Origin of the sequence: Wolbachia endosymbiont of Armadillidium arcangelii (assembly GCF_040207875.1) — a bacterium.
Taxonomy (GTDB): Bacteria; Pseudomonadota; Alphaproteobacteria; order Rickettsiales; family Anaplasmataceae; genus Wolbachia.
In genome coordinates this window covers 865,073-922,743 of record NZ_CP157942.1, presented here as the reverse complement: position 1 = coordinate 922,743, position 57,671 = coordinate 865,073, and the positions used below count along the sequence as shown (strand labels likewise).

The window sequence follows — 57,671 nt, the reverse complement described above, 5'->3', positions numbered from 1 at the left end:
TCACTACTTATAGGCTCGAGTATACTTGCACTATCAGTGATATTCCTTGGAGTACATTACTACAGAAAAACAAATTGCACAAATCTTGTATATTGTGAGGAAAGAATTGAACCAGAAAAAGTTAATGGAAAGTTCATTGAGGAAATAAAGGAAGCAAGGACAAAAGTGCTTGAAGAAAACCATAGTAAAGATGCCAAATGCAGCAGTTTAACGCTAGAGCAAGTAGTGGTTGAATCTCATAACTACAAAGATGCAATTTATAGTATTAGTTGAAAATGGCCAAATTTCACTATGTAAAAAGAAAGCAGCTATAAACCGGAGTACTTCGCTCTATATTAGTAAAATATCTCTAAGACGCCGGCAAGTATAAACAGGTAGGAAATTGCTGATACTGGCAAAACCTTTTCAGAGATTCAAGAAAATTCGTAGAAACAAGAGAGAGGAGAAAAAAAAGTGAAAATCACACAAACAGAATGGGCAAGAGAGATAGGAGTATCAAAGCAATATGTCTGTTATTTAGTAAAAAAAGGAATAGTTGAGTTGGAGGATGGTTTGATCAATAGAGAACAAGCAAATGAAGCGGTGGCAGCAATAAGAGATCCAAGTCAGCCACTTAGGAGGAAAAATCCAGAAAACGAAAATACAAATAACCTTTCTACAATGTTGCTAAAAACTAGAATAAAAAATGAAATGGAGCGAGGAAGGTTGCTAGAAGCAAAGGCAAAAGCTGAAATAGGAGAACTTGTAGCAGTAGAGGAAGTAAAAAGTGAGGCATTTAACGTAGCAAGAGTTGTACGTAATAATTTGCTTAATGTTCCAAATAGAGTTTCAGCACTGCTTGCATCACTGAGTGACACTGAAAAAATTCACGAGACGCTAACTGAAGAGATTACAAACTCATTACAAGAATTATCTAATACTAAATTTCAAATATAAAAAAGATTTTGAATACAAAATGGCTGATAACTTAAGTTTAGAGTTAATAAAGTGTTTAATCAATCAACCTGGATTAGATGTTAATGTCAGAGGGTTAAACGGAAAAACTCCACTGCATTGCGCTATAGAGTTTAAGCATGGTAAATTTGTTACTCACGAAGAAGAACATTAATCCTTTTGTGGAAGATAATGAAGGTTCTTGATTACGCCAAAGAAGGGAAAAAAGCAGAAATATTACAAGCACTAATTAATAACAAGTACGGGTCAGAACAAGATAGCTTACTTCATTTAGCTGCAATGATAGGTGAAATTAATGCAGTGAGATATTTGATCAGAAAAGGTATTGACGTTAATGTACGAAATGCTTTGCATCATACGCCATTACATCTAGCAGCAGGCATAGGACATGGAAATGTTGTCAAAATTTTAGTAAAAGAAGGAAACGCTGAAATTGATGTCTTTGATGCACGAACCAATGCACTATGCAGTTAATAATAAAAAGTTGGAGATAGTAAAGTTACTGCTGAAGCTTGGAGCAGATGTGAATAGTGCACGCATGGGACAAAACTCAATACCTGTTCATATAGCTGTAAGTAATACTAATTACGATGAAAGAGACTTATGTCTTGATATCCTCAAATGCTTAATAAAGGAGCCTAATGCTCAAGTCAATTTGCAAGACTATGAAAATAGAACACCACTACATTACGCTGAAAGACTTAAAACAATAGAGGTCTTACTAACGCGAGAAGATATAGATCCTCTGGTAAAAGACGATAGCGGCAAGACACCATTTGATTACGCTAAACCTGAGATAAAGAAGGCTTTAATGAGTAATAAATACGGTTCTAAAAAGAATAGTCTACTCCATTTAGCTGCACAAAAAGGAGTTGTAGATACAATTTTAAAAGAAGAAATCGATATTGATATTGTAAATAATAAAGGTCTATCACCGATTTACCTTGCTGCAGAAAAAGGACATTTACATGCAGTAAAATTACTACTGAAAAAAGGAGCAAATTATACACCTGTTTTGCACTTAGCAATCAAATCAAATAATTTGGAGTTACTTAAAGTTTTATTTACTGAAAAAAAATGGGTCATTGCTCTGCAGAGATACCGTTGTTAATTTTCCAACCATTCATAATAAATATATAGCACAGAGAGAAATAGCAGATAAAAGGATGAAAAAGCATAATAATATTATCTGCATCTATATTACAGTCAGCGCAATAGCAGTAGCAGTATATATAGGGTTAATAACAACAACAATAAGCAATGCGATCATTTTTGCAACAATAACAGGGGTATTTGCGCTTGTTATAGCAATAATCATAAGTGAGATGAGCAAAAGATATATAGAAAACGAATTTCAGAAAAAGATGTTTATGGAACTGGAGGAGTGTAGTTCTACTGTTAATGATTTTGAGATAGAACCAATTATGAGTAGATGCAGACAATGATATACGCAACATCTTTTTCTGAAGGTTTAAGACCAGATCCGCAACTTAAAGTATCAGAGTGGGCAAATGAATATCGAGTTTTAGCGCCAACTGCAGCATCAGAGCCAGGTAAATGGAGAACAGAGAGAACGCCATATCTTAAAGAAATCATGATCTCCATCCTCGCCAGCAGAAAAAGTAGTATTCATGAAAGGAGCGCAGATTGGAGGAACAGAAGCAGGAAATAATTGGATAGGCTATATCATAGATCAAACACCAGGTCCAATGTTAGTTGTGCAGCCAACAGTTGAAATGGGAAAACGTTGGTCAAAGGGAAGATTTGCACCACTGATTGAAAGTACACCATGTTTAAAAAGTAAAGTAAAAGACCCAAGGTCAAGAGACTCAGGCAATACTGTACAAAGTAAGGAATTTCCAGGTGGAATAGTAGTAATAACTGGAGCAAATAGCAGTGTGGGACTTCGCTCTATGCCAGTAAAGTATCTCTTTCTTGATGAGATAGATGCATATCCAGGAGATTCAGGAGGAGAAGGAGATCCAGTACTACTCAGTATTGCACGAACTAATACATTTGCACGGCGAAAGATTTTTTTAGTATCAACACCAACGATTCATGGAATAAGCAGAATTGAGAAAGAATTTGAAGCAACAGATAAGAGATATTTTTTTGTACCATGTCCGCATTGTAATTACTATCAAGTTCTAAAGTGGTCACAAATAAAATGGGAAGATAAAAATCCAAATACAGCACACTATATATGTATAGAATGTGGTAAAAAGATAGAAAATCATCAAAAAACAGAGATGCTTGAGCGTGGAGAATGGAGGCCTACTAATAGAGTAAAAGGTGAGAAAAAAGGATTTCATCTTTCAAGTCCAGTTGGCTGGTATAGTTGGACTCAAGCAGTAGAATGCATGCAAAAGAAAGTGAACAATTACTAAAAGTTTGGATAAATACCACACTTGGAGAAACCTGGGTAGATAAAGGAGAAGTACCAGACTGGAAGCAATTATTTAACAGGAGAGAATTTTTTCAGATTGGCACAGTACCAAAAGGCGAAGTAATCCTCACAGCAGGAGTAGGTGTCCAAAAAGATCGTCTAGAGGTGGAAGTTGTAGCATGGGGAAAAAGTCGTGAAAGTTGGTCAATAGACTACCGAGTATTTGAAGGAGATACAGGAGGTGGAGAAGTATGGGGAAAACTCTCTGAGCTCTTAAATCATCATTTTATCGGTAAAAATGGGCTTGAATACATGATAAGCATGATGGCAGTAGATGCAGGGTATGCAACACAGGAAGTTTACAATTGGGTAAGAGGTCATCAAGGCTCTGGAAGAGTAATGGCAGTGAAAGGTGTAAATAAAGCCCTAGTGCCACTTAGCAGCCCAAGTAGAGTAAGTTGGAGGGCAAAAGCTGAAAAGAGGAATAAAGCTCTGGCCAGTAGGAGTATCGATATTAAAGTCAGAGCTTTTTCAATTACTTAATGTTTTAAAAGAAGGTGAAGAAGCTCCAGCAGGATATTGTCACTTTCCGGAGTATGCACCTGAATATTTTAAACAGCTAACAGCAGAGCAATTAGTCAGCAAGGTAGTAAAAGGATACACTAAACAAGAGTGGCAAAAGGTAAGAGAAAGAAATGAAGTACTAGATTGCCGAATTTATGCAAGAGCAGCATCGATAGCACTGGGAATAGACAGATGGCCAGAGAGTAAATGGAATAGTTTAAGTGAAAAACCGGAAAGTAAAAAATCAAAGAAAATAGTCAAAAGCAAATGGATCAGCAAGTAATAAATGTATAACGAAGATTATTTAATTCAAGTCGAAGAAGCGATAAAGAAGCTGCAAAACGGAGAGCGAGTAGTATCAATTGCATATGGTGATCATGTGGTAAGATATGCAGAAGTAGATATAAATGATTTACTAAACTTAAGACAACGAATTAAAGCTGAGCTAAAGATTGCTGGAGTGGAGCCAAAGAGGAAAATTATTTTTTTAACGAGTAAAGGAATTTTATAAATGCTACTAAAAACCTTCAAACAATTATTCAACAAGCCAAAAATCAAAAGTTCAGCCTGGGATGCAGCAGGCTCAGGAAGAAGATTTTTTCACTTTCAACCAGAGTTAGGAAGTATAAACAATTTGCTGTCTCAAAGCCTTGAAACTTTACGTAGTAGATCACGTGATATGGTGAGAAAAAATCCTTACGCTGCAAATATAATTGATACGATAGTAAGTAACTCTATTGGAACAGGAATAAAACCACAATCAAAAGCAAGAGATGGAGAATTTCGAAAGAAGGTGCAAGAATTATGGCTAAGATGGACAGATGAAGCAGACAGTAGTGGAGTAAGTGATTTTTATGGATTACAAGCTCTAGTATGCAGAAGTATGATAGAGGGAGGAGAATGTTTTGTACGTTTAAGAACGAGAAAGCTGGAAGATAGATTTTCTGTACCACTACAACTGCAAGTACTTGAGTCTGAACATTTAGACAATAAAACAAATCAAACTTTAGCAAATGGTAATGTAATAAGAAACGGGATTGAGTTTAACAAGCTTGGGCAAAGAGAAGCATATTACTTATTTAGAGAACATCCAGGCGAAGGCTCATTTGGAGAATCAGTAAGAGTACCAGCAAATGATGTTTTACATATTTATAGACCACTAAGACCTGGGCAAATTAGAGGAGAGCCATGGCTTTCGAGTATACTGCTAAAGCTCTATGAACTTGATCAATATGATGATGCAGAATTAGTACGAAAAAAGACTGCAGCAATGTTTGCGGGATTTATTACGAGACTTGATCCAGAAGCAAATATCATGGGAGAAGGTGAAGCAAGTGAGCAAGGAGTAGCACTATCTGGCCTGGAACCTGGAACAATGCAGCTTTTAGACCCAGGAGAGGACATAAAATTTTCAGAGCCATCAGATGTTGGAGGAAGTTATATGAGACAGCAACTGAGGGCAATAGCAATAGGTAAAGGAATAACATATGAGCAACTAACAGGAGATTTAACCGGCGTTAATTATTCATCCATTCGAGCAGGGCTGATAGAGTTTCGCAGAAGGTGTGCAATGTTACAGCATAACGTGATAGTGTTCCAGTTTTGTAGACCTATTTGGAATAGATGGCTAGAGTTAGCAGTACTTTCTGGAGAACTCTGTATAGATGAAAAAGTAGTAAAAGCAGCGAAAGAAGAAGTAAAATGGATACCACAGGGATTTGATTGGGTGGATCCACTGAAAGACCAGCAATCGCAGCAAATGGCAGTAAGGAATGGATTTAAGAGTCGATCGGAAGTAGTATCAGAAATGGGTTACGATGTTGAAGAAATAGATCAAGAAATAGCAGAAGATCAAAAACGTGCAAATAGTCTCAACTTAATGTTTGACTCTGATTGTAAAGGATTATGATGCTCTTAGGAAAACCATTAATGCTTGAACCAAGGAGTTTTGAGCTATTGTCACTAAACAATCAAAAACATCCCACGTTTAAAAACATAAAGTACTCCATCAAAAGTAACGTAGAAAGAACTGCAATTATAGCAATACATGGAATCTTGACTAAAAAACCAGGTGCGTTTGATGAAATGCTCGGGATGACATCATATGAGCAAATAGAAGAACAAATCAAACAAGCATTAGCAGATAGTAGCATAGAGACAATTATGCTGGAAATAGATAGCCCCGGAGGAGAGGTAAACGGTATATTTGACCTAGCTGACTTTATTTATGAATCAAGAGCAAAAAAGAGGATAATAGCGATAGCAAATGATGATGCATACTCTGCTGCATATGCTATAGCTTCAAGCGCTGAGAAGGTATTTGTGAGCAGAACTTCTGGTGTTGGCAGTATTGGAGTAATAGCAAGTCATATAGATCAAAGTAGATTTGATGAAAAGCAAGGTATTAAGTACACCACAATCTTTGCTGGTAGTCGAAAGAATGATTTAAACCCACATGAGCCAATGACGTCTGAAAGTCTGGGAAGCTTACAAAAAGAAGTAGACCGACTATATGAAATGTTTTTGCAGCTAATAGCAAGGAACAGAGGTCTTTCAATTGAAAAGATTCGATCAACAGAGGCAGGGCTATATTTTGGGGAGAAAGCAGTAGAAATAGGCCTTGCAGACGGAATGACAATTCTTTCATCTATTAATAAAAACAGGAGTATTACTATGAATGAACAAACTACAAATGACCTAGAAACTGATAATTTAACCAAGTATCGTACTGAAGTTCTTGAATTAATACGTTTATGTAATTTATCGAAGATGCCAGAAAAGATAGGAGAATTTATTGAGCAAAGTGTAAGTGTTGAGCAAGCTAGGGAAGTTTTAATGGAATTACTTGCAGAGAGAACAAAAAAGACAGAGATACTGAGTGCAATACCACAGAATTCAGGAGAAGAATTGATGATGCAGGTAGCGAAAAGTCGTAGGAGTTAAAGTATTTTTATAACCGCCGTATATAGCATTGATAAAAGCGGCGGTAAGCAGTTAAGGAGAGAAATTTATGAGTTGTATAAGTGAACAAAATAATCTGGGTGACTTATTAAAGTATGAGGCATCAAGTCTATATTCAAGAGATCAGATAACAGTAGCAAAAGGGCAGAACCTAAAGCTTGGTACAGTAGTGGCTCTCGATAAAGATAGCATGGTTAAGATAATAAATCCAACTGCCACAGATGGTACACAAACAGCGATAGGTGCAGTAGTAAGTGATGTAAATGCGACAGAAAATGCTAAAGCAGTAATTATTACTCGTTGTGCAATACTAGCAGATCATGCGGTTGTGTGGCCAGCAAATATCACTGAAGAGCAGAAAGCTGCAGCAATAAAGCAACTTGAAGCACGAGGGATCATTGTCCGCAAGGGAATTTAACTAAAATTAATAGGAAAAAAAGGAGAGAAAAAATGCAAAATCCATTTACAAATACAGCATTTAGCATGACGGCACTAACAAATGCGATAAATATATTGCCGATAAATTATGGACGAGTTGAAAATCTAAATTTGTTTCCAAGTAGGTCAGTAAGATTTAGACATATTACCATAGAAGAACACAACGGAGTATTAAGTTTATTACCAACGCAAGTACCAGGGGCGCCAGCAACAGTAGGAAAAAGAGGAAAAAGAAAGGTAAGAACATTTACGATTCCACATATTCCGCATGATGATGTAGTGTTACCAGAGGAAGTACAGGGAATAAGGGCATTTGGATCAGAAAGTGAACTTAAAGCGCTAGCAGACGTAATAACTGACCATTTACAGCTAATGAGAAACAAACATGCAATAACATTAGAGCATTTGCGAATGGGAGCGCTGAAGGGAATAATTTTAGATGCTGATGGGTCAGAATTATTAAATCTGTACAACGAATTTGAAATAACACCAAAAGTAGTAAATTTTGCCCTTGGAACAGCAACAACTGATGTAAAACGTAAGTGTCTGGAAGTATTGCGGCATATAGAAGATAACCTAAGTGGTGAATATATGACTGGAATTCATGCCTTGGTAAGCCCTGAGTTTTTTGATGCACTAACTTCTCATGCAAAAGTAAAAGAAGCATATGAAAGATGGCAAGAAGGAGCAGCACTTCGAAATGATATGAGGTCAGGGTTTACATTTTGTGGCATAACGTTTGAGGAATATAGAGGGCAAGCAACTGACCCTGAAGGAACGGTTAGAAGATTTATTGAGAAAGATACAGGGCACTGTTTTCCACTAGGAACAGCAAGCACGTTTACAACATATTTTGCACCAGCAGACTTTAATGAGACGGTGAATACTCTCGGACAGCCACTCTATGCAAAACAAGAGCCAAGAAGATTTGATAGAGGGACCGATTTACATACGCAGTCAAATCCTCTACCAATGTGCCACCGCCCGGCCGTTTTGGTCAAGATCGTTGCAGCATAACAATACTGGTAGAGTAACTACAAGGTGGTGAGGCACAGAACGACTCTACCGGTATGCGCTTTCTTAGCATGTAAAGGTTAGTATATCAAAAAGAAATATGCAAGCATCGAACAGACAAAATCTGTCGAATCAGAAAGAAACACACAAATTTAAGTTTTTAGTAATTTTCAAGTATAGTTGTAGAGGGAGCGCCTCTGCAGTTATGATCGACATTTTCAATGGTGCCTAAGTGCCCGTATGCAAGCATGGTCTTGGAAGGAACGGTCAAATCATTGATGGAGTCCATTTAGACTACCTCGGTTAGGAGATTGTACTATCAACCGTTCCAAGCTGAAGCGTTTCCCTGTAACAAATTATATGTAGGAGTTACCATGAAAAAAGCAAAAAGTAAATTAGAAATAGTGAATCCTAATGCAGCAGATTGGTTCAGCTGTACACTATGTGTGTGTACCTGAAGGAGGAGATGAACAACGCGTTCAGAAATTTGGCTGCTTTACTGAAGACCTTCATAACTTAGCACAGTGGTTGAAAAAGTGTAAAGTTACAACAGTAGCTATGGAATCAACAGTGGATTCCTTTATTTCAAATACTTGAGTCATATAAATTCGAGGTAAAATGCACGGCATGTAAACTGGTAGGAAGTCTGACGTTTAAGATTGCCAATGGCTCCAACAACTGCATAGCTACGGACTGCTTCATGGATCGTTTAGGCCAGATAATCAGATGTGTGTATTGCGCAGTTACGTGCGGCAGCGCAGAAATCTCACTGAAAGTGCATCTACACATATTCTACGTATGCAGAAGGCATTAATTCAAATGAATATACAATTACACAAGGTTATTAGTCATATTACTGGGATAACTGGTATGAAAATCATTGAAGCTATAATTGAAGGCGAAAGAGATTCTGAAAAATTAGCAGAATTCAGGGACGTGCGAATGAAAAATGATCAGTCTACTATTGCAAAAGCGTTAGCTGGTGACTATAGAGAAGAACACTTATTCACGCTAAAGCAAGAATTTGAACTATATAATATTTATCAAGAAAAAATAGCAGAATGTGATAGAAATATTGAAGCCTATTATAAAACGTTTGAAACAAAGTCTTGTGAAAGCAAACAGCTAAGTAAGCAAAAGAATAAAAATAGCAAAAGTAAGCCAAGCTTTGCTTTGTATGAGGAACTGCAACGAATCACTGGTATGGATTTCACTAAAATTCCTGGATTTGATGTATTAAGTATACAAACCATAATTTCAGAAGTTGGTATAAACCACAGTAAATGGCCAACAGAAAAGCACTTTTCGTCGTGGTTGGGACTCAGTCCTGCTAATAAAGTTACAGGGGAAAAAGTGTTTAATACAAGAACACGTAAAGTCATTAACCGTGCTGCAAATGCTTTGCGAATAGCTGCTCATTCTGTAGGAAAGAGTAAAAGTGCGTTGGGTGCATACTACAGAAGATTGAAAAAACGACTAGGAGCACCAAAAGCAATAACAGCTACTGCAAGAAAAATGGCATGCATATTTTATAGTATGCTCAAATACGGACAGGAATATGTAGAAAAAGGAATGGAATACTATGAAACACGCTATAAAGATAGAATTGTAAAAAATTTGATCAAAAAAGCGAGCGAATTTGGCTACATATTAGTTCAACAAGAAGAGTTAGTTGAGTGAGTTTCTTAGGAGAGAATATTAAGCGATTATTAGAAGATTGTTTTGCCCATTTAGGAGAAGTGGCTTTATATAAATCAAAGGATAAGTCATATATGGTACAGGTGTTAAAGCAAGAGCCAGATAAATTATACGAGATTGGTGAAGGGCAATTTGTAGGAGAAACTTTAGTGTTGGAAATAAGTGCGTTTGATGTACTGCAGCCAATTGTAGGAGATATTTTTGTTATAGGTGACCGTAAATATAAAGTATATTCTCCACCGCTGCAAGATAATTCAGGAATGGTATGGAAAATTCGAGCGTCAGGAGTATAAATGCGTATTAACACCGGTAGTATTATACAAAGTATAGATGCTGAAAGGAAAAAAGTGGAAAAAGTGACGGTGAGTGCATTAAACAAAACAGCAATATGGCTAAAATCAAAAGCAGCTAAGGAAATTAGTGAGGAAAAGAGAATAAAATTAAGTTTGATAAGAAAGAGATTAAGAATTTTTAAAGCAAAAACAAGCAGATTAGAAGTGTTAATTAGAGCAAATCTCTACGACATTAGAGCATCGACAATTGGCAAAATACAAAAAACAAGAAGAGGATCGAAAGTAGGAAAGCATGAGTTTATAGGAGGATTTGCAGCAGTTATGCCAAAAGGAAATAGCGGTATGTTTAAACGTGAAGGAAGGGCAGCATTGCCAATAAAGGAAGTTAAGTTGCCACTCGAACCTGAGGCTTCAAGGATAATAGGTAATCTTGTTAATTATGAAGTTGAAAAGGTATTTGAAAAATATTTTATACATTACATGAGTTAAATTATATGCATGACAAAGTTCTGGAAAGATTTACATAAAGCAATTTGCAGCACACTGAAGGAAGAAATACTGGCTATACAGACATGTGAAATTTATCCAGCAATAAGGAAAGAATTAGTAGCGCCAGCGGTGTTTGTAGAACTAACAAGTTTAGAACCAGGTAAAGATGCAGGTACTGATGAATTAGCATTGAAAGCCAGGTTTGAGGCGAGGATTGTAGTTGATGGAACAGTAGAGGATTCCTCGGTAGTTGTTAGAACATTAGCTGCTGAGGTTGCGAGAGTAGTAAATAAAAATACTTGGAATGTGGAAAATGTTTCACCAGGAGAATTTATCTCTGCGGAAATTGACGGATTTAGGCCAGAGCTCGATGCATATTTAGTGTGGATGGTTGATTGGAGTCATCAGCTTCATTTAGGTAAATCAGTATGGGAAGAGGGGAAAATTAAACCACATACAATAAACGTAGGAAATATAAATGTTGGATCATAGTTTTGCGATTTCAGAGCTGAATAGGAAGCTAGCAAACGTTATTCGTATAGGAATTGTAAAAGAAATAGATTATGAAAAAGCAAAAGTAAGAGTGAAAATAGGAGAATTTTTAACAGATTATTTACCGTGGATAACAAGTAAAGCAGGAAAAGATAGAGATTGGTCTCCGCCAGATATTGATGAACAGGTTATGATATTTTCTCCTCTTGGTGAACTATCATTAGGAGTGGTATTAGGAGGAATATATCAGGAAAAATACCCTGCACCAGAGAATAAAAAAGAAATAAATAGTGTGAAGTTTCAAGATGGAACAATATTGTTATATGATAAGGAAAAACATCATTTAGAGATTGAAGTAGTAGATAAAATAACACTGAAAGCTGGGGAATCGAGCATAGAAATGACAAAAAGTGGAATAAAACTGAAAGCAGAAAGGATCGACTTAAATTGAACAAAGGAATAGTAAGGTTAGGAGACTACTGTGGAGAAGCTATACCACATTTCTGCATTAGCGGAAGTAATAATGTTTTTGTAAACGGTAAGTCAATATGTAGACAAGGAGACAGTTTTAGTGAAGGAAGAGCATTAACTGAAGGATCAAAAACAGTGTTTGCAAATGGTCTTAGTGTAGGAAGAGTAGGAGATATAGTTTCATGTGGGTTTAAAGTAATAAAAGGCAGTGAAAGCGTCTTTGCAAAATAGAAATGAAGGGTATGGATGCTAAAACAGGAAAAACGTTAGAAGGAATAGAGCACTTAAAGCAGTCGATAATTGATATACTGACCACTCCTATTAACAGTAGAATAATGAGGAGAGATTATGGCTCAAGATTATTTGAATTAGTGGATAAACCAATCAGTAGAGATTTTACTTTGAAGATCTATGCAGCAACAGCAGAAGCACTGGGGAAATTTGAGAAGAGATTTAAGTTAGAAAAAGTAAAGATTGCTGAAGCTAAAGAAGGAAAAATGACTCTTGTACTTGAAGGTATGTATCTTTCAGAAGGCAAGTTCATAAATATTAGTGGAGTAGTTGTTTAGAAATGCAAACATCTAATATTATTGAAAAACTAAGCTATGAGGAAATATTTTCGAGAATGAAAGAAGAGTTAGTCTGTAGAGATGAAACCTTTTCAGGATTAGTAGAATCGGATCCAGCAATGAAGGTATTAGAAGTAGCAGCATGGAGAGAGTTGTTACTCAGAGAAAGAATAAATGAAGCTGTAAAAAGTAATTTACTAAAATTTGCAACGGGAGAAGATCTTGGTAATTTAGCTGAATTTTATGGAGTAGAGAGAGAAAAAGAAGAAGAGGACGAACGATTTAGAAAAAGAATAAAAGCAAAAATAAAAGGCTGGAGTACAGGAGGAAGTAAAGAGTATTATCGTTATCAGGCACTGTCAGCAGATAGTAGAGTAAAAGATGCATTAGTAGAATCACCTATACCAGGGAAAGTACAAATTTCAATCTTATCAACACAATTATCCACAACTGGCATAGTGTCAGAAGAACTACTAGAAATTGTAAAAAAGCAGGTTACTAGAGATGATATAAGGGTTTTAACAGATACGATAACAGTAATTGGTTGCAATATTACGGAAATAGATATTCACAGCAGAATGAGCATGAGTCCTGTAATATCAGAGGAAGAAATCAAGAAGCAGTTTATTAAGAAGTTTGAATTAGCAAAAAGATTAGGGTGGAGTGTAACAAGATCATGGATAATAGCGAATCTATTTGTAGATGGTGTAGAAAATGTGGAATTGATCGAGCCAAGAGAGGATGTTGTGGTTCTGGGAAATGAATCTGCAAATTTGAAAAATTTAAAGATTGAGTTGAATTAATGTTATTGCCACCAAATGCAACAAAACAGGAAAAAGCGCTAGTAGATGCGATAGATTATAAGGTTGATCCAAGCTGTATTAGAGGATTTAAATTTAGATTGGAAGAAGAAACATTGCCGTGGATAATAGAAGAATATGGTTTAGAAGAAATACTACGCTGGGTAAAAGATAGAAGAAAAGCAGTAGTAGAAGGAGTAAAATTTCAAAGACTGCGAGGAACACCTAAATCACTTAAAATAGCACTCAAGTGGGCAAATATAGAAGACATTACAATCATCGAAGAACCACCCGGTAAACACTTTTTTGAGTTGCAAGTAGGGATAAAAGAGGTACCAAATGACTTCTTCGTAGATGCAGTAGTAGAGCTGGCAAAACTATCACTGCCTGTAAGATCGAGGTTGATGAGGATTTTTAACGATTATTATAATGTGCAGAGATTTATATTGGATGAGAGTTTATTTGGAGATCTTCTTTCTGATTATTCAGGGGTAAAAATAGAAAAAGATGGACCAGTGTTATCATTTGGAAGAGTAAATTTTTTCAGGTCTAGTGGTCCAGTTATTAGGATTATAGAAAACTATCTACGCGATCATTATGAACGAGCTTTAAGCAATGATATATATCGCCTAGATGTAGCAATCCTTGGAGAAACAGAGTCTCACGCAAAGAATTATAACGGTATTTATGAAAGAAATCATTTGTGGTACAACTTAAAAGCACTATATCCATTACCACAGAGTTTATTACCATCGATTAAATTTGCAAAAGCGCAGATAGTATTATCAGACAGTTGGGATTTAGGAGACATAAATACGTGCTTTCCAGTTAGTAGCGTAGAAGAAAGAGGAAATAAATTTGTATTGGGAAGCGATAAACTTTCAGGGCAATATTGGAATTTAAAACACAAGCCAATTTTAGAAAGATTTAGCGTTACTCACAACTATAAAGTAGAAAATTATACAGATCAGAAGGTCAGAAAATATGTTTTAGCAGAACACAACGTTTACTATAAAAACGATTTAGATTCAGAGCAAAAAGACTCAATACACGAATTAGAAAAGCACATTTTAGTATTTTACCCGGGAGTACTGAAGTGGCACGAACATCGACATTTGCACAGAAGTTGGAAAGATAGTCGAATAATATCTCTAATAAGTTAAGCACTTATATTTAGATCCTCATATATTATATTAATAATAGGTAAAAGTGTATGAAATAAAAAGAAAAGGACTTGCTTTCTCATGCTAAAAAGGACATGACTTGAATAGCAGCAGGTAAATATAAGAAATTTGTCTGGCGCTAGAAAAGCTAATTTTGTGAGGTATGAAATGAGTTTTAGCAAGAGTAAGTTTTTTAAAGAAGTATCAAGTAACGGGTTTAAAAACATTAATAAAAGAAATGAAGAAGGAGAGACGATCTTGCATCAAGCAGTAGAAATCTCTGATTACAAAACAGTGAGATTATTAATAAAAAAAGGGGCAGAGGTTGATGCAAGAGATAAAAATGGTTATACACCACTACACTGTGCAGTATTCGCAAAAAGTTTAGAAAATGTGAAAGTGCTGCTAAGGTCTGGAGCGGAAGTAAATGCCACTCAATATGTCAGTGGATGTACGCCACTCCACTCTGCGTGCAAAATAGGAGGAGCAAAAGTTGAAATAATAAAAGAGCTAGTAAAGGCCGGAGCTACAGTTAATCAACTGAATAAGTACGGTGCAACACCAATGTATTACATTTGGGAAAGTGAAAAGTATCGTCTATGTGATAGCAAAGAGAGTGAAGAGGCGAGTAAATTTCTGAGAGAACAAGGAGGAATAACAAAAAGTAGAGAACTGACCTGCTATGGAATAGAGAGGCTAGTGGGAGAAATAGCAGACATGTTGAATGGGAGTTATTTGCCGGAGCTAAAAATAATAGAGATAGGAGAAATAAGGAAGAGAGACAAATCGCTAATAAAGGAAGAATGTAAAAATTTAGCAAGCAAAATAATGAGCCAAGTGAACGAAATGATAGATGAGGTGGTAAAAAGGAAGGCTTAAGGATTTAAATTCAAAGAAAAGGTGAGGTAGATTATGAGTAAAAAAGAAAAAGAGAAGTCAGTAAAAGAATTATTAGAGAACTCATTTAAAAGTGTTTATGAAAGAGACGAGAAAGGAAGAACAGTTCTACATTATGCAGTAGAAGCAAAAACAGTGAGGTTATTGGTTGAAAAAGGAGTAGATGTGAATGCAGCAGATGTAGGAGGGTATACAGCACTGCACCTAGCGGTAACGGAAAAACGTCTAGAAATCGTGAGAGAACTGATAAAGTCAGGAGCAGATGTGAATGTGGAAGAATATGACAGTAAATGCACACCACTGCACCTTGCATGTATGATGGGGAAAGTGGAAATAGTAAAAGAGTTAGTGGAAGCAGGAGGAGAAATAGAACAAGAGGATAAATATGGGATGACAGCAATAGATTATGCAAAAAATAGTAAAGAAATAACGGAAGTGCTGGAGAACAAAACAAGAGAAATGGAAAAGTTACTAGAAAAATTAAGTAAGTTATCAAAGCGAACGGTGGATGCGATATTTAACCTAAAATTAGAAGAAAAAGGAGAAAGGAGGTCAGAGGAAATAAGGAAAAAATTGGATAAAGACCCATTGGTACAGGAAGCAGTGATGGAAGTGGAAAAAGAGCTAAGAAATGTAAAAAAGAAGATAAAAGGGCTGTAAGTAAGAAAAGAGAGTTTTTATCGAGTATAGAAGAAGGAATGTATGGAAAAAGAAATAGAAAGAAAAGTAAAAGGTTTGGAGAAAAAAACATTAGAAGAACTAAAAAAAATATGGAAAAAGGTATATAGGAAAGAAGCGCCGAAAAATACGAGAAAATATCTGATACCGAGATTAGCTTATAGAATGCAGGAAAAAGCGTATGGAGAGATGTCAAGAAAGGGGATAAAAAGACTAGAGTATCTGGCAGATCGGCTAGAGAAGGGAAAGAGAATAAGTAGTGACAAATTGCCAGTAGCAGGAACAGAGCTAATATTAGAGAGAGGTGAAGAGACGCATGCGGTAATGGTAACAGATAAAGGTTTAATCTACAGAGAAGAGTTTTACACGTCATTGTCAGCAGTAGCAGGGAAAATAATGGGAATGAGTTATAATGGACCGCTCCTATTTGGGATGAGAGAAAAGGAGAAAGGATGCTAAAAGAGGTAAGATGCGCGATATATACAAGAAAATCAAATGAGGATGGACTAGAACAAAAGTTTAATAGTCTTGATGCGCAGCGAGTAGCATGTGAGAAGTATATAAAAAGCCGAGAAGGGTGGGTAGCATTGGCAAAAAAGTACGACGATGGAGGGTTCTCAGGAAAAAACTTAGAAAGACCAGCGATAAAGGAATTGTTTAAAGATGTAAAGGCAGGAGAAATAGATTGCGTAGTAGTATATACTCTGGATAGGCTATCAAGAGAAACAAAAGACAGCATAGAAGTGACATCATTTTTTAGAAGGCACCGAGTAAATTTTGTAGCAGTAACGCAGATATTTGACAATAATACGCCAATGGGAAAGTTCGTACAAACGGTATTATCAGGGGCAGCGCAACTAGAAAGAGAAATGATAGTGGAGAGAGTAAAAAACAAAATAGCAACATCAAAAGAACAAGGATTATGGATGGGAGGAACTTTACCGCTTGGGTATGATGTAAAAGATAAAGAATTAATAATAAATGAAAAAGAAGCAAAGACAGTGAAGCATATATTTGAAAGATATTTGGAGCTAAAGTCAATGGCAGAGTTGGCAAGGGAGTTAAATAGCCAAGGGTACTGGACGAAAGGAAAATCAGATATCTTTAAAAAGGCAACGGTGAGGAGAATAATAACAAATCCAATATATGTGGGAAAAATTAGGCATTATGAGAAAGAGTATGAAGGAAAACATGAAGCAATAATAGAAGAGGAAAAATGGCAAAAAGCACAGGAATTGATAAAGAATCAACCATATAGAAAGGCGAAATACGAGGAAGCACTGCTTAGGGGAATAATTAAATGTAAGAGCTGTGATGTAAATATGACGCTGACATACTCAAAAAAAGAGAATAAAAGGTACCGATATTATATATGTAATAACCATTTAAGAGGAAAAAATTGTGAATCAATAAATCGAACAATAGTAGCAGGAGAAGTAGAAAAAGAAGTAATGAAGAAAGCAGAGCAGCTATATGAAAAATGGGGAGAAAAAGCAGAAGAATGGAAAAATTTAAGTTTTGGAAAACAGAAAGAAGTAGTGAAAAAGTTAATAAAGGGAGTAATGGTAAGAGAAGATGGAATAGAGGTGCATTCTGAATCAGAGGAAAAATTTATACCAACAAAGAAGAAGGGAAATAAATGCACAGTAGTAGAGCCAGAAGGTAAAACAAATAATGTACTACTGAAAGCAGTGGTAAGAGCTCATTTGTGGAAACGGCAACTAGAAGAGGGAAAATATTCAAGTGTGAAAGAGCTGAGTGCCAAAATTAATATAGGTACAAGACGTGTGCAACAAATTTTAAGGTTAAATTATTTAGCGCCGAAGATCAAAGAAGACATAGTAAATGGAAGACAGCCAAGGGGTTTGAAGTTGGTTGATTTGAAAGAAATACCGATGCTGTGGAGTGAGCAGATGCAGAAGTTTTACGATCTTAATTTACAAAAGCAACAGAAAGAGTATGTGCCAGAAAACTAATACTTTAAAAATTGAGGTAAATCAGTGTTAAAGGCTGAATTATATAACGAAAATAGTGATAATCTTAAACTTACATGTGAAACGATTCCAGAGCTTCAAAATTATTGCGTAAGAGCCTAATGTTCCTGACAGCCCTTCTTCCGCTGAATCATGTAGTTGGTCTGATAAAGGAAATTCTGTAGACATCACAAAAGTCAATTCAATCAAAACTCGAAAAAGTAGAAAGTGTGGAGCAGCCAGTCTTTTCTGAATCCAACACGAAAGGCTATGTTTAAAAAGGAATAAATATCAAGAAAGGAAAATAATTTCTTTAAAATGATCTTTTAATTATTAACTGAACTTTTCTAAATCCTCATGCTATTTCTCCTTGCTTTGAAAATACATCAATTTTTTTTACCCCGCCAAAACCTTCTTTTTGTTTAATAATTTTAGTTGACTTTATGAACACACTACTATTTCTTTCGAATTTTGCAGCTGGTCTAAACTATCAATTGGCCTCATAAGAGTAAACGGAGCATCTGATTCCTTTACTACACAATCTAATTGCTTAATAGTTTCACTTGACTCTATAGATACATTTCTTTCAAAATTTCCATCTTTTACAGCTTGTAGAATGCTTTTTCCTCCTAAAAGGCAATTTTCCCCTAAACTTGATTGACCTTTTAATTTGTCAAATTTTTCCTGGCTCTCTCCATCAAGCTTTACTTCTATTATATTACTATATTCAGCACTAGGACATAGATGAATACTAATCTTGCCTACTTCAGTGATAAAGGACATTTCAATGCCACCTCCTAAGACATCTGTATAATTTCTTTTTCCTCCTACATTTTCAACTCTTACTATACTCTCTCCAATATGAAATATATGGTGTCTAAAACTTAAATCTTTCACTTTTGGATTATTTATAACTTTTGCAGCCTCAACAGTGCTATCTTGCGAATATTTTATATAAAAATATCTATTATCCATCTCTGTGTGTAAAGCTTTGCCTTTGGCACTACTGTTTATAATACCTTCATATGCTACGCTTTTTAGCTTGTTATCGATTTCTTCACGTTCTGCAAAAATCTCATAACTGAACCCATAAGTTGCATACAATAACCTATTGTTGTAAAAGGAACTGCATTTTACTCTTCCACCTTTTAATAGTAAATTATTCATGATATTGCGTATAACACCTATATTTTTGTCATCTGATACACCTTCGTAGGTAGGAATACCTCTTATTCCCTTAGAAACTAAACTTGTTATAGTCTCACTATCGTCTGATAAATTCTCATAAGGTGGTAATCCCTTATGCTGTCGTATTCTATCAGGGATATTTCTTATTTCCTTAAAAATTAAACTTGTTATAGTATATCCATCATCATTACATTTTGAATTGAGCCTTATCCCTTTTTGCAAATATTTATTTGTTATGCATTCTATACGTTCTAAATCAGTGTTTGTAAAATTTTCATGCTTATCCCTATAGCCTTTTGCTACTATATCTTTTAACTCTTTACAAAATTCATCAACTAGACTTTTCTCATTCTTAGTCAGCGGTAGATCTAGCTTAATTAAAGCAGAGTCTCTTGGACTAATAGAGTAATGCCCATCTCTTTTCCAGTATAAATCACTATCATCAGTTAAGCTATTATCAATTCCACTTTGATACGACAATGTATGTTTTACACATGTGTCAGCAATCTTCCCAATTTCATGTCTCTGATCAAGGTCATAACATTCCGGACGATTACTTATTCCTTGGGCAAACAAACTATAATCATCTAAATCTGCTACGTCATTTTCAAAAGTTGACTCTTCATCGCTATTACACTCAATTTTTGACCGTCCTGGCTCAGTACTTATTCCTCTCTTATGCTCTTGCTTACAACATATTCTTATTGACTCTGTACCCATACTGCCTCCTAGCCTAGATAGATGATGTATTATGTACAATATATAATATGAGTCAAGTGAATTTTGACATAATATTTTTACTATTTTGCAATGTTTGAGTTTCTGTAGTAAATTCAGGTGTTTACATAAACTTTCTTTTAACCTACCTGATAGAATAAACCTGCAATTATGACTTAGAGTGCTAAGTAGTACATATACCCAAAATTTATATTTTCTTTTCTTCCATTGAACTTGACACTTCCATAAACTTCACTAAAATTGACATCCTATTGCTGCATGAATTTTCTTTATTTGCTTTCCTCCTGAGTAGTTGTGCAGTTAACACATAAGCAAAATTAACAAGAAAAACATCCTGCCTACCAGCTTAATAGTTTCATCTACCCATTCCTGGTTCGTATAAGTTCTCCGCGTTCACATTATTCATGTTGCCATTAGGTCCTTGCATTGCAGCTCGCTGCAATAAATTGACTGCTTCCCTATGTTCACAGGGCCGAGCCAAATGCAAAGGAGTACGTCCTTTACCATCCACTGTGCGAATATTTGCTCCTCTCTCTAACAGAACTTTCACCATTTCTGGATAATCATTGCTAGCAGCAATATGCAAAGGGGTACGTTCTTCTATACTATCCTGTGCATCGATATCTGCTCCTCCCTCTAATAGAATTTTAGCAACTTCTACATGATACCGACTAGCAGCATAATGCAAGGGAGTAAATCCTATGCTATCTCGTATATTGACATCTGCTCCCCTGTTTAGTAGAGCCATGACTGCTTCATGACGACCCTTTTCAGCAGCTAAATGCAAAGGAACACGTTCTCCATTATCTCTCGCATCAATCGCTGCTCCTTTCTCTAATAAAAATTCAATTTCTTTTTTAGAATTCCAACTAGCAGCAACGTGCAAAGGAGTACATCCTTCATTATCTTTTGCATGAATATTCGCTCCTCCATCTAATAGAGCTTTAATTGATGCAAAACAACACTCAGCAGCATAGTGCAAAGGGGTACGTCCTTTATTATCTCTTGCGTGAATATCTGCTCCTTGCTTTGATAAACTGTTAATTGCCCTCAAATTAATTTTGTGAGCAGCATAATGCAAAGGAGCCCACCCTTTATTATCCCTTATGTTAACATCAACTCCATCTACTTGCAACAGATTTTCCAACAGCTCTTGTTGATAATTGGAAACAGCATGATGCAAAGGAGCAAATCCTTTACCATCTTTTTCATTAATATTAGCTTCACGAACAGGAGCAAAAGGGGGCGCTACTCTTATATCTTGAACAGCGGCTTCAAGTATGCTAGTGCCAGAAGAGTACCATGAGCAACCCTGGCCAGAGGCATGACTCGAAGTTGAAGGAGCCGATACTATGTCATCACGAAAAAGGGCCATACTTCCATATTTTGAGCTGTAGGCTCCAGGTGTGCGAGCAGGATCATGAGTACAAGGTGCTTCATACGAACTATCGGTAGGCCAAGCTGGATTTTCTGGAAGTGACTTTACCCTCAGATCCAGAGGTTCCAATTGCACATCTGGGCCTGGAGCTTCCAGTTCCACACTCTGATCCAGAGGCTCCAATTTCACACTTGAACCTTCCCAATTCCTTTGAACTACTCCGTTAGATCCTACCTCTTCATCTAGACCCAAAGTTCTGGATCTTGAGCGATTTACTTTACCACTATTACGCAAAAACATACTACCTCCAATTTAAATTCTTATACTAACTTCTTTTACACAAAGCTGATATTAACATATATTTTCAAGACAATAATATACTATAAATTAGCACTACAAAAGTTTTACTTTCCTCAAAAAAAATAGTGTGATGGCATCATTTTCTCATGCCTTATTATGGAGTCTTAATACTAGAGCTAGCAGTTTCCAAAGATTCATCATTGGTAATGAGTTTACTACTGGGACGATCAATAAGTAACACTGCATTTTTCTTTATCTCTTGGTACAATTTACTATGCTGAAAAGTATTTAATTTAAATCTATTGTTTAACTTATTTTCTTTTAAATACGTATGTGCTTCGTCAATAAAATCCCCTAGAAGTTTTTCATATGTACATGGCGACTTACTTCTTAAGACTCTTTCCTGTGATTCCAGGTAACTCATATTACCAACAAGCATATGCGTTAATTTATCCACATGAATACTATCTTTTATTGTTTCACACTTCCCATCACCGTAACGATGCAAGAGAATAGCTGTCACTTTGAAACCGTTCTTACCTATACTCTCATGATTGCCTTCAGATTTGCGTAAATTGGGAACTGACTGTGCTGCTGAATCTATAATCATGTCACCCCATCTATTTGCAGCCAAGACAGGAGCTTTTGTTGACTTTATAATTTCATTTGGCTTATAATCAGCGCCGCAATACCTAAAAAACGCATCTGTAATGACTGCAGTTCGTCGAAAAAACACTCCAACAAGAGAGTTTTGAGACTTTGGTACATTTATCCATGAATCATAGGAGTTACTGTGTATAAAAGTAAAAAAAATATTTTCTTCTTCAAACTTCTTTAAAACCTCCGCAGCAATTCCCCCACCTAAAGAATTCCCCATAAGAATAATATCATCCGGATGTACACCTTTCTCAAGTAAACCTGTAACCATTGCCATTCCTGCTTTGATTGGATCCTTGCCTTTCGTAACAAACTTAGTGAGTGATGCAGTGATAGGGTAAAAAACCATGATAGCAGCTGCAATTATAGCCGGTATTAAGAACACAATAAAAACTGGCAATTTGAGCCAAATTAACATTTGGGATGCAATGATAAAATAGCCTGAGAAACCTATTACTGAAACAGTGGCTACAGTAATTAAAACTTGCTTTAGCCTGAATTTTGTATCATGAAAATACTCAGGGTAACAAAAGTTCATATAATGGTAATCAAATAAATGGATATCAATATTCTTGTTTGATACCCACTTTCCCCAATCACTACTTTCATTATTATATTTTATAGATTCTCCTAATCCAAAAAAATAAACCAGATGTTTTCTATTCCCTTTACTACCTTGATTTGTATTGTTAACTATTGTTTTAATAACTTTCACCTACACCTCCCTAACGTTTTTTGAATTATGATAAAATCAAAATATACTAAGAACTAGCATCATAAAAAGTTTAATCCTTTCTCAAGAATAATTTGATAAAAGGAAGCTAAGCTTAAGGTATGAACCTCCCTAAGCTCACCCCTAACTTGACGCATACGTTTTTTTGAACACTTTTTTAGAATTTTTCATGGAACTTATACTTTCTTTTTTTCTACACTCACTTTTCTTTAACGTTGGCTTTCCAATTTCTAGTTTTAAACGCTTCCTTTTGTAAAGTAAGACCAATTTCTATACCATGTGTAAAAAATAGCTTGTTGCTTATACCTACATCTTCTCTTCTTGCCACACTTTCCTGCGGACCAGGGTGTGTGATAATTCTTCTCCTCCAGATCTACCCTCCTCCTCTACCCCAAACCTTTCTGCTTCAAGTGTAAGATAATTGCTAAGAGCACCAAAATGTCTATACCCGATATGCATATTGACACCTTCAGTTATCTGAAAGTCAAGACCAGCTTTTAACTGATACGCAGGCCTTATTTGTGCTTTTTCAAACATCTTCATTCTTGTTCCACCGATCCCAATTCCAACATAAGGAGAAAAAAGATTTTTCCAATAGTAGTAAATATTCGCTGTTATAGATGTGTTTTCAACTTGCTCATTATTAACTTCAGTCTTGTACCTATAGATTTTTCTATTTGCACCTTCGCCAAAATATTTCCCATATGAGACATCTTCTGAACCAATATCATTTGCTTTTACAGAGGAATACATCCCCTCTAATTCAACTCTATAGTTGTGATTATCAAGTTCTCCTGCATAACCAAATGCTATAAGCGGACTATAGCCTCTTCCGTATTCACTTAATTTTTTATTACTTATAACTGTATCTGTAGTTTTTACTTCCAGTGGACCTGCTCTACTAAGAAGTTGACCCGAGTATCCAGCACCAAAGTAAAACCCCTCTGTTCCATTTGCAAAAGATTGTTGTGATAACAGCAAAGCAACTATTATAAATGCTAATTTTTCTTTATAAATTATCATACTTCCACCTAAATTAATTACTCTAATACTAACTTATTAAAAATGACCTTATATGCAACTTGCAATAACTTTTACCCCAATCTTAGATTTTCAGCTTGAGTTAAATGACCTTGAACAGAAACATTATTTAAGTAGCTTTTAGGTTCTGAGCTTGTTTGTTGTTCTTTAACTCCTAGCATGCTATTTCTATATATTTGTTGTATCGATTGGTTTAGCATTGCATCTAATTTATTATCAAATTCAGATATAAATTTATCAAATTTCTTCTGACTTAATCTACCAGAGCATCCCGCTTTCTTATCAGGACATACCTGCTCTATGTGTGATTTTAAAACTTCTGAAATCCTATCAAATTTACCGCCTACAATTTTTCTAGTAATCTCTTTTTGCATTTCTATAAAATCAATATTCAACCGGTGCATTGATATGCCATTTTTCAATGCAGCTTGCTCTACTACTTTCTTAAATCCTTCTACAATATTGACCGCGTAACCTAGCGCTTCCTGTTCAGAGATATCTTTTATATCAGTATATTGAGTTGCCTTAGAAGATTGAGAATGCTTCGTGTCTACAGCTGGCTTGATGGGAGAAAAGATAACACCTTTAATAGTATCTACTATAGTACGAGTAACCACATTTACCCACAAAGGCGTCCCATCTATGGCTTGATTACTTTTTGTTACAGGATTATCACTTTCAATACTATGACTAGCACCTTTTGACTCAAAAGAAACAGGTTCTTGTAAGTGCCTTTTTCCTCTATGATGTTGTAAATTTTTCAAAGAGTGTATTATATCCGACTTATTAAGTTCAAGTGCCACCTCCAGAGGCGTCTGACCACGATTGTTTTTAGCATCAATATCAGCTCCATTTTCTTTCAAGTATTGCACTACATGTAATCCACCATAAACAGCGGCATGCAAAGGAGTATCACCATAATTATCTGTAGCATTTACTAAATCAGCTCTTTCTCCTATAAGGTATTGAAGTGTTTCCAAGTGACCACCTTCAGCAGCCAAATTCAGAGATTTAACATCAATATCAACTCCTTTTTCCTGTACGAGATACATTGTTATATTCAGTCCATCGCAGCGGCTAGCAGCAAAGTTTAAAGGAGTATAATAATCAGTAACTAAACCTAAAACACTATCACCTAAATTAGGGTTAGAACCAAAACACACTATAGCAGTAGCATTTAAATCTGCTCCTTTATCAACTAGATATTCCACAACTTCTAAGCTGCTTCTTTCTGCAGCAACATGCAAAGGTGTGTATTTATCCTTATTAGCAACATTCGGATCTGGAGCATAACAAGTGTTACTTATAGTAATGGGATGTAGTACATTAACACTTGGTGCTACGGAAAGTTGGCTGCTGTTTTTAAACAAGAAATTATCTATAGTAGTATAATTTGCAGGAATATTTGTAGTTTCAGTACTATTTTCATCAGCGAAATATGATGCTTCAGTACTGTTTTCTAGATAAGGTCGAGAGACTCCTGAAGTGATATTAGAAAGAGCATTGCAATCGTAACTCTTGTACTCCTCTGAACACAACGAACTATCTATGCCAGTGCTGTTTCTTGAGTAGGTTTGAACAACTTCATAGTCCGATATTGAATCTTGTGTAACCTCATTACTGCTTTCAGTTGTAATATATAGTGTATTATTTTCTGCAGAAGGTTGTACAGTTGTGCTATTATCTTCAATAAAATTTTCTTGTGTTACTTTAATAGTACCTTCACGTGAAATACAAAGAGCCTTATCTCCAAATAAGATTTCTAGCATTTCTAGATTATCAGAAAGCGCAGATGAATGAAGCAAAGTCCAGCCATCATTATTAGCGATTTCAATATTAGCCCCTTTTATCATGAGAAATTTTACAACATCCCAAGAATTACTTATAGCTGCTTTTAGTAACAATGTATTGCCGTCTTTATCAGTGGCATCTAAATTAGCTTTATTATTTCTAACAAGCTCTTTGGCCTCATCATACAAGCTCTGCTCTACTGTGGTAAAATTAGATGTATGCATAACCCCTCCTAAATATTGTAATACTACTAAAATAAAGCAAGATTTTTAATTGTAAAGCATATAATTCTAAATGTTTCATAGATCTGTTAAGGGTAGATATAGGTGAAAGGCTACTTGAAAAAGCAGTTGATGCCGCTGTAGTAGCCATCGTCACTTCCCTGAGCTTTGGTGGATAATTTAGATCCTGATTCTTGCTTTTAGCCTTTTAATTTGAACTTCCAACTCTTTACTTCTTGAGGTTAACTTAACTTTTTCACTCTCTAATTTTTTTACATTCTGAGCCAGATCATTTTCTCATCTTCCAATTTTCGTTTTGTCTCATCTAGATCTTTGATTTTAGTTCTCAAATTTTTTATTGTATTCCCTTGCTAATCTATTAAGTTCTATTCCTTTAACATCAAGCTTTTTATTCTGACAAATTATTTTGTATGAAAATGCAATTACTACTGCAGAAAGTACAAATAAAGTCAAAGCAATGGGGAGGGCTACATTTAAAGCTGTAATTGAAGCTAAAAACGCAACATAAGGAGCTACAGTAAAAACTCCAGATGTAAGCAATATAAGAGAAGCAAGAGCACCAGCTACAAAAAAAGGCGCATTAGCTTTGCTAAACCATTGTACTACCTCAATGGTATTTCTTTCTTTACTAAAGGTGAATCTTCCCTTAAAAAGAAAGGAAGGCAGTCATCTGAGCATCATAATCAACCTTTGGATATTTTAACTCAGAATAAGCTAATGAATGCGTTTGTTTAAAATTTGCTCCATCAGTCATAACTACCCATGAATGATTATCATAACATATTTTTTACTATTGTACATATATACCTTAAACCCGCTATACCTCTAAGATTCTTATCCCTCTTTAATCTGACCGTACTATAATTACCTCATCATCAACTAAGACTGTTTAAAACGGCCGCCAACCAACACTACTACCTCTTCCTACTCTGAAGTTTTCAGTGTTTACATCACTCATTCTTGAATCTGGCTGATTATCAACTTGACTTGCAGATCCTGAAGCTCCTATATTCATTTGATCAAAATATGAGGGCAAAGCCACTGCACCTTCTTCATACGACTCATCACGACTAAAAGAGACCGCTTCACCACTATAAGGAGGCGTATACTCACCTGTATGCAAAGCTGCCATATTTTGTTCTACTGGCCTCTTAAGTTTCACTATTATTTTCTCTCTTGAATCTTTTATATCTTTCAACGCTTCCTCTACCACACCTCCGCCTGTCAATGCTGCCCCTATTAAACTTCTCATATCTTTATCACTCAGATATTCAAGAATCCTCTGAGCGATTAAATTCACTCCTTCAAGCCCACGGAATTTTAGAATGGCTTCCTCAGCTCTCTCTAAAAGAAATGGCCTAAACTTTTTTTCAAATGCACTCCAAAAATTGAGGACCCGTTCATAATATTTGGTAGATCCAAATCGTATGGTTGACAAATTTTGTTCTAAATTTTTTCTTATTTCATAAGATCCAAATATAACATCGCATGCTATTATGTATTTTACATTGAGATCCATTAATTTTAACACATCCTGTTGTATGCGATACCCTTCTGAAGAAGTATTGAAAAGGGAATACACTATATAAAATTCGATTATACTGTCCACATTTGATACATATTTAGTAAAATCAAACCCAGCACTTGACAAAACTGTAAGCTCTTCTGGAAATTTGGACAAACTTCTTGCTTCAGCTTCTGTTAGACCTTGGAATCTTTCTGGATTACTATGAATACCCCTCAAAAAAAGAATATTATTCGAAGAACACATATCCCCTAAACTTGTTATTATATGTGGAGGAGCCTGTCTATTTAGATCCATTATGTCAATGTTACTCAAAAAAACTCCTGCCATCTTTTCACGACCAAATCCAGCAGTATAATGTAAAGGAGTCTTTTCAGCTTTATCTATCATATTAACATTAGCCCCGTTGTTCAATAAAACTTCTGCCACCCCTTCATAGCCAGATCTAGCAGCACAATGTAAAGGAGTACCTCCAGTTTCATCTATCATATTAACATTAGCCCCATTGTTCAATAAAACTTCTGCCACCTCTTTATGACCAAATTTAGCAGCATAATGTAAAGGAGCCCTTTCAATTTCATCTGTCATATTAACATTAGCCCCGTTGTTCAATAAAACTTCTGCCACCTCTTTATGACCAAATTCAGCAGCTAAATGCAAAGGAGTATTTACAGTTCTACCTATCACATCAACAGCACCCATATTAACATCGGCTCTGTTGTTCAATAAAACATCTACTATCTCTTTACGACCAGATCTAGCAGCATAATATAAAGGAGCCTTTCCATAGCTCCTTTGTTCAATAAAACCTCCACCGCCTCTTTATTACCTGCTTCAACAACTAGATGTAAAGAATCCCTTTTACCTCTTATTTTGTTTATTAAATTACTAACTCTTTTCATAATAACCCCAATTATACACTATTTTAACCATCTTGTGGAATTAAAACAATAAGTCAATAAAAACATACTAAAAATTAGTGTCATAAAAATCTTGAATGTTTACTTTTTCTAAAAACACAAAAATAGTGCGTACGTTTGTGAGAACAACTTAAATAGAAGCAGGGTTGTGCAAATAAAAGCGTGAGATTTTTACAACAAAGTTAGGCAAATTGGTTCGCATCTAAATGTGGAAAAAGTAGGCTAATATAGCTGGTCTTGCAATATAGTAAAATTACTATACAGAAAAATTCGTATGTATTACTTGGTAGACCAACTCATCCCAAAAAAACTATTTCTCATGTTCCTTGGTTTTGGGCACTGAAAATGGTTGTTTTACTTGAGATCTTAATAATATGTTTTGCTAAATTAATGATAATTTACTTGTGTAAGAATTTAGAAGTAGACAAAAGATCTGATATTAAGCTTATTTAAGAGGCTTTTATAGGAAATTACTTTTTAGGTTAGAAGATTTTTCTACAATAGTGATTGACAAGTTTTAAAGGTGGGAATACTACACCTAAAATATAATAGAAGCTAATTCATTATGGTACGTAAGAGGGTACAATATTTTTTCATTTATTTATTAAAGAATTTTTGGTAATCTATGCTTTTAGATATTGTTGCGTTATTTAGCAAACTTCCAGGACACTGATTGAGTTTTTCAAACTTACTTATTGCCCCATTTAAGTCTCTTTCTATAGCACTAATCTCTCTTTCTCTTCTTGTCAAAAACGGATCAGCTCTGAATATTTTTTCTCCCGTAAACATCCTGACTATTACATCAACTAGCAGAACCGTTCCATTAACTTGTGAAGAACTAATCGAGCCTCCAGCTGAATAGGCAACATGCTGCTGTGCAGAAATAATGCTTTTGCATAAGCCATTGACTACAGTAGTAGTTGAATCTTTCAAATGACCAACCGCACTATTAATAAAAGAAGAAGATCTGACAGCACTGCTTGGTACAGATGTAGATTGCGCAGCATCATCTGGATTGATATTTATACTTTCCGCAGCAATTTCTTGTACTATCTTATCGTAATAATATTTATCAAGGTCTGAAGGTGTTGTGCCTTCTTTATTTTTAATATTAATATCAGCATTATTATCGTATAACAGTTTTATTATCTGAGGATGTTGGGAACTAATAGCCAAATGCATAGGTGTGTTCCCCTGTTCGTTTTGAACATTGACATCAGCATGATATTTAACAAGAAGTTCAACTATTTTTAAGTAATTTTTTCGGACAGCAGCATGTAAACATGTATCTTGCGAATCATCATAAAGATCAAATTTGCTATTTGGACTAGCACCACGCTTAAGTAAGACCTCCACTTTTTCCAGACTATTGTCATATATAGCCCAACCTACAAGAGTGCGCGCTTCTCCAGCACATAAAAAATAGCCACCAATTTTAGCCCCCTCATCGATTAGAAGCTCTATCATTTCTGTAGTGCAGTGCCTGACAGCATAATATATAGGGGAAAGGTCAAAATAATCCTTAATGTTAACATTAGCACCATTCTTAATCAAATACTCCGTTATTTTTAAATTTTTTTTATTAACAGCAATCGATAAAGGTGAGTCACCATTCTTATCTTTAGAGTTAATAATAATATTGGATTTAAGAATATAAGCCTCTGCTATTCTTGCTTTTTTAACATATTTTTTAACTTCCTGAAAACTCTCTTCCCTTACTGCAAAGCGTAGATCATCTTTCAATTTCTCAAATTCCGTACTTGTTAACATAACTCATCCAAAAAAATAACATCTTCGACTTTATATCACACAATTTAGTACGCACAAGTAAAATTTACAGAAGAAATGAAAAGAAATTTCTGACCTTACCAAGAAAAAGTAGACAGAAAGTTAAGACGTTTTTCGAAGAGGTGTTTGATATGACAAATAGAAGAGAATATACAACAGAGTTTAAATTAGAAGCTATAAAACTAGTAAAAGGAACAAGTCAACTATCAGCAAAAATAGGAAGAGATTTGGGTATTAGCGGCTAAGCAGGTGGGTAAAAACATACAATATCTGGAACCAAGGAAAAGGAATTTGTGACAAAAAAAAGTTTGATTTAAAGAAAGAGCTGGCAACGAGAGAAAGAGACATTTTAAAAAAAGCCCTGGGATATTTTGCAAACCAAAAAGAGTTTTTATAAAAGAACATGAAAACTGCTATAAAACACGGGAATTATGAAGGTTTTTGAACGTATCTGCTTGTATAGATGGATTGCTCAGAAAAAAAACAATAAGAGAAGAGCTCATACAAGATATTCAGAAGGTATATCAAGTTCTAATTATTCTTCTCAAGCTCAAGGGTTTAATGGATAAAATTTAAATCCTTAACTTTTTGATTTCATCTACCAAAAGGCCTGTGATTTCAGCGATAACATCAATAGAAACACCGGCCTTGAGTGAGTTTTTTGCAACTTCAATTTTACCTTCAATTTTACCTTTTTCATGGCCGATTTGGATGCCTTCTAGTCTACCTTTTTCTTGACCTAATCTAAACCCCTCATCAAATTTTTCAGCAAAAGCAGCAATCTCATCCATTATACGTTTTTTCCTTTGCTCATATGCTAGTAATTCTTCTTCTGACCAGTTAAACTTATTCATCTCTTCATAAGCTCGTTTTATTATTACGTCACTACCAACTATCTTATCTAGATCCTCTTCCCTTGTTTCTCCTGCATAACGAAAAAAATAACACCACTTTTCGACTATATTTTCTAATTGATCTTCTTGTGTTTTTGGGAATTTCGGTAATTCTATGAAAGTAAAACTAAAGTCCTTCAGGTCATGTTCAAATGTTTTTCTATCAAGAGTAACGTGATCGGATTTGTACTCTGGTTTATTAGGAAATAGGATAAAATCAGTGATAGCAATAAAGACAACTTCCTTCAGATCTTGATATTGACCACCTACGTCAGCTTGACTTGAGTAGGCTTTGGCAGCATAGTATTGTGCACGTTTTTCGAAGCCAGTAGTTCTAGCGACTTGCATCTCAACAATTGTTTGAACACCTTTAGAATCTCTACACAATACATCAACAATACTTTCCTTTTTAGCAGCAATATCAGGATTTTGAATGGGATTTAGAAACTGCACATTTTCTATTTTAGCTTCATCAGTAAGGCCTAGAATGTCATTGAGAAAGTGGATAAGAATGTCTTTATTTTTTTCAGTGCCAAATATTCTTTTGAACGAGTAAGAGTTTAGTGGACTGAGATATTTTCCACTAAACTCTCCTCTAGGAACCGTACTTGAAGTAGAGTGGGCAGCCAGCGAGTTACTTGTTAAGTACTTTTCCAACAACCCCTCTCCGAATCACGCATCCGTATCACGTGGCTCTCCAATAATCTAACGTTTTAAGGAGTCACCATCATATTTTCCATATTGGATTTTCTTATGGCATTCATGACAAACAACAAGAGTCTTCCTCTGTCGTTCAATCATTCTCTTTTTCCATTTCGGTAGCTCAGTATTACGTTTACCTAGCAAATCAGCAAGTTTACGTACGTGATGTACTTCAATCTGCTCTTGTGATTTACATAATTCACAAGTTTGTGCCAATAGTCTTTGCTCTATTTCACTACGCTTATTCCATATTGGTATAAGGTTGTCACTTATGCTTACCCATTTATTCCATTTTAGTGGTACAGCACCAAAGTGTGTAATTAATGGTATCTTTGATGATAAACGATCTACTCTGATTTGGATGACTTTTCGTTTTTCACCTTCATCGTTTTCAATCATCGCACCAAATTTTCTATAAATTTTCCTGCAAGTTGTTTTGTATTTAGATGCTAAAGTCTTTACTAATGATACTTCCATCACATACTTCAAATAACTTAGTGTGTGAAGGTTGTAGGCCATTTTGTAATATTGTACAATTCCTCGATATTCAGTTTGATACTGAGCAACAATACTGTAAGCTGTATCAAGTGTACGTTGAGGTAAATGTATAGGCTTTCCACAACGCATATATTCAGAACACTTTTTCTGCTTTATATGATGTGGTACACGTAACCCAATACTACCGTTAATACATCGTTGTGTCCGATGATCATGTTTATCATCTGCATGCAAGACGTGTATTTCATAACCCAAAAAATTGGCTTTGCTATCACATGCGTGTGTAATAAGCGTTTTATCTTCATTAAGCATAAGTTTGAGCTCCTCATTGAGGAATTTAGCAATCTCATTTTTAATTTGTTCAGCTTCATTTTTTGGTCCTGCAAACCCTACTAGAAAGCATACCTAACATACCAAAGACGTCGATAATTTGGATCGCAAGAATCCTTAGATGGCATACTCTGCACTAATTGACGCAGTTGTTTTGCTTGATCCCAGTTCCCTTGTTTTCTCATCATCGATACTTGCATGGTTAACCTTAAATATTTTGGATTTGTCCTTCTTCGCTTACCTCGGTTATTTGCTGGTATTAGTATATGCTCCACATGTTTATCTAACCGATCGAGTAATATGTTACTCAGAATTGGACCAATAATAGAACCTTGTGGTACCCCACTATGACTCTTATTGTACTTCCAATTTTCCATATATCCTGCTTTTAACAGTCGATTGATTAGCTGAATAAAACGGTTATCTTGGAAGCTTTCACTCAGTATTTTCAACAACATAGTATGATCAATTGAGTCATAACATGCACTGAGATCTCCCTCTATAAACCATTTTGTACCTCTGCCTTTTTGCATTACTGCTCTTAATGCAGTGTGGCATCCACGCTTTGGTCGAAATCCATGTGAACATTCACTAAATTTAGGCTCATAGTAGGCTTCCAATATTAATCGGATTACTTCTTGAAGTAACTTATTTGACCATGTTGGCAATCCTAACGGCCTGCGTTTACCACTCTTCTTTAAAATATAGATACGTTTTACTGGTGTCCACCGATATCGCTCATAGCGTAGATCCTCTATGATTTTATCGATTTTCTCCAAAGACATACCATCAACTGTTTCAGTTGTCACACCTTCTGTCATAGCACCTTTATTACAACAAAGTTTGCCATACGCTCGAAGGTAAAGATCACGCTGATAAAGTAGGCGATATACGTTTTTAACCGGCAAATTTCTTTGTCCACGTTCACGTATAATGTTAAGTATTGTTTCAGCCTGCGTACCTCCCAATTTCAACATTCGATTATCTGTCACCCTTTGCCCTGTATGTGGCTTTCCCACACTCCCCGGTGATTCGTTACTTTCACGACTACTACGATGACTCCGTAACCATAGAACTCGCATTCCTTAGGTCATCCCATGTTCCGTCACTAAGAACTGTTCTAGATCAACTTAGGTTTTCTATTCATCCTCTTAAATAAGTTCACTACTTATCGTTCTACAGCCAGAATGTCACACAGACGAAAGTTTAATCTTTGCTTACTGTAGACATGGGGTTTTAAATGTGATACCCATGGATGTGAAGTTCCACCCCTGAAGATTGGAATTCAAGCAGTTTAGCTTTAACCATATTGATCAGGTGTTGCAAGCCGTTATCTTACACATCTTCAGATAACTCTCGCTTTACATACATGCTCTTGTCCTCCTTCCCTTTCGGGTTAAAGTTAGTTGTTCACCTCGAGGCCCTTTATTCTGAACCCCGCTTAGCTCCGCTAAGTATTTCTTAATGCGTACCACGGCGCACAGTTTCCCTTCATACGGCTCGAGCCATCTTAAGTCCTTTTCTCGAGAACCGGCAACAGCTTCCTTCAAATATTCTGGCATTTCAAATTCCTTACTAGGATTAACATTAATCATATCTTATCATCCTCATAAAGAGAAGGATTATTTGATCTACGTTTTTCAAAGTAGGCATACCATTCTTTATCGTAGGGATTTGCCTCAGCTTGAATTTTCTTGTGGCGACGAATTGGTACGCTTGTTGCTTGAAAGAGTTCCTTCCACTCAACTGTACCTTTATTCTTAGTCAGCGCTGCAAAGCACCATCTTCTGGCTTCTTTTGTTTTAAAGTATTTCTCCTTAATCCAGCGTAAGCCTTTATTAGGGTGTCTGCGTTTTGACCATTGCCATAAGGCTTTAAAAATCTCAGAATCCACTTTCTCATAAGCTTTTCTTGCGCATATTCCCCTGTGGTAATAGACCCACCCTCGAATTTGAGGTGTGAGCAGTTCTATTACTTTTTCTTGGGTTGCTGCGCAGTTCTTACGAATCAAGCACCGGATGCGCTTCAGAAGTCGGTTTGTACTTTCTGCTGAAGGTTTGATGATTATCTTCCTTTCGTACTGTCTGACCTAGAAAATCAAATCCCTGTTCTACGTGTGTGATCTTGGTTTTTCCTGTGGATAGAGTTAACCCTCTGTCGCTGAGGAAATCCTCTACTAGCCTTTTAACTTTAGTCTCAAGAATTTCTTTTGATTTTCCAGTTACTATGAAGTCATCCGCGTAGCGAATCACGTGCGCACCATATTTCTTGCGTTTTCTTGTTCCCGAAATGTTTACTGATAACATTTTCGAAACCATCAAGGGTCAAGTTAGCAAGTACAGGGGAGATTACCCCGCCAACAATGTTGCAAAAAACGTAAAATTAGAGAAAAGCATTTCTCGAAAACTTCTATGTCCAAAAACAAGAGTGCCATTTATTTATAGTGCCAACAATCAATTAACCATCAGTTTCAATGAATGATATGAACATATTATTTCAAGGAAAGTTCATGGGGAATAAGAGATTAGCTATACGGATTAGCTGTAGCTATGAAACTAACCAGTTGGCAGAAAAGTATTTGTTAGATGCTTATGAAAAAGCCGTGTCAAAGCAAGTAAGCCAAAAAAATTTAAAACATAAAAATGGGATTCAAGGAGGATCAAATGGTAACAGTGAGTTTATATGCAAGAGTTTCTTCAGGGAAACAAGCACAAGAAAATACAATAGCAAGTCAAGTTGCAGCTTTAGAGAAGCAAATTAGTACGGATGGGTACAAGTGAGTATAAATTTATTGACAATGGCTACAGTGTTAGTCCGTCCTGATCTAGAAAAATTACATGATAAAGTAACAGAAGGTAAAATTGATAGATTCATTCACCTGATCGCTTATCTAGGAAATATGCATATCAAATTTGAAGAATTTGAGAAAGCAGGAGCAGAAACGGTTTTCTTAAATTATGAGATTAACAATAATCCAGAATCTCAGTTACTGTTACAAATGCAAGGTATGATAGCAGAATATGAACGAGCGAAAATTATGGAACGAAGTCGTCGCGGAAAGATTTACGCAGCTAATAAAGGTTGTGTAAGCGTAATGGGAGGAGCTCCTTATGGTTATCGTTATATAGATAAATATATGGGAGGAGGACAAGCTTTATTTGAAATAAACGAAGAAGAAGCTAATATTGTTAGGAAAGTATTTTTGTGGGTAGGAAGAGAAAGTTGGGGAAGTGTGTCGTCGGCTAAACACTATGTCTATTATAACACGAACAGGAAAAAAGTGCTGGGATAGAAGTGTGATTTGGGGTATGTTAAAAAATCCTGCTTACAAAGGACAAGCGGCTTTTGGTAAAACAAAAGTAGGTACAACATATCAGACCACAGAAACATTCTTGTGAACAACCGAAAGATAATTACTCTACCTATTCTGTTGAAAAAGCAAATTGGATTTATGTTAAAGTGCCAAATATAGTGGACGAAGATGTATTTGATATAGCTCAAGAACAATTAGCTGAAAATAGAAAAATAGCAAGGACAAGAGAAAGAGGAGCAAAACATTCACTACAAGTATGTAAGCGTTGTCGTTATGCATATTACGGAAGTCCTGTAAGAAATAAGCGAGGAGAAAAAATTGATCATTATGCTTATTATCGTTGTATAGGTAGAGATTCTTACCGTTTTGGTGGTAATAAAATTTGTGATAATAAACACATTCGTACAGATGCATTAGAAACAGCCGTGTGGGAAGAGGTTAAGCATTTATTGAAAAATCCAAATAGGGTTTTGGAAGAATACAGGCGTAGACTTTCAGAGCTTAAAAAATCATCATGGGATCAAAAAAGCGATTTACTAGAGAAACAAGAAAATAAATTAAAACGTGGTATTGCTAGACTTATTGATAGTTATGCTCAATAATCAAGAAGAATTTGAACCACGAATTAAAGCAATGAAACAAAGTTTAAAAACAATTGAAGAGGAGAAGAAAAGGATATTCGATCAAAAGAAATTAAAACAGGAATTAACTTTGGTTATAACCAATTTAGAAGACTTTTCTTCCAATATTACATCAAACCTTGATAACGCAGGCTGGCTAACTAAACGTGATATTATTAGAACGTTAGTCAAGAGAATTGAAATTAACCTTGAGGACGTAAATGTGGTATTTCGTGTAAAAGAGCTACCAAACTCTCCTGGAAATAATCGAGAAGAAAAGAAAAATTTGCAACATTGTTGGCGGGGTATTATCACCTCTGCTGGCAAATATTAGTCTATCAAGAATTGAAGACTCATATGGTCAGTATGTGAAGTACCCAGTACAGAAAAATGGCCTTCCGTATAAACGCCCTGTAGATGCTTTGCGAATATATCGCCACCGAGAGCGTAAAGCTGGACGTCCAGTTTATCTTCCTATCCGCTACGCAGATGACTTTGTTATCTTGGTAAACGGTACACAAGAAGATGCTATGCGTGAAAAGGCACGTTTAAGGGAAGTTCTTCTCGAGGAATTAAAATTATCCTTGTCTGAAGAAAAGACCAAAGTAACGCGCTTAGATGAAGGGTTCACATTCCTTAGTCACCGCATACGTCTTAGGTGGGATAAGAGGTGGGGATATTGGTCTCGAGTAGAAATACCGAAAGAAAAAATTAAAGACTTTCGGTACTAAATCAAACAGAAAACACTACGAAAATATATACATCTCTCTATGGAAGAGATCATTAGCATGATTAACCCAATAATACGGGGTTGGGGAAATTTTTATCGCCATTGTCATAATGCTAAATGTGTTTTTTCAGCACTGGATCACTATGTGTGGAACAGGTTATGGAGATGGTTAAAGAAGAAAAACCCAGATACATCCCGGAGAGTTCTCTGTAAACGCTACAGGCAGAAAATGGAGAACAGATCAAGGTATCGGTGGTTGAATATCATGCTGATGGCAGATATTAAAGTAGGTCGTCATGATTTGGTTAAGCTACGCTACCCCGACTACGCGCATAAAACATTGGAAAGCCCGGTGTATAACGAAAGGTGCACGCCGGGTTTGGGAATAGAGGAAGAGGAAACCAATATGAGTAATCATAGAACGGCCTCTTCCTCATATTCACATGCGTGATAAAAGTGGAAATTGAGGAGAGAGAATGCTAAAAGAGGAAAATCAAATGAAGATGGACTAGAACAAAAGTTTAATAGCTTGGACGCGCAGCGAGTAGCATGTGAAAAGTACATAAAGAGCAGAGAAGGCTGGGTAATATTGGCGAAAAGGTACGATGATGGCGGATTTTCAGGGAAAAATTTAGAAAGACCAGCAATAAAGGAATTATTTGAAGATGTAAAGGCAGGAGAAGTAGATTGTGTAGTAGTATATACATTAGACAGGTTATCAAGGGAAACAAAAGACAGTATAGATGTAACATCATTTTTTAGAAGGCACCGAGTAAATTTTGTAGCAGTAACGCAGATATTTGACAAATAATACGCCAATGGGAAAGTTCGTACAAACAGTGTTATCAGGAGCAGCACAACTAGAAAGAGAGATGATCGTAGAAAGGGTAAAAAATAAAATAGCAACATCAAAAGAGCAAGGATTATGGATGGGAGGAATTTTGCCATTTGGGTATGATGTAAAAGATAAAGAGTTAGTAATAAATGAGAAAGAAGCAAAAACAGTGAAGCATATATTTGAAAGATATTTGGAGCTAAAATCAATGGCAGAATTGGCAAGGGAGTTAAACAGAGAAGGATATCGAACAAGGTCTGATATCTTTAAAAAGGCAACGGTGAGAAGAATAATAACAAATCCAATATATGTGGGAAAAATCAGGCATTATGAAAAAGAGTATGAGGGAAAGCATGAAGCGATAATAGAAGAAGAAAAATGGCAGAAAGCACAGGAATTGATAAAGAATCAACCATATAGAAAGGCGAAATACGAGGAAGCACTGCTTAGGGGAATAATTAAATGTAAGAGCTGTGATGTAAATATGACGCTGACGTATGCAAAAAAAGAGAATAAGAGATATCGATATTACGTATGCAACAATCATTTAAGGGGAAAAAATTGTGAATCAGTAAATCGAACAGTAGTAGCAGGAGAAGTGGAAAAAGAAGTGATGAAGAGAGTAGAAGATTTATATGAAAAATGGGGAGAAAAAGCAGAAGAATGGAAAAATTTAAGTTTTGGAAAGCAGAAAGAAGTAATGAAAAAGCTAATAAGAACAGTATTGATAGAAGAAGATGGAATAGAAGTGCATTCTGAGTCAGAAAAGACATTTATACCAATGTGGTTAAAAAAGAAAGGAACAAATGCACAGTAATCGAACCAGAAGGGAAAACAAATAATGCGCTACTGAAAGCAGTGGTAAGAGCTCATTTGTGGAAACGTCAATTAGAGGAAGGAAAATATGGAAGCATAGGAGAGTTGAGTGCAAAAATTAATATAGGTACAAGACGAATACAACAAATTTTAAGGCTGAATTATTTAGCACCAGAGATTAAAGAAGACATAGTGAGTGGAAAACAACCAAGAGGTTTGAAGTTAGTTGATTTGAGAAAAATACCGATGTTATGGAGTGAGCAGATGAAAAGGTTTTCGGCTTAGCATCTTAATTTACAAAAGCAACAGGAGATCGATGTGCCAGAAATTGAGAGAAATTAGTGCTAAATACTTAATTATATAATAAAAATAGTGATAATCTTAACTTGCATGTGAAACGACCCCAGAGCTTCAAAATTATTGCGTAAGAGCCTAATGTTCCTGAAAGCCCCTCTCCCGCTGAACCATGTTTTGATGCTGCAGATGAAAAATCATTAACACGGCAAAGACAAGCAATCCTGGCTGGTGTTGCTGGCACAGTGTTATTAGTAAGCAGCGTTGTATCCTATGTCCTGAAAATGCATATCATAGCAGTAGTTGGCGGAATTGGGTTGACTTGTTTAAGTTTTGCGCTGTATAATACTACAAAGCTCAAAAAAATGAACGAGCTGCTTCTCCACTGCCTATAGAAACAGATACATTTGACTTTTTCGTCCCTGGATCTTCTGATTTCTCACAAGCTTTGACAATACCAGCGACCATTAATATAGCTGCTGCTAAAACTGTTAAAGCTAGTGCAGCTACAGGATACGCCAACACACAGGCTGCAATAGCACCAGCTATACATAGCCCAACAACACTTAGGACAATCTTTCCTTTGTGTTCACTCCAGAGGATCATACCGTTAGCATTATTTTCTGCATCTAGTATGTCTTGACGGATCAAAGATGCAATTGCTATATTTTGTAAATCCTTATTTTCTGCATCTGGTATGTTTTGACGGATCAAAGATGCAACTGCTATATTTTGTAAGTCCTTTTTGTCAAATTTTTCTAACTCTTTTTTGAATATATCAGCTTGTCTATATACTATATGTTCTATTTTTCCTGAAGAATTATTATTACTATCCATATTTGTTAAAATACTATACAGCATATTATCAGCACGGAAGACAACTTCATCTTTCCTTTCTTCTCCTTCTTTTTGAGAAGATACAACAGCAAACTTACCGCGCGTAATATTTTCTTCTATCTCTCTTTCTTTACGTCCTATTTCACGTTTTATCTCTCTTTCTTTACATTCTATTCTAAAAGGGAGATAATTTTTAAGCCAATCATATGTAGGAAACGGTGCATACGAACAATTTTTTCGATAAGCTTTAAGCTCCTCCTTTAGTCGGTCTCTGTTATCGCGATTTTTTAATAGATTTAAAACATTTTCTGGACGCTCATTACACAATAAAATAACCCTGTATATTGTGGGAAATTCACAAGATAGCATCTGCTCCATTTTTCCATAAATCTCAAAATCGTCAGGACAATTATCTTTAAGAATACTTTTATTTCTATCACTTAGTTCATAATAGTGTTCTTGTAATAAGTCAATTAACTCACCTATACCAATTAGTTTTCTATCAGAATTTTTATCTTCAAGAATACTTATAATACACTTATAAATACTGCTAAATTCATAACTATCAATATTAGCCTCTTGCTTTAATAACAAACGACACCACTCAATTTTCCCCCTAATTTCGGCTGAGATAACAGGCGTTGCATCAAAATAATCTGCGTACATAAAACTACAAGTTTGTCCATAATGAAGAAAAACTTTACGATAAAGTTTTTCTAACTCTACTAGAGTTTTCTTTATGAAAGTATTACCTTGATTGTCTTGAATACTAACATCAGCTCCTGCTTCTATTAGAACCTTTGCTACCTCTGTACAGCCCTTGTAAGCAGCCAAAATTAAAGGAGTCTTTTTAAATCTATCTACTGCATTAACACCTGCTCCTTGATTTAACAGAATTTTTACTACATCTTTGTGACCCTCCATAGCAGCAAGATGTAAAGGAGTTCTTTTCAATTCATCTACTACATTAATATTTGCTCCCCTATTCAATAGAGTTTCTACTATATTAAAATGATTATTTTTAGCGGCCCAATGTAAAGGAGTATGTCCATCTTCATTATCAATTTTATCAACATACCTAAGTATTAATTCTGCAACACGTACCTCATTCAATCTGCATGCATAACTTAAAGCTGTACCAAGAGCACTGCCATTAAGTTAAGGGAAAGTGATGGACTGTATTGTAAAATCAGGTAAGATCCACAAATTAAAAGAAGTAATGACATGAGTAAAAAAAAGAATAATCATGTTTATAAAAAATAAATTGATGAGTTTAAACTTTATAAACGCACACAGAGCATCCTCAAAAGACTTCTCACGAAAAAGAAAGCTGCCCTTCATTAATGTATTTCTCCTGATTTTTAGAAAGAGTGTAAAGTCATTACAAGTAATGCTTAATGAGTTTGTTCTGCATACAAGAAAAGATTACACAATTACGGCAAGTGCATTTACTCAAGCAAGAAAGAAGCTAAAGCATACTGCGTTTTCAGAGTTAAATGATGATATAGTTTCCCTATACTACCAAGATCAGGAATTTAAAACCCACCATGGCTTCAGAGTACTTGCATTTGATGCTTCAATACTGATTCTGCCAAAGAGCGACAAAATAATAGGCGAGTTTGGCTCAAGAGCAGTATGGAATGGAATCCAGAGATTTGAAGACTATACAAGTGCAACCTTTGAAGTTTGCTACGATGTGCTAAATAATATTGCAATAAAATCTGTGCTAAGTAGAGGTGACAGCTATGAGGTTGATTTAGCGATCGGTATGCTTGAATCCATAAAATCAGACGATTTGTTAATCTGTGATAGAGGATACGTATCTTATCGATTTCTTGCTGAGCTTACAGGAAGGAAAATCAATTATATAATTCGCTGTCCAAGTTCGTCTTTCAATGAAATAAACGCTATGTTTAAGCCGGAAAGCCCATCTAGTATGGTGGTAGTGTCTACCGCACCTATTAAAGTAGCAAGACAGCTACGAAAGCTAGGATTACCTGATGAGATGAAATTCAGGTTAGTCAAAATAATACTTTCTTCTGGAGAAGTTGAAGTGTTAGTAACATCTCTGTTAGATGAGCAAAGTTTTACAGTCGAAGAGTTTGAGAGATTATATTACTTGCGCTGGGGAGTAGAAACATTTTTTTCTAGGCTGAAGGGAAGATTAAATTTAGAGAATTTCACAGGAAAAAGTATTGAAACTATCAAGCAGGATTTTTGGTCAACTATCTTCATCAGTAATCTAGAAAGTATCATGATAGAAGATGATGAAGAGACATTGAGCGCACAGAATAGTAAACTAAAAAAAAGCATCAATAAATCTGTCTCATTTAATGCGATTAAAAACTTAGCCTTTGATATTTTTTCTACAGAGTCAGACATAGACTGCATTATGGATCGACTATCACAGTTATTTTTGATGAACACTTTAGTGGTAAGAAAAGGGAGAAGAGTTGATCGTCATAAGATATCTGATATTCGTTCACTCAACTACCAGAAAAGAGCTAGAAAACATGTGTTTTAAATTCAAGATATCTTTTCAGTATCATTGCATTAGTACATTCTTTGCAAAATAACCTGCAATTATTACTTTTTTAAATAACTTGCACTTTTCAGACTCCCTTTTCTTAAAAATTCACCCTAGTATTTACCATAATTATCAATCGCTTCAAATTTTTTGTCCAATCTTAACTTCTCTTTCCCTTAACTTAATGGCAGTGAGATTGCCTTAACCTTTACATATTCAAATGAAAGGAGAAAAAAAGAGGTAGAAAACCTACCTCCAGTCATACTAATTTATTTATTAAATGTCTGCCAATGCGTTTTCAGCATTCACATTAGCAACATCAGGATTTACTAAGAGAGCAGGTAAAAGTTCTCTAACTTTGCCTTCAAGATCATTTGAATTCAGTTTGCTATTCAATTGAGTTTCAATGTCAGACTTGTCAGCTTTGCTATTCAACTCATCTTTAGTAGCTAAATCTTTAATTTTTTCTTCAACTTCTGTTTTAGCGCCTGCTTTAGCTTCACTTATTTCTTCATTCTTATGCATTTGCTGATATGAAGCATAAGCTACTAAGGCAAAATATGCAGCCACAGTAAATAGAGCTACAATTCCAGCAGGATCAGCAACAAGTGCTAAAGATGCAGGGCCAGCAATTACTTTAGTAGCAATTAATATTGCTGTTATTGCTCCCGCTAAAGATGCAAGTGCAACTGTACCTTCAATACCCATTTTTGTTATAGGTGCTATGTTTTTTAGTTTCCATATACTTGTAGTCATAATCACTTCCTCCTTATTAAGGTTAATAAAAAATTAATCATATATCAATAATGCACGCTAGTCAAGCATTTTATTAACAACTTAGTATTTTATCTACTTTCTAAATTGTTACTAATTATGTAAGATTGATATATGGTAAATGGCTGGCTGAATCTTGACAAACCAATAGGAATTAGTTCTGCGCAAGCTGTAACCCAAGTTAAAAGGATTTTTGGAATAAAAAAAGCTGGTCATCTGGGAACACTTGATCCTTTGGCCTCAGGTGTGTTACCGATTGCTCTTGATGAAGCAACAAAAACTATACCGTATTTATCCTGCGACTTAAAGGCATACAATTTCACAATCAAATGGGGAAGGCAAACAACTACGGACGATTTAGATGGTGATATTATTAGAACCAGCACTATAAAACCTCAGTATAATCAAATAAATTGTGCGATTAAGGATTTTGTTGGTGAGATAACACAAACTCCTCCTCAATTTTCAGCAGTGAAAATCAAGGGAGCAAGAGCATATAAGTTGGCAAGAAATGGACAAAAAGCGAACAAGTTAATAAAATCAATAAATACCTAACGTAGGGTCGGGAACTGGCGCGCCTCTTTAGGGTTTGGTGGCTGATCCATTATTTTTCATCATGGGCCTCAATCCAAATTCCCATATTTACGTTTCCAGCTCCCGCCTCATCAAACGCAGCATGCAGTTTTCCGCACTACGCTTTCCTAGTAGTTTCTTTACCAAAGTTTATAGCATATTGTGCTGGTAATGCTTTCGGAACGTAATACCTTATTCTGTAGTCTTCATATAAACCTAGCGTTCGGTATATCCATTCGTTACTCCACTTCTTCCAGCCAAATCCTTTTGCTTTTCTGGCTCGCATTAAGTTGCGTCTTACTTTCTTCATTACCCACTGTTTCACGTACCTGAAGGTTCGACTTGAGTGTCCAATCCTAAAGTAGTTTACCCACCCTCTCAATATTGGATTAATGATATGAATCACTCTTCCTATTGGTTGCGACTTATAGCAGCGAAATATTTCCTTCAACTTGCGTATTAGGTTTGTCCGTGCTTTCATCTGTGGTGTTGTTTGTATGCTCCACTTTCCTTGTCTTGTAATTTTCCTTCGAAAATCAAATCCTAAGTAGCTGAATATTCTTCCTTCTTTTAGATTGATTACTTTTGTCTTTTCTTCATTTACTTCTACTTTTAGTTTTGCTAATTCTTCTTGTACCCTTTTGTAAACTGATTTTTCTAGCCATTTCCATTTTGGGTGTCCACTTATCAGTATCACTAAATCATCAGCCCATCTGGCGTATTCTATATGTTGATATTTTCCCTCTTTAGTCACCTCTTTTGCTTTCTCTAGCATTTTGTCTACCTCATTTAGGTATATATTACTCAGTAATGGCGAAATTGGTGATCCCTGTGCTATTCCTCGTTTTCCTCCTATCTTGAGGATTAGCTTAATTAAGCGCATGACTTCTTTATCGTTTATTCTTTTTGCAATTTTCTCCATAAGAATATGATGTCGCACGTTATCAAAGTAGGATTTCAGATCTAGGTCAATACATTTTGTGTTGCCTTCGATTGCTGTTTTTGCTACTCTGCTTATTGCTTCACACGCTTTTCTTTTTGGTCTATATCCATATGATCCGTCCTGAAAGTCAGATTCGAATATTGGTTCAATTATTAGCTTTAGTGCTGTTTGCACTACTCTATCCCGGATGCAGGGTATGTTCAACATTCTGAGTTTTTCTTCAGATTTTGGTATTTCCTTCCTCCGGTTCCTATTTGGGCTATAGGTTTTGGTTATTAGCTCGTGTCTTATTTGTTGGAGGTACCCTCTTAAGTCTGTTGCTTCTATTGATTCGAATGTCACTCCATCAATTCCTGGTGCTCCATTACTCTTCTTCGTTAGCTTGTAGGCTTCCTCCAGTGTCTCCATTTTGCAGACATGAACATAGATTCCCCAGAATCGCCATTCCGGTTCTGCCTTTGCTTTGGTATATATCTTTCTTCTCAGGTCTTGTAATTTTATTGGTATTTTTATCATTTTTACCTTTACCTTCCTTTTGTCAAAAGATTCCTACTAGTAGGGTGCCTTTGCTCCGTGAGAGTTACCTCACTTCTTCGCTACTACGCACCCATCCGCCACCCTCTCATCTTCGGTTTCTTTTCCTAGTTTATCTAGTTATAGAACCTACCACTCCAAGGTATTTCTCCTTGGGACGAGGAGGGCTTCTCCAGTTGCTCATATGTCCTTATCATCATGCTGTCACTATCACCCCGCCAAAGTGGTTCAGTTGTATCATTCGGGTTTCAACTGCCCATGTTGCCTTCACCAAGCCATGGTAGGTTCAGCCTTCGGTTCTGTACTTTTCGAGGTCACTTATGTGTTTACTCTCGTTACAGCCTGATGATTCACCATTATTCTTACTATAATGTTGTCGGTAGGCTTCAGTATCTTGGTTTCCCGTAATACTGCTACCCCAGTTACAGGACTCCGACTTTTATCCTGGTGGGCTTTTTCCCACTGAACATATTCACCTTTCCTGGACACACCATGACCAAATACATCCTTTCAGTTGATGGCGGAGGCATAAGAGGCATCATACCAGCCATTATACTAGCAGAAATAGAAAAGAGGGCAAGGAAACCGATAGCTGAAATCTTTGATTTAGTGGCAGGAACCTCAACCGGTGGGATTGTTGTGGCAGGATTATGTAAAAAAGATAAACCTCAATATTCAGCCAATGATTTAGTTGAGTTTTACCAAGAATACGGGTCATATATTTTTAAATCTTCATTCTTCAGGCGATCAATATTATCTTGGTTTAACTGTACACAATACCCACATAAAAATATTGAGTATGTACTTCATAAATATTTTGGCGATGATGTCTTTAAAAACACTTTAAGTAATGTGTTGATTACGAGTTACGATATTCACAATAACTGCCCATTTTTCTTCAAAAGCTGGAAAGAGGATAGGAATTTTATTAAATTAAGGGATGTATTAAGAGCAGCAACTGCAGCACCTACTTACTTTGCACCTAAATATCTTAAAATCAACCAAAAGGAAATGGTATTAGTGGATGGCGGGGTTTTTGCTAATAATCCAGCGGCATGTGCATATGCAAACAGTAAAAAACTTTTCCCTAATGAAGAGATCATTCTGGTGTCAATTGGCACAGGTCGGCTATCTAATCGAATCAAGTACAGGAAATTAGGGAAAATAGCTTGGATAAAGCCCCTATTAAATGTGATGTTTGCTTCGAGCCTTGATGTAGTGAATTATCAACTAGGTAACGTAATGGACGACAGATATATAAGAATACAATCACAACTGACAATAGCGTCGGCTGAGATGGATAATGTAACACCTGAAAATATTAAATGTCTTCAGCAAGAAGCAAATGCAATGATAGAGGACAACCAGGAAGTAATAGATAAATTTTTGAAATGCCAAGCAAACTAAAGAAATTATACCACAAAGCAAAGAAAGGTTTAAAAAACATAGTTTCGTCCGAAAAATATACTAATGGCCAAGAAGCTAAAACTTCAAACGATAAGCCAAAACCGCTACATGAGCAACCTCTAAAGATGATGGAGAAAACCTCTAAAGCAAAAAAAGATAAAAAAGGAATAAAAGAAAAAATAAAAAGCTTAAAAACAAAACCCGTAGAAAAAGAGCTGAAAAGAGGCAATACGTTCAAAAAAGGCTTCAAAAAGCTAAAAGGAAAAGTAAAAAAATTAAACCCAATAAAGGTTAAAAAAAATAAGATCATTGGAAGCAAAAAGTTAGCGCTTTTACTCACATCTGGTACGATTGTGGCAATTTTGCCGATGTTTAATTTGGCCACTTTTCCAGCCTTAGCCATAACTTCGGCATGTGTTTTCAGTATTAATTTTATTGCAGTAAAAACGTTAAAGAAAGTTATCAAACAATGCAAATTGGCTGCAAGACCCGAAGCTGAGCCAGAAAAACTAGAAGAGGTATCTGTTGAACAAGCGAAATCTAAGCAAATTTTCAGAGATGGCAAATAGATTTATTAAATAAACAATTACTTTTGCTTATATCTTAATATAATATCTCTGAGTACCCTGTTTTTAATCCAGAATTCAAGTCAATTCAATTTTCACAATCATCAGCAGTTAGGCCACTTGCTCGCACAATAATGTCAATAGAAATATCTGCCTTTGATAGATTCTTTGCAACCCTGACTTTCTCTGCTTTTTTAACTTTTTCCTTGCCGCTTTTCATATCTTCAGATAGAGATTTAACTAACGCATCTAATGATTCTTGTTCTCTGTACTCATCCATTAAACTCAATAGCTTTTTGCTTTCCCTTGTTTTAGGCAGCAGAACTTTAATATTCACTGATAATCCTTCTGCTATTTGATATAATTTGTCAAATGATATGGCAGTGTATCCTATTTCATACTCGTGTATTTCCTTGAGTGTTAAACCAACTTTGTTTGCTAAATCTTTTTGAGTATACCTTTTTATCAATCTCCATTCTCTTATTCTTTGCCCTACTCTGTAGTATATAGAATCAGTGCAGACTTCTTTCTCTGTATTATCATACTCGTAAATAGATAAGCCGGTTGCTTGGGAAATTATGTCAACTGAAACTCCTTCTTTAACTAGATTTTTTGCTACTTCTAATCTTGCCTCCTCTTGATTGATTTTCTCGCTAATATGAACAAACCTGACTAATGAAGGTACTATTTTGCCTAACTTTTGATTCTCATATATTTTTGTTAGATAGAGTATTTCTTCGTCTTCATCTTTATACTCTCTTACTATTACTGATTCAGGTAGCAGATCTGTAACAGTAGCTGATAATGCTTTTGCTATTATATATAATACTTCAACAGGAATAGCGCTATAGCCATTTTCATAGCTGTTCACTTCTTGGTATGTTAAACCTATTTGACCTGCTAATCCTATTTGAGTATGACCTCGCATTAACCTACAATTTTCTATTTTTTGCCCTATTCCATAACTAACATTGCTTGCAGAAACAAACACATATACCTCCATTTAAGAAAAAAACTCTATTACTATAATTTTTCCACGAGCTACCCATCTAAAACTATATCAACAGGTAAACCTACCGCTTGCAAAATAATATCAACAGGAATTCCCCCTTTTACTAAATCCTTTGCAGCTTTGATCCTTTCCGCTTTTCTCACTTTTTCTTCACAAATCCTTATACCTTCAAACAGAGACTCTCTTAATGCATTACGTAGTTCTTGGCTCTCAATTTCTTTGTATTCTTTAACCAAATCAGGTAGCTTATTTTCTATCTCATCTCCTGTTAGTTCAAGTAGGTCCATGATATTAATTGATAACACCTTTGCTATTCCATGTAATTTATCAAGTGGAACAGAAGTCCTTCCTTGTTCATAGTTGCTTATTTCGTGACGTGTTGTATTCATTTTCTCTGCTAAATCTTTTTGAGCATACTCTCTCACTAGCCTCCATTCTTTTATCTTCTTTCCTATTTGGCAGTGTATAGAACCAACTTTTTCTTCAATACATTCATCAGCAGAGAGGCCAATTGCTTGTGAAACAATATCAACAGAAATTCCTGCTTTAACCAGACCCTTTGCAATTTTTATTTTTTCCGATTTTCTACTACTTTTTTCACTGACTTGGACAAATTTGGTTAGCAAACAAAACATTCTACGTAACTCATGATCGTTAATCTTTTTATATTCTCTTACTAGATTTAATATTTCCTCTCCGTCATCTTCAAAACAGATTTTTGATACAGGAATGAGATCCGTAATACTGATTGATAGTGCCTCAGCTATAGCATATAACCTTTCAATTGAAATTCTACGGTTTCCTTTCTCATACTGCAGTATTACCCAGTACTTTACACCAATTTTCTCTGCTAAATCTTTCTGAGTATAACCTCGCTCTAACCTCCAATTTTTTACTTTTTCCCTACTTCATAGTCTAGACTTCTTTCCACGAAAAGAACCATACATATAATATTTTCTACTATAGCTCAAAGGCTCCAGTAAACTCTAAAACCTTAAAGTTGTCTATAGATTAATTAAAGCCCCCTAAAAGTTTCTTTACTACCTCCACATACCCTATTTACCCACGGAGACAATACTTCATCATTGCTAATATCTTTTATAGCATACTTTTCATTCCATATGCCACATCTAGTGAAATTACCTCTTTCTACCACTTCCTTAAGCTTCACTCCCCCAAAGAGGCAATTTTTTCCTATTTCTTCGCCTCTTTTTTTTTAACTCAGCCCACATTTCCTTATTTTCTACTCTCACTTGCACCTGATCTGCCTCTTGGTACAATACAATATTTAGCTTACCAATGCTCGTAGGAAATTCTAACATGACAGAGCTGCCATCTGACATATCAGTATAGTTTCTTATACCTCCCTTCTCACTTTTAACCTCAACTGCATCATTACCAATTTTTAAAATATTACTTCCTAACTCTCTCAGTATTTTGGCAACTTCTACTTTACTGTTCTCAGAAAATTCCACAAAAAACGTCCTATTATCTATTTCTAGATCTATTAAAGCTCCTTCCTGAACAGCACTTTCGCCAGCTTTCTCTAGTTCTTCTAGTCTCTTATCTATCTGTGGCTGAACTTCTGGCTGTAGCTCATTATAGATTTCACCTATCAGTTTATTCTGCAGTAGAGTATCATGAAACTCTGCACCACTTAGCATTAATTTACGCATTATCTTTTTTCGATCATCTTTTTCTAACCTGTGAAAGTGTGTGCCTAATATCATGTATTCTGCAAAGCTCCATTCTCCATCATTACATGCATTTAGCCTTGCTCCAGCAACTAATGCTTCGTCTACAACCTTGTGCAGTTCATTTGGACTTTTTGCTCTTACCACAGCACTTTTAAACCAGCTTAACTTTTCTGCACTTGGCTTTGTTTTTTGCAAAGCTGAAGCAAATGGATTTAACCCTTCTGGATAATCTGCTTGATTACTCAAAGGTTTTGTGCCATAAATATAGTCAAATCCTTTCCCATAGTTGATTTGGTTTTCGCGAACTTCTCTACCAGGGAAAGGTACATCTCCAGGATTTTTAGCCTTATTAATTTTGCTTACAAAGGTGGACTGGTTAGCACGACCAATTCCTACAATAGCATTTAACATCTCACCCTTCGATAATCTATCCAGATCAATGTTTAACTCGTAAACACCTCCCTTTTTGTCATCAAAAGGTACAATTATCTTATTACCCATATTAGCCTCCGCTATTAAATATACTTTCTAAGTGTATAGTTGTTATACATTATATTACTCATTATAAATTAATATAAGTAGATTTGCAAATACTTTCTCTTAATCAGTTTAGAAGCTAAATTCTTTCTTTTTGCTATAACAATCCACTTTCTCTAAAGCTAAAATACCCTGCACTTGTGATGATAATGTGGTCAAACAATCTAACGCTTACAGTACTACATGCTGCTGCTAGGCTCTTTGTTACTGCTTGATCTTCTTCTGAAGGTTTTAAACTTCCCCCAGGGTGGTTATGTGACATTATTATTGATGTTGCATTTTTTATTAATGCTTTTCTTGTAATCTCCTTTATGTATACCGGTGCTTTTTCCATTTCACCAATATAGGATTCTTCTCCGATTAATTGGCGCCTTTTATTCAAGTACAGTATTTTTACACATTCCCTTTCTGAGTGGCCTATACTTACGTTCAAGTACTCTACTAGCCCTTGCAAGTCCATTATTGGCTCACTCTTAAGTTTTTCTCTCAGTACTCTTTCTAGTGTTTCCTTAACACACATAATCACTGCTACTGCAGAATCAGTTACTCCTTCTATAACTTTCAGGTCATCCATTTCTCTACCTAAAATCCTTCCTACTCCCGTATAGGTATTCACCAGATTTTTAGCAATTTCTTGAGCTTGTGGCCTTTCATATACTGCACTTAGAAACGTCTCCATTGATTTCACGATCAAGTAGTGCTTTGCCTTTGCTTTCTAATATTCTGAATTCTATTTCTTCTTTATTCTTATTATTATTCATATAATTTACCCTTCACTAACAACAAATTTTTTTTAAATATTTACTGCTGTTTTTTTATCAGCATTGGCATAGAGCCATAGCTTTCGAGTGAAGTCAAATCAATTTTTAAATCTTTTTTACTTATTTTTTCATCAAGAAGTTAAGATATTAATATATACTGATTTTTTATTTTAAATCTGTTGAATTTCGTCTAAAGAGAGGCCTGTTATTTGTAAAATAATATCGGTAGAAATTCCTTTTTTAACTAAGTTCTTTGCAATTTTCTGCTCTTTTCACTTTCTCTTCGCAAATTTGTATGCTTTCAAGCAGAGATTTTATTAGTGCATTACTTGGCTTTCAATCTTTTTGTATTCTTTTATTAAATCAGGTAGTTCATTTTCCACTTTATCATCTGTATCCTCTGTTAATTCAAGTAGGTCCATGATATTAATCGATAACGCCTTTGCTATCTCATATAATCTTCCCAGTGGAACAGCAGTCCTTCCTTGCTCATAGTTACTTATTTCGTCACGTGTTGTATCTATCTTCTCTGCTAAATCCTTTTGAGTGTACTCTCTTACCACTCTCCATTCTTTTATCTTTTTCCCTATTTTGTAGTAGATAGAACCCGTTTTTTCTTCAACACATTCATCAGCAGAGAGACCAATTGTTTTTGCAACAATATCGACAGAAACTCCTACTTTAACCAGACCTTTTGCAATTTTTATTCTCTCCGTTTTTTTACTATTTTTCTCACTAACTTGAACAAATTTGGTTAGTAAACAAAACATTCTACGTAACTCCTGATTATTAATCGTTTTATATTTTCTTATTAGATTTAGTTCCTCATTTTTAAAGCAGGCTTTCTCATTTGATACAGGAATTAGGTCTATAATATCAACCGATAATACCTTTGCTATAGCATATAACTTTTCAATCGAAATTTTACGTATTCCTTTTTCATATTGTAGTACTATTTGATATGTTACACCGATTTTTCCCGCTAAATCTTTTTGAGTATATCCTCGCTTTAGCCTCCAGCTCCTTACTTTTTGTGCTATTTTGTACCTTATGGAGATGTTTGACATACAGAAATAGATATTATACAGGTTAATACTACCAAATAAAGATATACAAAAACTTCTATGTTTCAATTTTAGTTGAATATTTCTTCACAATTGTGTATAATTATTAATGCTTTCTAGGTTAACTTATCATGGCTCTTTCCAAGTTTCTTGATGCTCGCAATGATATAGCTTTTCGCCGTATCTTTGGTACCGAAAAAAATAAAGATATTCTTATTCACTTTCTCAATGATATACTAGGTCTTACCGATGACAATAAGATTAAAGATGTCTCCTTTCTCAGTCCCATTCAAGACCCTGTCATTGCCTCTCAAAAGCAAAGCATTGTTGATGTTCTCTGTGTTGATTCTACAGGGATAAAAACAATAATTGAGATGCAAGTCGCTAAAACTACTGGCTTTGAAAAACGTGCCCAATATTATGCCGCTAAGGCCTATTCAAGTCAAGCTGATGTAGGTGACCAGTATCATGATCTTAAAGGCGTTATCTTTATTGCCATTGCCGACTTTATCTTATTTCCTAATAAGCTAGCTTATAAGTCTGATCATGTTACTTTTGATAAGATAACTTTTGAACATGATCTCAAAGACTTTAGTTTTACTTTTATAGAGTTACCTAAATTTAAAAAAAGAGAAGATCAATTAGAAAATATAATAGAGAAATGGTGTTATTTTTTTAAACACGCCGGTGAAACAAGTGAAGAGGATCTAAAAAAAATAATAGGAAGTGATTTAATTATTGGCAGGGCTTATGATGAGTTAAACCAATATAATTGGAGTAAAGAAGAACGTCTTGCTTATGACCAAGCTAAGAAACGTACCGATGATTATTTATCTAGTCTTGAAGAAAAACTTCATGAAGGCATCCTCATCGGCCATCAAAAAGGTAAAATTGAAGGTAAAATTGAAGGTAAAATTGAAGGTAAAATTGAAGTCGCTAAAAACTCACTCAAAGCTGGTGTCTCTATTGATGTTATCGCTGAAATCACTGGCCTTTCGGTAGATGAGATTGAGAAATTAATTTAACCTTATCCCGAGTCAAATGGCCTTGAACAGAAGTATCATTTAAATAACTCTTAGGTCCTTGCTGTTCTTCTATATTATTAACTTCTAATCTACCATCTCCGTTGTATAATATCTGTTGTATTGATTGATTTAGCAGCCCCTTACTAAATTGAGCTATAAACTTGTCAAATTTCTTCAGACTTAATTTACCAGAACATGCTTTCTCTATATATGATTTTAAAATACCTAAAATCTCATTAAATTTACCACTCATGACTTTTTTAGTAATCTCTTTCTGCATTCTCATATAATCAATATTTAATCGATGCATTGATAAACCACTTTTTAATCCAGCTTGCTCTACTACTTTTTCAAACCTCTTTATAATATTCAATGCATAACCCTGTGCTTCTAGTGGAGATATAGACTGACCTACTGTAGAAATGTACTTTTGACCTGTAATCTTTCTTACGAATACATCTAGCAGAAGAAGCGTACCATTTATATCAGCACCTTGAGTTGTAATAGCCTTAGAAGATTCCATACCTATAGCCGGCTTAAAAGGAGAAGAAATAAACTGAGAAATACTTTTAACAGCACCTACTAGAGTATCAGCAAAAACATTTACCCAAGAAGACAGCTTGTTTGTTCCGCTCGTACTTTCTATTGCAGAATTATCATCTTCAATGCTGCGACGACTACGCTGTTGTGAACTACGAAATATTTTCCCTTTTAGCTCTACTTTATGCTTTCTAATAAACCTTTCTACTCTTGGTACTACATCGTCATGTTCTAGTAACTTCACAAGACGAACGACAAACTTCTTATTAATAACTGTATTGAAACATTCATCTAAGCCTTTTAATAATGAACGCTTTGTTCTATTAGAGTATTCTAACGATAAAATACTATACTCTCTTACTATCAACCATATCAACGCCTCTACTCCCTTACTTTCTTGCAGAATACGTTGTAGTATATCTTTATTATGCCGCAAACTATCAGGCTGCTGGTGTACTAAGCATTTAAATTGACCTAATAATTCATCCAGTGCTTTGGAATTTAACTCTTCTAATTTTTGGTTGGCTATGCTACCTAATGATAACTTTTGAACTATACTACCACCTTGACGCTTATATCTTCGTGCACTTTCTCCATCCCTCTCAAAAAAGTTTACTACCTCTAGGTTGCTATACTCACGTGCCACTTCCAGAGGTGTTTTACCGTGATTCGTCCTAGCGCTAGCATCAGCACCATTGCTAGTAAGAAAGTTAACCATATCAGGTGTACCAAAAGCATAAGCGTAGTGTAAAACTGTCCAACCATAATTATTCTTAGCATTAATCTTATTATTTCTTTCTTCAATGTTAGTATTCTTTTCTATAATTTTTTCTATATGAAATTTGACCATATCTAAATTGTTGTATTTAGCAGCAAGTTGTACAGGTGTCCAACCATCATTGTTTTTAGCGTAAATATTAGCACCATTCTTGAAAAGCAACTTAGCTAAATTTAAATTACCTTCTCTTTCAGCGTAATGCAGAGCTGTATAACCATACTTATCCTTCACAATTGCAAGTAGGTTTGCTATTTCCATTCTATTAAGTTCAAGTGCCACTTCAAAAGGTGTCTTACCATCACCATTTTTGCCACTTATATATACACTTTTGCCTATAAGATAATTTACTTCCTCTGGCTTACCATAACAAGCAGCTGAGTGCAAAGGAGTTTCACCGTGGCTGTCCCTAGTGTGAACATCAGCGCCTATCCACCTTACTGCATTGCTTGTTGCTATTTTAGGTTGATTACTTAAATCCATGGCAAGAGGTTTACGTGATAAATGATTATGATGACGATTGTGATCTCCATGATGATGACGGCGTCTGCGTCGTGCAGGTTTTTGTTTTTCTTCCTCAGGCTTTTTCTTTGAATACTCCACAATATCAAAGTATTTCCTATCTCCAGCAAAACCTAGAATTGTTCTAACATTTTTGCTAATATGATCAAAATTAGCTCCTCCATCAATCAGAAGCTCAGCAGCCTCAAAACGTTTTCCCCATATAGCCCAAGCTAGTAGTGTATTATTATCTTTCTTAATATCATCAATGTTTACGTTTACTTTTTTGCCAAGAAGAAGCTCTTTAATTTTATCAAGGTCGTTTCGTGCTATAGCATTAACTAGCTCATTCCCCAATTGAAGAATAGCCGCTTTTTCTTTATTAAACTCCTCTATAACATCTTCCAGATTGCAAATAGAAGCTATACATCTTGAATTAGAAACTATTGCATCTTTAAAAGCAAATATCATTTCTCTTGCAGGTTGGTAAGTATTCCAGTTCTCTACTTTTACAAAGGTGTTGTTTTTATATGATAACACCAAACTGCCATCCATAACCTTCATATCAAAATCCAGTATAGACTTATCTTTCAGATCAACTAAGCCAATGTGGTTTTTGTCAATAGGTTGATTATGATAAATCTGTAATCTACCTTGCTCATTTGGCTGATAATATCTTAAAAGGCCTGGGTTACCAGCTCTTTCTTTAAACTCTTCTGGTTCCATTGTATTATTATTCAACTCTATTGGTAAGTCCCACCTCTCATGAGCATCAGAATAATAACTCTCTATTAATAATATTCCTTGATTTGATGATAAAAGTAAATTATTACCCGATTTAAAAAAAACTATCTTATTTGAATCAAATTTAAGACAGTCATAGTTATTTAGTAAATCATTACCATTAATACTCAATGTCTCATTCATTCTTAGTGAACTAGGGCAAAATATCAACTTACTATCGCTAACATTACCCATTTCTTTTTGTAATGATATTGTTACATTATTGAACTCAATGGACAAAGTTTCCATTTTTGGTTCTTTATAAAAGTTGCTAAACAACATAGTACAGGCATTGCTTTCCTCAAGACTGGAATCAGTAATTATCATCAAATCATTTCTTAAGCGAGACAAAACATACTGCCCTGCTTGTTTATGTACAATTATTTTACTCCCCTCTTCTATATCTTTTACCGTTATAACAGCAATTTTAGTATTCTCATCAAAAATTAAAGGTATTGGTTCTAAATTCCAGTCATCTTCACTCTCACTATATTTAATTTGCATCGGTGCGCTATCTAAAATAACATGTAGTTTCTTATACCAATCTGTGCCATTAACTAAATTTATTGGAAATTGAAATCTTATTAATTTTTCTGAATCAGATCTGCTTCTATATTGTAAACGAATTGATAAATCTCTTGGATACCCAGATATTTTCGGTCCAATGTATTCAGCATCTTCCCAATCTCGTAATGACTTCACTGCTCCACGTAAATCCAATGTATTGATTGAGCTTGCTTCATTAGCATCATAGATGTTTACTGAATCATAATTTGAATCAATCACATATACATTTTCACCGCCATTTCCAATTAAGTGGCTGCAACGCGAAGGTTCATTATACAATACCTCATTCTTTCCATGCCCAATAGTAACAAATTCATCATGAAGCTCTACAGTAATAGTCATGTTTAGCCTATCTGCTATAGCTGGATAATCCCTTATAATGTCACTAATCGGTTTATCAGTAGCTTGTAGTGCGTATAAATTACCTTCTTTACCTATCTTTATTTTAGTATTATCACTGAATGTATAATTGACATTAGCATCATAATTATTTGAGACAGTAAGATTAAACATCTCATCAGGCTCTGATAGTGAGAGATTAAATGTAACATCTTTACCTTGAATATTGATGCTTTTTAACTCAGCAATAGTACAATCAAAAATAAAATTGCTGTGCTTCTTATAATAGTCAAAGAAATCAGTACGCAGTTCAACTTGTGCATCTCCCACCCCAGGAAAAACATTGTAGGTAAAATTTCCTATGCTGGCATCATCATAAACCTTAGTATATGGCCTTACTGCAATTTGCGCATAATAACAATCCATAACTTCAATAATATCAGGATTATCTTTATTTTTCCCGCCTTGACCGTCAACATAACATTGTGTAAAAGCATTGGAATACATTATAGTATCTCTCTTGTCCTTTCTAGCCTTTATCATACTTATGTTATATACATTCAATAACATTCCTTCTTTCGGAACTTCTCCACATCTTCCTAATTCAATATTTAACTCACTGACATCTGGTGCAAAATTTGTTAAATCTATAGTATTGTTTCCACCACCTCCATCTAACATTCCATAAATTTTGTCACCATATAAGATAAATAAATCGTCTTTATCACCACCGATAA

49 protein-coding genes and 11 pseudogenes (2 of these 60 running past the window's edge) are annotated in these 57,671 nt (G+C 35.3%); 37 read left to right on the top strand and 23 right to left on the bottom strand.

Going from position 1 to position 57,671, the window contains the following annotated elements:
* The 24 genes and pseudogenes from ABLO99_RS04620 to ABLO99_RS04505 form a co-directional block, all read left to right on the top strand.
* A protein-coding gene (locus ABLO99_RS04620) for a hypothetical protein (RefSeq protein ID WP_349966919.1) crosses the window boundary here: on the top strand, window positions 1–273 show its end. The gene continues 1,665 nt to the left of window position 1, outside the view; the window shows 273 of its 1,938 coding nt (coding positions 1,666–1,938); its start codon lies off the left edge, out of view; the stop codon is at window positions 271–273.
* 180 nt (window positions 274–453) lie between these two features.
* Window positions 454–936 (top strand): hypothetical protein, encoded by a 483-nt coding sequence (locus ABLO99_RS04615; protein WP_349966917.1) that lies wholly within the window; start codon window positions 454–456, stop codon window positions 934–936.
* A 19-nt stretch (window positions 937–955) separates the two neighbouring features.
* Window positions 956–2,399 (top strand): annotated as a pseudogene (locus ABLO99_RS04610) (ankyrin repeat domain-containing protein).
* On the top strand, window positions 2,396–2,626 hold the full coding sequence (locus ABLO99_RS04605; RefSeq protein ID WP_349966915.1) for a hypothetical protein: 231 nt from the start codon (window positions 2,396–2,398) through the stop codon (window positions 2,624–2,626). The pseudogene ABLO99_RS04610 and the gene ABLO99_RS04605 overlap by 4 nt, the downstream one beginning before the upstream one ends.
* Entirely contained in the window at window positions 2,586–3,341 is a 756-nt protein-coding gene (locus ABLO99_RS04600) for a phage terminase large subunit family protein (RefSeq protein WP_349966913.1), read from the top strand. Before ABLO99_RS04605 ends, ABLO99_RS04600 begins: the two co-directional genes overlap by 41 nt.
* A pseudogene (locus ABLO99_RS04595) lies at window positions 3,311–4,187 on the top strand (terminase gpA endonuclease subunit). The gene ABLO99_RS04600 and the pseudogene ABLO99_RS04595 overlap by 31 nt, the downstream one beginning before the upstream one ends.
* 3 nt (window positions 4,188–4,190) lie before the next feature.
* On the top strand, window positions 4,191–4,415 hold the full coding sequence (locus ABLO99_RS04590) for a gpW family head-tail joining protein (protein WP_047759662.1): 225 nt from the start codon (window positions 4,191–4,193) through the stop codon (window positions 4,413–4,415).
* Entirely contained in the window at window positions 4,416–5,813 is a 1,398-nt protein-coding gene (locus ABLO99_RS04585; protein WP_349966911.1) for a phage portal protein, read from the top strand.
* Complete coding sequence (locus ABLO99_RS04580) at window positions 5,813–6,847, top strand: S49 family peptidase (protein WP_047759660.1); 1,035 nt, start codon at window positions 5,813–5,815, stop codon at window positions 6,845–6,847. Before ABLO99_RS04585 ends, ABLO99_RS04580 begins: the two co-directional genes overlap by 1 nt.
* 67 nt (window positions 6,848–6,914) lie before the next feature.
* Entirely contained in the window at window positions 6,915–7,283 is a 369-nt protein-coding gene (locus tag ABLO99_RS04575) for a head decoration protein (protein WP_047759659.1), read from the top strand.
* A gap of 32 nt (window positions 7,284–7,315) precedes the next feature.
* A complete protein-coding gene (locus ABLO99_RS04570) occupies window positions 7,316–8,320 on the top strand; it encodes a major capsid protein (protein ID WP_019236398.1) in 1,005 nt (334 codons plus the stop codon).
* Window positions 8,321–8,691: 371 nt separating this feature from the next.
* Window positions 8,692–9,997, top strand: a pseudogene (locus ABLO99_RS04565) (IS110 family transposase).
* Window positions 9,994–10,308, top strand: coding sequence for a hypothetical protein (locus ABLO99_RS04560; RefSeq protein WP_047759657.1), 315 nt, complete (start codon window positions 9,994–9,996; stop codon window positions 10,306–10,308). Before ABLO99_RS04565 ends, ABLO99_RS04560 begins: the two are co-directional and overlap by 4 nt.
* Window positions 10,309–10,797, top strand: a complete 489-nt coding sequence (locus ABLO99_RS04555; RefSeq protein ID WP_019236396.1) for a phage tail protein — start codon at window positions 10,309–10,311, stop codon at window positions 10,795–10,797. It abuts the gene before it with no gap.
* A 9-nt stretch (window positions 10,798–10,806) separates the two neighbouring features.
* Window positions 10,807–11,289, top strand: coding sequence for a hypothetical protein (locus ABLO99_RS04550; RefSeq protein ID WP_015588266.1), 483 nt, complete (start codon window positions 10,807–10,809; stop codon window positions 11,287–11,289).
* Complete coding sequence (locus tag ABLO99_RS04545) at window positions 11,276–11,740, top strand: phage baseplate assembly protein V (RefSeq protein WP_047759656.1); 465 nt, start codon at window positions 11,276–11,278, stop codon at window positions 11,738–11,740. Before ABLO99_RS04550 ends, ABLO99_RS04545 begins: the two co-directional genes overlap by 14 nt.
* A complete protein-coding gene (locus ABLO99_RS04540) occupies window positions 11,737–11,991 on the top strand; it encodes a PAAR domain-containing protein (RefSeq protein WP_047759655.1) in 255 nt (84 codons plus the stop codon). Before ABLO99_RS04545 ends, ABLO99_RS04540 begins: the two co-directional genes overlap by 4 nt.
* Window positions 11,992–11,993: 2 nt before the next feature.
* Window positions 11,994–12,329, top strand: a complete 336-nt coding sequence (locus ABLO99_RS04535) for a GPW/gp25 family protein (protein WP_015588269.1) — start codon at window positions 11,994–11,996, stop codon at window positions 12,327–12,329.
* Window positions 12,330–12,331: 2 nt separating this feature from the next.
* Window positions 12,332–13,132 carry a baseplate J/gp47 family protein gene (locus ABLO99_RS04530; protein WP_047759654.1) on the top strand — a complete coding sequence of 267 codons (801 nt, stop codon included), beginning with the start codon at window positions 12,332–12,334 and terminating at the stop codon, window positions 13,130–13,132.
* Complete coding sequence (locus ABLO99_RS04525; protein WP_349966905.1) at window positions 13,132–14,292, top strand: phage tail protein; 1,161 nt, start codon at window positions 13,132–13,134, stop codon at window positions 14,290–14,292. The genes ABLO99_RS04530 and ABLO99_RS04525 overlap by 1 nt, the downstream gene beginning before the upstream one ends.
* A gap of 168 nt (window positions 14,293–14,460) precedes the next feature.
* A complete protein-coding gene (locus tag ABLO99_RS04520) occupies window positions 14,461–15,171 on the top strand; it encodes an ankyrin repeat domain-containing protein (protein ID WP_349966903.1) in 711 nt (236 codons plus the stop codon).
* A gap of 33 nt (window positions 15,172–15,204) precedes the next feature.
* Window positions 15,205–15,669: pseudogene (locus ABLO99_RS04515) on the top strand (ankyrin repeat domain-containing protein); the annotation flags it as partial.
* Window positions 15,670–15,891: 222 nt separating this feature from the next.
* The gene (locus tag ABLO99_RS04510) at window positions 15,892–16,326 is read left to right on the top strand and encodes a DUF2924 domain-containing protein (protein WP_349966901.1); all 435 of its coding nucleotides are present in this window, start codon (window positions 15,892–15,894) and stop codon (window positions 16,324–16,326) included.
* The gene (locus ABLO99_RS04505) at window positions 16,320–17,843 is read left to right on the top strand and encodes a recombinase family protein (protein WP_349966899.1); all 1,524 of its coding nucleotides are present in this window, start codon (window positions 16,320–16,322) and stop codon (window positions 17,841–17,843) included. Before ABLO99_RS04510 ends, ABLO99_RS04505 begins: the two co-directional genes overlap by 7 nt.
* Before the next feature lie 438 nt (window positions 17,844–18,281).
* On the opposite strand, the gene ABLO99_RS04500 is transcribed toward ABLO99_RS04505, so the two are convergent.
* From ABLO99_RS04500 to ABLO99_RS04435, 14 genes and pseudogenes are all read right to left on the bottom strand, one after another.
* The gene (locus tag ABLO99_RS04500) at window positions 18,282–19,748 is read right to left on the bottom strand and encodes a hypothetical protein (RefSeq protein WP_349966897.1); all 1,467 of its coding nucleotides are present in this window, start codon (window positions 19,746–19,748) and stop codon (window positions 18,282–18,284) included.
* A gap of 373 nt (window positions 19,749–20,121) precedes the next feature.
* Window positions 20,122–21,444 carry an ankyrin repeat domain-containing protein gene (locus tag ABLO99_RS04495; RefSeq protein ID WP_153295692.1) on the bottom strand — a complete coding sequence of 441 codons (1,323 nt, stop codon included), beginning with the start codon at window positions 21,442–21,444 and terminating at the stop codon, window positions 20,122–20,124.
* Window positions 21,445–21,598: 154 nt separating this feature from the next.
* The gene (locus ABLO99_RS04490) at window positions 21,599–22,816 is read right to left on the bottom strand and encodes a hypothetical protein (protein WP_349966895.1); all 1,218 of its coding nucleotides are present in this window, start codon (window positions 22,814–22,816) and stop codon (window positions 21,599–21,601) included.
* Window positions 22,817–23,033: 217 nt separating this feature from the next.
* On the bottom strand, window positions 23,034–23,162 hold the full coding sequence (locus ABLO99_RS04485; protein WP_349966893.1) for a hypothetical protein: 129 nt from the start codon (window positions 23,160–23,162) through the stop codon (window positions 23,034–23,036).
* Window positions 23,141–23,857: a P44/Msp2 family outer membrane protein gene (locus ABLO99_RS04480; RefSeq protein WP_349966891.1), complete on the bottom strand. Its 717-nt coding sequence runs from the start codon at window positions 23,855–23,857 to the stop codon at window positions 23,141–23,143. Before ABLO99_RS04480 ends, ABLO99_RS04485 begins: the two co-directional genes overlap by 22 nt.
* A gap of 71 nt (window positions 23,858–23,928) precedes the next feature.
* Window positions 23,929–25,890, bottom strand: a complete 1,962-nt coding sequence (locus tag ABLO99_RS04475) for an ankyrin repeat domain-containing protein (RefSeq protein WP_153295690.1) — start codon at window positions 25,888–25,890, stop codon at window positions 23,929–23,931.
* Between the two features lie 336 nt (window positions 25,891–26,226).
* Complete coding sequence (locus tag ABLO99_RS04470) at window positions 26,227–26,448, bottom strand: hypothetical protein (protein WP_047759687.1); 222 nt, start codon at window positions 26,446–26,448, stop codon at window positions 26,227–26,229.
* Between the two features lie 349 nt (window positions 26,449–26,797).
* Complete coding sequence (locus ABLO99_RS04465; protein WP_349968471.1) at window positions 26,798–28,237, bottom strand: ankyrin repeat domain-containing protein; 1,440 nt, start codon at window positions 28,235–28,237, stop codon at window positions 26,798–26,800.
* Entirely contained in the window at window positions 28,171–28,335 is a 165-nt protein-coding gene (locus ABLO99_RS04460) for a hypothetical protein (RefSeq protein ID WP_349966888.1), read from the bottom strand. The genes ABLO99_RS04465 and ABLO99_RS04460 overlap by 67 nt, the downstream gene beginning before the upstream one ends.
* A gap of 615 nt (window positions 28,336–28,950) precedes the next feature.
* Complete coding sequence (locus tag ABLO99_RS04455; RefSeq protein WP_047759650.1) at window positions 28,951–30,123, bottom strand: ankyrin repeat domain-containing protein; 1,173 nt, start codon at window positions 30,121–30,123, stop codon at window positions 28,951–28,953.
* A gap of 590 nt (window positions 30,124–30,713) precedes the next feature.
* Window positions 30,714–31,574: an Rpn family recombination-promoting nuclease/putative transposase gene (locus ABLO99_RS04450; RefSeq protein WP_410543681.1), complete on the bottom strand. Its 861-nt coding sequence runs from the start codon at window positions 31,572–31,574 to the stop codon at window positions 30,714–30,716.
* A gap of 165 nt (window positions 31,575–31,739) precedes the next feature.
* A pseudogene (locus tag ABLO99_RS04445) lies at window positions 31,740–33,541 on the bottom strand (reverse transcriptase domain-containing protein).
* A 614-nt stretch (window positions 33,542–34,155) separates the two neighbouring features.
* Window positions 34,156–34,575 (bottom strand): group II intron maturase-specific domain-containing protein, encoded by a 420-nt coding sequence (locus ABLO99_RS04440; RefSeq protein ID WP_161794193.1) that lies wholly within the window; start codon window positions 34,573–34,575, stop codon window positions 34,156–34,158.
* A complete protein-coding gene (locus ABLO99_RS04435) occupies window positions 34,565–34,870 on the bottom strand; it encodes a reverse transcriptase domain-containing protein (RefSeq protein WP_349968467.1) in 306 nt (101 codons plus the stop codon). The genes ABLO99_RS04440 and ABLO99_RS04435 overlap by 11 nt, the downstream gene beginning before the upstream one ends.
* Before the next feature lie 336 nt (window positions 34,871–35,206).
* Between ABLO99_RS04435 and ABLO99_RS04430 the strand changes: the two genes are divergently transcribed.
* The 8 genes and pseudogenes from ABLO99_RS04430 to ABLO99_RS04395 all read left to right on the top strand — a co-directional run bounded on the left by ABLO99_RS04430 (window position 35,207) and on the right by ABLO99_RS04395 (window position 39,163).
* On the top strand, window positions 35,207–35,344 hold the full coding sequence (locus ABLO99_RS04430) for a hypothetical protein (RefSeq protein WP_153295389.1): 138 nt from the start codon (window positions 35,207–35,209) through the stop codon (window positions 35,342–35,344).
* Window positions 35,341–35,856, top strand: coding sequence for a recombinase family protein (locus tag ABLO99_RS04425; protein WP_349966864.1), 516 nt, complete (start codon window positions 35,341–35,343; stop codon window positions 35,854–35,856). The genes ABLO99_RS04430 and ABLO99_RS04425 overlap by 4 nt, the downstream gene beginning before the upstream one ends.
* On the top strand, window positions 35,816–35,962 hold the full coding sequence (locus tag ABLO99_RS04420; RefSeq protein ID WP_153295385.1) for a recombinase family protein: 147 nt from the start codon (window positions 35,816–35,818) through the stop codon (window positions 35,960–35,962). Before ABLO99_RS04425 ends, ABLO99_RS04420 begins: the two co-directional genes overlap by 41 nt.
* A 73-nt stretch (window positions 35,963–36,035) precedes the next feature.
* The gene (locus ABLO99_RS04415; RefSeq protein WP_349966862.1) at window positions 36,036–36,479 is read left to right on the top strand and encodes a zinc ribbon domain-containing protein; all 444 of its coding nucleotides are present in this window, start codon (window positions 36,036–36,038) and stop codon (window positions 36,477–36,479) included.
* The gene (locus ABLO99_RS04410) at window positions 36,469–36,831 is read left to right on the top strand and encodes a hypothetical protein (RefSeq protein ID WP_349966885.1); all 363 of its coding nucleotides are present in this window, start codon (window positions 36,469–36,471) and stop codon (window positions 36,829–36,831) included. The genes ABLO99_RS04415 and ABLO99_RS04410 overlap by 11 nt, the downstream gene beginning before the upstream one ends.
* Window positions 36,755–37,228, top strand: a complete 474-nt coding sequence (locus tag ABLO99_RS04405) for a reverse transcriptase domain-containing protein (protein ID WP_349968465.1) — start codon at window positions 36,755–36,757, stop codon at window positions 37,226–37,228. Before ABLO99_RS04410 ends, ABLO99_RS04405 begins: the two co-directional genes overlap by 77 nt.
* A gap of 39 nt (window positions 37,229–37,267) precedes the next feature.
* Window positions 37,268–37,678, top strand: a complete 411-nt coding sequence (locus ABLO99_RS04400) for a group II intron maturase-specific domain-containing protein (protein ID WP_349966883.1) — start codon at window positions 37,268–37,270, stop codon at window positions 37,676–37,678.
* A 12-nt stretch (window positions 37,679–37,690) separates the two neighbouring features.
* A pseudogene (locus ABLO99_RS04395) lies at window positions 37,691–39,163 on the top strand (recombinase family protein).
* 366 nt (window positions 39,164–39,529) lie between these two features.
* Here the strand turns inward: ABLO99_RS04395 and ABLO99_RS04390 are convergent.
* Window positions 39,530–41,122, bottom strand: a complete 1,593-nt coding sequence (locus ABLO99_RS04390) for an ankyrin repeat domain-containing protein (RefSeq protein ID WP_349966882.1) — start codon at window positions 41,120–41,122, stop codon at window positions 39,530–39,532.
* Window positions 41,123–41,255: 133 nt separating this feature from the next.
* On the opposite strand from ABLO99_RS04390, the gene ABLO99_RS04385 reads away from it, so the two are divergent.
* A complete protein-coding gene (locus ABLO99_RS04385; protein WP_349966866.1) occupies window positions 41,256–42,533 on the top strand; it encodes an IS4-like element ISWpi18 family transposase in 1,278 nt (425 codons plus the stop codon).
* 279 nt (window positions 42,534–42,812) lie between these two features.
* Here ABLO99_RS04385 and ABLO99_RS04380 read toward each other — a convergent pair whose 3' ends face one another.
* A complete protein-coding gene (locus ABLO99_RS04380; RefSeq protein ID WP_349966880.1) occupies window positions 42,813–43,292 on the bottom strand; it encodes a hypothetical protein in 480 nt (159 codons plus the stop codon).
* A 132-nt stretch (window positions 43,293–43,424) separates the two neighbouring features.
* Here ABLO99_RS04380 and truB point away from each other — a divergent pair.
* Window positions 43,425–43,838, top strand: a pseudogene (gene truB, locus ABLO99_RS04375) (tRNA pseudouridine(55) synthase TruB); the annotation flags it as partial.
* 163 nt (window positions 43,839–44,001) lie between these two features.
* On the opposite strand, the gene ltrA reads toward truB, so the two are convergent.
* A complete protein-coding gene (gene ltrA, locus ABLO99_RS04370) occupies window positions 44,002–45,342 on the bottom strand; it encodes a group II intron reverse transcriptase/maturase (RefSeq protein WP_349966878.1) in 1,341 nt (446 codons plus the stop codon).
* Window positions 45,343–45,852: 510 nt separating this feature from the next.
* Here ltrA and ABLO99_RS04365 point away from each other — a divergent pair.
* On the top strand, window positions 45,853–46,767 hold the full coding sequence (locus ABLO99_RS04365) for a patatin-like phospholipase family protein (protein ID WP_349966876.1): 915 nt from the start codon (window positions 45,853–45,855) through the stop codon (window positions 46,765–46,767).
* Entirely contained in the window at window positions 46,752–47,336 is a 585-nt protein-coding gene (locus ABLO99_RS04360; protein ID WP_349966875.1) for a hypothetical protein, read from the top strand. The genes ABLO99_RS04365 and ABLO99_RS04360 overlap by 16 nt, the downstream gene beginning before the upstream one ends.
* A gap of 85 nt (window positions 47,337–47,421) precedes the next feature.
* Here the strand turns inward: ABLO99_RS04360 and ABLO99_RS04355 are convergent, their stop codons facing one another.
* From ABLO99_RS04355 to ABLO99_RS04335, 5 genes and pseudogenes are all read right to left on the bottom strand, one after another.
* Window positions 47,422–48,336: a helix-turn-helix domain-containing protein gene (locus tag ABLO99_RS04355; RefSeq protein WP_410543662.1), complete on the bottom strand. Its 915-nt coding sequence runs from the start codon at window positions 48,334–48,336 to the stop codon at window positions 47,422–47,424.
* A 38-nt stretch (window positions 48,337–48,374) separates the two neighbouring features.
* Window positions 48,375–49,288 (bottom strand): annotated as a pseudogene (locus tag ABLO99_RS04350) (helix-turn-helix domain-containing protein).
* Between the two features lie 72 nt (window positions 49,289–49,360).
* A pseudogene (locus tag ABLO99_RS04345) lies at window positions 49,361–50,543 on the bottom strand (hypothetical protein).
* Window positions 50,544–50,676: 133 nt separating this feature from the next.
* Window positions 50,677–51,340: pseudogene (locus ABLO99_RS04340) on the bottom strand (JAB domain-containing protein).
* 170 nt (window positions 51,341–51,510) lie between these two features.
* Window positions 51,511–52,407 (bottom strand): annotated as a pseudogene (locus tag ABLO99_RS04335) (helix-turn-helix domain-containing protein).
* 128 nt (window positions 52,408–52,535) lie between these two features.
* Between ABLO99_RS04335 and ABLO99_RS04330 the strand changes: the two are divergent.
* Window positions 52,536–53,429: an Rpn family recombination-promoting nuclease/putative transposase gene (locus tag ABLO99_RS04330; protein WP_349966871.1), complete on the top strand. Its 894-nt coding sequence runs from the start codon at window positions 52,536–52,538 to the stop codon at window positions 53,427–53,429.
* Here ABLO99_RS04330 and ABLO99_RS04325 read toward each other — a convergent pair.
* Window positions 53,389–57,671 carry the 3' portion of an ankyrin repeat domain-containing protein gene (locus ABLO99_RS04325; RefSeq protein WP_349966869.1) on the bottom strand. It continues 682 nt past the right edge of the window, so only the last 4,283 of its 4,965 coding nucleotides appear in the window; its start codon lies off the right edge, out of view — the gene reads right to left on this strand; its stop codon occupies window positions 53,389–53,391. The two genes, ABLO99_RS04330 and ABLO99_RS04325, sit on opposite strands and share 41 nt — an antisense overlap.

Excerpts from the sequence above, each read along its gene's own strand:
- ABLO99_RS04420 (WP_153295385.1), top strand. The coding sequence starts at position 35,816 with ATGTCTATTATAACACGAACAGGAAAAAAGTGCTGGGATAGAAGTGTG.
- ABLO99_RS04545 (WP_047759656.1), top strand. The coding sequence starts at position 11,276 with ATGTTGGATCATAGTTTTGCGATTTCAGAGCTGAATAGGAAGCTAGCA.
- ABLO99_RS04550 (WP_015588266.1), top strand. The coding sequence starts at position 10,807 with ATGACAAAGTTCTGGAAAGATTTACATAAAGCAATTTGCAGCACACTG.
- ABLO99_RS04605 (WP_349966915.1), top strand. The coding sequence starts at position 2,396 with ATGATATACGCAACATCTTTTTCTGAAGGTTTAAGACCAGATCCGCAA.
- ABLO99_RS04580 (WP_047759660.1), top strand. The coding sequence starts at position 5,813 with ATGCTCTTAGGAAAACCATTAATGCTTGAACCAAGGAGTTTTGAGCTA.
- ABLO99_RS04430 (WP_153295389.1), top strand. The coding sequence starts at position 35,207 with ATGGGATTCAAGGAGGATCAAATGGTAACAGTGAGTTTATATGCAAGA.
- ABLO99_RS04570 (WP_019236398.1), top strand. The coding sequence starts at position 7,316 with ATGCAAAATCCATTTACAAATACAGCATTTAGCATGACGGCACTAACA.
- ABLO99_RS04480 (WP_349966891.1), bottom strand. The coding sequence starts at position 23,857 with ATGATAATTTATAAAGAAAAATTAGCATTTATAATAGTTGCTTTGCTG.
- ABLO99_RS04330 (WP_349966871.1), top strand. The coding sequence starts at position 52,536 with ATGGCTCTTTCCAAGTTTCTTGATGCTCGCAATGATATAGCTTTTCGC.
- ABLO99_RS04380 (WP_349966880.1), bottom strand. The coding sequence starts at position 43,292 with ATGACTACAAGTATATGGAAACTAAAAAACATAGCACCTATAACAAAA.
- ABLO99_RS04520 (WP_349966903.1), top strand. The coding sequence starts at position 14,461 with ATGAGTTTTAGCAAGAGTAAGTTTTTTAAAGAAGTATCAAGTAACGGG.
- ABLO99_RS04505 (WP_349966899.1), top strand. The coding sequence starts at position 16,320 with ATGCTAAAAGAGGTAAGATGCGCGATATATACAAGAAAATCAAATGAG.
- ABLO99_RS04400 (WP_349966883.1), top strand. The coding sequence starts at position 37,268 with ATGGAAGAGATCATTAGCATGATTAACCCAATAATACGGGGTTGGGGA.
- ABLO99_RS04385 (WP_349966866.1), top strand. The coding sequence starts at position 41,256 with ATGTTTATAAAAAATAAATTGATGAGTTTAAACTTTATAAACGCACAC.
- ABLO99_RS04510 (WP_349966901.1), top strand. The coding sequence starts at position 15,892 with ATGGAAAAAGAAATAGAAAGAAAAGTAAAAGGTTTGGAGAAAAAAACA.
- ABLO99_RS04435 (WP_349968467.1), bottom strand. The coding sequence starts at position 34,870 with ATGTTATCAGTAAACATTTCGGGAACAAGAAAACGCAAGAAATATGGT.
- ABLO99_RS04555 (WP_019236396.1), top strand. The coding sequence starts at position 10,309 with ATGCGTATTAACACCGGTAGTATTATACAAAGTATAGATGCTGAAAGG.
- ABLO99_RS04410 (WP_349966885.1), top strand. The coding sequence starts at position 36,469 with ATGCTCAATAATCAAGAAGAATTTGAACCACGAATTAAAGCAATGAAA.
- ltrA (WP_349966878.1), bottom strand. The coding sequence starts at position 45,342 with ATGATAAAAATACCAATAAAATTACAAGACCTGAGAAGAAAGATATAT.
- ABLO99_RS04475 (WP_153295690.1), bottom strand. The coding sequence starts at position 25,890 with ATGCATACATCTAATTTTACCACAGTAGAGCAGAGCTTGTATGATGAG.
- ABLO99_RS04600 (WP_349966913.1), top strand. The coding sequence starts at position 2,586 with ATGAAAGGAGCGCAGATTGGAGGAACAGAAGCAGGAAATAATTGGATA.
- ABLO99_RS04535 (WP_015588269.1), top strand. The coding sequence starts at position 11,994 with ATGAAGGGTATGGATGCTAAAACAGGAAAAACGTTAGAAGGAATAGAG.
- ABLO99_RS04525 (WP_349966905.1), top strand. The coding sequence starts at position 13,132 with ATGTTATTGCCACCAAATGCAACAAAACAGGAAAAAGCGCTAGTAGAT.
- ABLO99_RS04495 (WP_153295692.1), bottom strand. The coding sequence starts at position 21,444 with ATGTTTTTGCGTAATAGTGGTAAAGTAAATCGCTCAAGATCCAGAACT.
- ABLO99_RS04575 (WP_047759659.1), top strand. The coding sequence starts at position 6,915 with ATGAGTTGTATAAGTGAACAAAATAATCTGGGTGACTTATTAAAGTAT.
- ABLO99_RS04355 (WP_410543662.1), bottom strand. The coding sequence starts at position 48,336 with ATGGAGGTATATGTGTTTGTTTCTGCAAGCAATGTTAGTTATGGAATA.
- ABLO99_RS04455 (WP_047759650.1), bottom strand. The coding sequence starts at position 30,123 with ATGTTAACAAGTACGGAATTTGAGAAATTGAAAGATGATCTACGCTTT.
- ABLO99_RS04585 (WP_349966911.1), top strand. The coding sequence starts at position 4,416 with ATGCTACTAAAAACCTTCAAACAATTATTCAACAAGCCAAAAATCAAA.
- ABLO99_RS04460 (WP_349966888.1), bottom strand. The coding sequence starts at position 28,335 with ATGAAAAGAGTTAGTAATTTAATAAACAAAATAAGAGGTAAAAGGGAT.
- ABLO99_RS04530 (WP_047759654.1), top strand. The coding sequence starts at position 12,332 with ATGCAAACATCTAATATTATTGAAAAACTAAGCTATGAGGAAATATTT.
- ABLO99_RS04360 (WP_349966875.1), top strand. The coding sequence starts at position 46,752 with ATGCCAAGCAAACTAAAGAAATTATACCACAAAGCAAAGAAAGGTTTA.
- ABLO99_RS04365 (WP_349966876.1), top strand. The coding sequence starts at position 45,853 with ATGACCAAATACATCCTTTCAGTTGATGGCGGAGGCATAAGAGGCATC.
- ABLO99_RS04500 (WP_349966897.1), bottom strand. The coding sequence starts at position 19,748 with ATGGGTACAGAGTCAATAAGAATATGTTGTAAGCAAGAGCATAAGAGA.
- ABLO99_RS04590 (WP_047759662.1), top strand. The coding sequence starts at position 4,191 with ATGTATAACGAAGATTATTTAATTCAAGTCGAAGAAGCGATAAAGAAG.